The organism is Clostridium sp. DFI.1.208, assembly GCF_024463855.1.
In the GTDB taxonomy this organism is placed as follows: Bacteria; Bacillota_I; Bacilli_A; order Erysipelotrichales; family Erysipelotrichaceae; genus Clostridium_AQ.
In genome coordinates, this window is sequence record NZ_JANGCA010000022.1 from 1 (window position 1) to 57,671 (window position 57,671).

Consider the following 57,671-nt stretch of genomic DNA (forward strand, 5'->3'; position numbering starts at 1 on the left):
ATGAAAAGAAAATCAGTTTCTTAGGAGAAAACATACAGACCATAAGAAAACACAGAGGAATGAAACAACAGGAACTTGCGGACAAAATCGGTATCAATATGCAGAGCCTTTCCAAGATTGAACGTGGCGTGAATTATCCTACCTTTGATACGTTAGAGAAGATAATGGACGTGCTGGGTGTAACGCCCAATGAATTATTGTCGGGAGAATGGAAGTATATTGACCACACCGAGCCCTATATCATGGATATTATCAAACGGGAACAAGACTTCAATGTTTCCTTAGATTACCTGTCTGAAAATGAATTTTTCGATGATGAAAAAGAATGCACATTTTACAAGGCATATAAACTCATACAGTATATCCATAACTACATTACCAATGAGGTTACGGAGTTGGAAGAACTTATGGAAATCAAGCAGTTGATACAGCGTCAAAAACTGGAACGCATGATAAAAGTGCATAAGGAAATGCGAGGGTTAGACCGATACAGAGAACAGCCCAAAGAGTATAAATACCATGACCCTTATGATGATTGGATATTTCGTCAGCTTGCGGATATAGACAACAGAAACAACATTCCCGACACTTCTCCACAAGTAGACTTCAATGAAGCAGACTATGAAGATTATCTAAAGGCGAAATGGAACAGAGGTCTTTAATTTCCTCTTGCATGGAAGATACAGCAAACAAAAAGCCCAGTAAAGAGTGCAAAGCACCACCAATGGTGGCAAGGCTCTTGACAGGGCTTTTTCTTTTCTGTTGTGGGGTAATCAAGAGGAAGAAAGAAAAAGTGTGCATTTTTGTTCCATAAATGCTAAGGGTATGCTGATTTTTATTGTGGCGGATATATGGAACTGTTATAATATGGATATGAAGAAAGCGACAAATTTGAAAGTGTTAATAATTTTCAAACAGCCTCATTGCATGGAAATAAGAAACAGACTATCCTTAAAGTAGGAGGTGGCACAAATGGCAAATGAAGATAAAAAAGATTTTAATGCTATGTTGCATGATAGTAAGGATATGCCAAAATTTCAAATTATCATAGACCAGAAAAGTATTGAGAAATATGGTGGAAACAAAATGTATTTTGCTCCCCCGATTGACTATGACAAAGTAATGAAAAAAGTTCCGTATGGTAAAGTGATTACGGTTGGAAAAATACGAGAACACTTTGCAAAATTGAGTGGTGCAGATTTTACAGAGCCGATTACAGCGGGTATATTTGTTTCTATTGTAGCGTGGGCGAGTTATCAGCGTTCCGAAGATGAAACACCCTATTGGAGAACATTAAAAGCAAACGGAGAATTAAATGCTAAATATCCAAATGGTATTGAAGCACAGAAAGAAAAATTAGAAGCAGAGGGACATACCATTATTCAAAAGGGGCGTAAAAATATACGATACTATGTAAAGGACTATGAAAATTCTCTTTTTGATTTGAAATAGGCAAATTCTATTTCACAATTTCATATCTCTATACACAAAGCAGTTAGTCTTAGGATTGACTGCTTTTTTCATACCTAAATTTCAGATTGGAGTGATGAAATGGTGTTTGTTAGAGCTGTTCAATAAGATTATCGGTGCATAAAATTTTATTGTGGTGCAGATATGAAAATGATATAATGTGGATATGAAGAAACGGACAAATTAGAATTTGGAGTGAAACAGAATGATTATAATAATCGAAACCGTAATTTTATGTATCGCGTTTTTTCTAATATGTTTTTGGGGAACAGGTACAGATAACAAAAATTTAAAAAGCTATTCATCTTATCCAGATGAAGTGCAAAATCGAATAAAGAGTATTGCAGAATATCAAGGAAAATTTAAGGAAAGCAATAAAGTGGTTACATTTATATCCAATTTTCTGTTATTTCTGTTCGTACTATTTATATTAGGGTTGTTTATCAAAGAAAATGGCTTCACACATAATTTTCTTTGTTTAAGTATTATAGGACAGGGATTGAATATCTTTGACTTATTTATTGTAGACCTTTTATGGTGGCGGAATACAAAGCGTGTTCGTTTAAGAAAAATGCCAGAAAAGGAATTGTATCAAAATCCGAAAAAGCATATAGAAGCGTTTATCAGAGCCTTTATTATGTATCTGCTAATTGCTCTGATAGACGGATATATATTGACACTTTTATAGGAATAGATATAAGTAAATCCCAGTTTGACAATTTCATATCCATACACACAAAGCAGTTAGTCTTAGGATTGACTGCTTTTTAAAAAGACACCATTTAGGTGTAATGATGTCTTTTGGGTGTTATTTTATAGGTCATATCAAGGCTCATTCAATCGTGGTAAATTCGTGGTAAAATGAGTTTTTTCTATACTTCAAAATACTTGAAAGTATAGTGTTTATGCGGATAATCGAAAATTAGATATAAAATTTAGATAAATTTCTACATATATTTATCAATTTATGTATATATGGGAGCTGGTATCATCTATTAAATGACCATCTGCTTGCTTCTTATCCCAGAATACTATCCGACATCTCTCTTTTATAAACTAAATTAGAGATCTTTCATATACATCAAGGAACGATAATATTTATAGTTCATATGCTTTCAGACTTTTCTATATCGTGGGATATCTGCATTTGTAGGGGATATGGAAGCAATGTGGGGAGGAAAGGAGATGGATGCACAAAGACTTGTCAACAGCAAGCTTTCTGTAGCTGGCATTGCATGGAAAAGCCTTGTTGGTGTTCAGGTATGGAGGCAAGGCAGGCTAAACAGCAGGCAGTGCTGTGAACAGCGGATACATCGTATAGAAGAAACGGTCACACAGGCAAACTGGATTTCATGAAAACCATACCGTGTGGTACACTATATGCAGGAGGTGTTTTTATGATTCAAATCTTAAATGCACGCATACTCACAATGAAGGGCAGACAAACAGCATCCTGTATGTGCATCGAACAGGGAAAAATCCTGTTTATCGGCGAACAGATACCAAAGGCCTATTCCCATGCGCAGCGTGTGGACATGGGAGGACGTGTTATCATACCGGGTATTCTGGATGCTCACAGCCACCTAATATCCTGTGCAAATACATTCCGTCAGGCGGATTTAAGCAGCGCAAGAAGCTTTGCGGATATACAGCATATACTTACAGCTTTCATACAGCAGCATCATTTGAAGGAGCAGGACTGGGTGAGCGGTGTCGGCTATGATCATACGCTGCTGAAGGAACACCGGCATCCGGATGCTGCTGTTCTTCAGGCAGTCAGTAAGCAGCCGATTGTGATAACGCATGCATCCTCTCACATGGGCGTTGCATCGAATACAGCTATGCAGCTGGCTGGTATTTCCCGTCATACACCCGATCCGGATGGAGGCAGATACGGACGAAGCCCGGATGGAACGCTGAACGGCTATATGGAGGAGAACGCCTTCACTTCATTTCTGAATCATGTGCCGATGCCATCCATGGAGGAACTAATGCGCCTGCTGGAGGATGCCCAGCAGCTGTATGCCAGCTATGGTATTACCACGATACAGGACGGCATGATGAATGCGGCAGTCTATGCTATCTTGCAAGAGGCCGCAGCCCGAAACATATTAAAACAGGATGTTGTCGGCTATGTGGGAATCAAAGACAGCGCAGCGCTGTTGGAGGAAAGCAAACCAAAGGGAGTGCAGTATCATAAGCATTTCCGCATCGGCGGGTACAAGATGTTTCTTGACGGCTCTCCACAGGGACGAACAGCATGGATGCAGACACCCTATCAGGGAGACGATGCCTATTACGGCTATGCGACGATGAGCGATGAGGAAACCGCTGCCTGTATTCGCAAAAGTCTGCTGGAGCATCAGCAGCTTCTCGCACACTGCAATGGTGATGCCGCAGCTGAGCAGTACCTGACACAATTTGAAAAGGTTGTAAGGGAGCTAAAGGTTGAGGATACCTTACGCCCTGTCATGATTCATGCCCAGCTGGTGCAAAAGGAGCAGCTGGAACGCATGAAGCCGCTGCAAATGATTCCTTCCTTCTTTGCGGCGCATGTATGGCACTGGGGGGATGTGCACATCGAAAACTTCGGATTGCAGCGTGCCTCTCTGATTTCCCCACTGCAGGATGCCCAGCAGCTTGGACTACCATTCACATTGCATACGGATACTCCCGTTATAGCGCCGAATCTTATGGAAAGCATATGGTGTGCCGTTGTCCGCCGTACGAAGAACGGTGTTCTTCTGGGACCAAAGGAGCGAATTGATGTTTATGAAGCTCTGCGTGCAATCACGCTGTATGCGGCATGGCAGTATCATGAGGAGGATCAAAAGGGGACTCTGGAAACAGGAAAGCTTGCGGATTTTGCTGTACTTGACCGAAATCCGCTGGAGCTTCCAGTGGAGGAAATACGTTATATTCAGGTGCTGGAAACCTGGAAGGAGGGAACCTGCATTTATAAGCGGGAGGTGTAGATAGCCGTTTGATAGTTCTCTTACATTTTGTTACATTACATAATGATTGTATTTTTGTAAAACGTTGGCGACTTTACATTTTCTTTCAAAATGCGTTGACATTTCATTTCTCATCCCGTATACTGTAACTACATACAAGCGATGAAAAGAAATAGTACACATGCACTACATGAAAGAGAGTTCCCGTTTGCTGAGAAGGGAATCATGCACAGGGCTGTGGAACACGTCTTGGAGCTGCGGATGCGAAACAACAGTAGTGTCTGCCGTTTGATCCCGTTACCGGTCAGAGTGATGCATCATGATTGCGCTCATGAGCGTTACTTACTGAGGTCAGCATCCGCAAGGAGCTGATAAATTGAGGTGGAACCACGTAAGCGACAGCTTTCGTCCTCTGGAGATAATCTGGAGGATGGAAGCTTTTTTTCATCAGATGTTTGAAATTGAGGAGGAGAAACGTATGAAAAGGATAGGCTTAACAATACTTGCACTGCTGTGCACACTTTCCCTGACTGCCTGTGGATCAGATGCAGCCAAGGGGGATGATAAGGAGGTACTGACCATCGGTATTGATGATACCTTTGCGCCAATGGGCTTTAAAAAGGATGGAAAGCTGGTTGGCTTTGATGTGGAGCTGGCAGAAGCCGTTGCAAAGAAAATCGGCAAGAAGGTTGAATTTCAAAACATTGACTGGGATTTAAAGGAAACCGAGTTGGAGTCCGGTAATATCGATTTGATCTGGAACGGTTATTCCATTACGGAGGAGCGTAAAAAGCAGGTGCTGTTCTCTGAGCCGTATATGGAAAACCGCCAGCTGATTATTACAACAGAGAAAACAGGAATCAAGACGAAGGCGGATATCGAGGGCAAAACCTTATCGGTACAAAAAAATTCCAGCGCCTATGATGCGGTGATGAAGGATAAGGATTTTGTGGCAGGCCTAAAGGATGGCAAGCCGACACAGTTTGATACCAACAATGACTGCTTCATGGATTTGGAATCCGGAAGAAGTGATGCAATCGTGGTGGATGAAACACTGGCACGCTACTATATGAAGCAGCAGGATAACGGAGTGAAGTATGTCGTACTGGATGAAAATTTCGGTACAGAGAAGTATGCAATCGGTATGCGGCAGGATGATACGGAGCTATGCAAAAATATCAACAAGGCAATGCAGGAATTAAAGGACGACGGTACCTTTGATAAGATCAAGGATACCTGGTTTAAATAAGCTATGGATTTCTTTATACAGCTGCTTCCGGCCTTTGTAGAAGGGCTGAAAATCACCCTGTTCTTCTGGGTGGTAACGCTGGCAGGCTCCTTTGTTCTAGCACTTCCCATGGTCTATGTCCGCCTATCGAGGAATGCGGTTGTCTCCTCCGTCGTTCGCTTTTATATTTATATCATGAGAGGTACACCGCTGCTGCTGCAGCTGATGTTCGTTTATTTCGGTCTTCCTTATCTGGGCATTTGTCTGGATCGGACAACAGCCGCTATTCTTGCATTTCTTTTAAACTATACCGCATATTTCACAGAGATTTTGCGTGGCGGTATACAATCCATTGATGAGGGACAGAAGGAGGCTGCCAAGATTCTCGGCTATTCCAACGCCTATACGTTTCTGCACATTCTGCTGCCACAGGCACTGCGCAACTGTATTCCATCCTTTATCAATGAGAGTCTGACGCTGTTAAAGGATACCTGTCTGGTTTCCATTCTGGGAATCGACGAGCTGCTACGCTATGCAAAAATAGCGGCGGGAACCTATGCGACAGGCCTTCCGTTTATCTATGTCGGAGTGATTTATCTGGTACTGAATATGCCGATTTCCCGCGGTTTGAATTATCTGGAAAAACGGCTGAATTATTATAAGTAGAGGTGGCTGTATGAGTATACAAATTCGGAATCTATGCAAATCGTTTCAGGACAACCAGGTTCTTCGCAACGTAAATCTGGATGTAAGGGAGAAGGAAATCGTTGTTTTGATGGGATTGAGCGGAAGCGGCAAGACTACGCTGCTGCGCTGTCTCTGTGATCTGGAAACCGCTGACAGCGGGGAAATCCTGATCAATGACACGTATCTGCTGAAAGAAGAAAACGGGAAGCGTGTTTATGCGGATAAGGAGACAAAGAAGGCGCTGCGCAAGGAAGTCGGCATGGTCTTTCAGAACTATCAGCTGTTTCCACATCGCGATGTCCTACAGAACCTGATCGAGGCACCCGTTTATCACAAGCTGATGAGCAAAGAGGAAGCAACACAAAAGGCTGAGGAGTTATTGACGCGGCTGCAGATTCAGGATAAGCTGCATGCCTATCCCTCCACCCTGAGCGGGGGGCAGAAGCAGCGTGTGGCCATTGCCCGTGCATGTATGCTGCAGCCTTCCATATTATGCTTTGATGAGCCGACGAGCGCTCTGGATGTGGAATCCATTGCTTCCGTGACTTCGATCATCAAGGATTTAAGCAAAGAAATGGCGATTCTCATCATCACACATGATGAAGGCTTTGCTGAGCGTGTTGGAACACGCGTTGTGAGAATTACAGATATCAATCAGTGAACTACCACAAACTGCATATCAGCGCTGAGGTCGTGGAATTCTGCCCTTTTTTGATAAAAACTACAGGATATCGGTAAATATTATATGCCGGTATCTTTTTTATAAACCATTTACACTACTGGCCGCTATCAATTCGTTACAAATGTCAACGTGGTTGCTTACATTCGTGAATGGCTTTTCACCCTGCCAGATTTTAAAATAAATATGATGATAACGTTTACATAAATCCGGATGTATGTAAGAAGGAAGGCACTGCTGATCACAGTGCTGTATGTATCATCCTCACTGCTGAAAGCGGTGTTACGCAAGTGGGGTGCGGGAAAAGCGAGGAGAGCATCATGAGTCAGAAAAGAGCAAGGAAGAATAGAGCAGCGGCGAAAAAAGCAGCGGCCGCAGTATTTGCCTGTTCTATGGTTCTGTCAAATGTCAGTATGCTGCCAATAACAGCACAGGAAACAGGAGAACAGGTTCAGCAGGCGGAAACGGTGATTGACGGATTTGAGTCTGTCAGTGCCAATGTATCTGATTATACAAAAAACAGCAATACAAGCTATCGTATGCATAAAAACGGCGGAAACAATCGTCTGGTATCCGATATCAGTGCGAAATCTTTCTCCTATGAGGCAAAGGTAAAAATCGAAGAAGGAGACAGAGGCTCATTGATCTTCGGTACCGCAAAACAGAATTATGATGATTTCGGCAATTTTTTCGGTCTGGAGCTGAGCGCAAAGGATGGAAATTTCTATATTAAGCTGTTTCAGGACGGTGGTGCAGGCGGTGAGCTGGTACACAGCACGGAGGTGCTGAGCGGCGTTGATACATCAGCTGAGGTTGCATTGAAGCTGTCTGTGGATGAGGATAAAAATATTGAGGTATATATCAACGGCCAAAAGGTGGATATTGAAGTGAATAATGATTTTAAATATCATTACACTGGCGGTTATCTGGGATTGCTGACATGGCAGTCCAAGGTGGCATTCTCTGATATTAAGGTTACACGTTATACGGATTCCACGCCGGATTTTAAAAGCAATCTGCAGAATCTGAAGGGAATAAATGGCTATTGGAAAGATACCGATGAAGGGTTATATTCCAATGGCGGTGGTGATAATTTCGCCATGTCCACTACAGAGGGAACAGATTTCTCCTATAGTACGGATGTCCGTCTGCGCAAGGATGGTGCCGCAGCGCTGGTATTCCGCAGCAATGATGATGGAAGTGAAAGCTATGTGGCAAATATCTCCCGAAAGGACAAAAATGTCCGTCTCTTTAAGTTCCCGGGAGGAATTGATGTAGGAACGGGTACTGTCGCATTACCGGGAGAAGATAAAGAAACCTATAACCTGCGTGTAGAGGCTGTAGGAAATTCAATCCGCTACTATGTGGATGATCAGCTACTCGTCGCCGGAAATGATGATTCCCATACCTCTGGGAAGTTCGGTCTGCTGACGTTTAATACAACGGCTGTTTATCAGAATCTGAATCAAAAGGAACTGACAGCTGATACCTATCCGAAGCTGAGCGGTCTGGATATCATCGGTGATGGAACCATTCTGACACCTTCCTTTAAAGAAGATGCGGCAGCCTATGACCTGTTCATTCCACGTTCAGCCGACAGTGTAAAGCTGAAAGCAGGAGGAAATGCAGATTCTATGAGCATGATTATCAAGGATGCGAAGGGCGATGTACTACAGGATGCTACAGCGGTGGAAAACAATGTGGAAACAGCGTCTTTGAAGCTTCCTTCCGGTACAAGCAGAATCTATCTGACTCTGAAAAAAGGCGATATCAGCGTGGAAACAGTTATCAAAGTTAATAAAATGTTCAGTGCGGCAGAGCTGAGTCAGGAGGCGTATCGTCCGCAGTTCCATTTCTCCCCGGAAACAAACTTTATGAATGATCCCAATGGACTTGTCTACGATCCAAGCAATCAGACATGGCATATGTTCTTTCAGAAGCAGCCGGGTGTAGGCTGGGTAAACAATCAGGCATGGGGACATGCACAGTCCAAGGATCTGGTTACCTGGCAGGAGATGCCGCTGGCGATTCCGATTGATGATCTCGGTTATATTTTCTCCGGTTCTGCGGTTGTGGATGAGGATAATACGACAGGATTCTTCTCCGATAACAAGGAAGGGGAATCCAAGCTGGTTGCCATCTTTACACATCACGGTCATGGTACACAGGTACAGAGTATCGCCTATTCCAAGGATCATGGTCTGACCTGGACAAAATATGACGGAAACCCGGTCATTGAAAATCCGGGAGGAAATCCTTATTCCACGGAGTTCCGTGATCCGAAGGTATTCCGCTATGATAATAAATGGTATCTGGTCGCAGCAGGCGGCCGGGGACGTCTGTTTGCCAGCGAGGATTTGAAGACATGGACACATGTACAGGATTTCACGTATGCGAACGGCAATGAACTTCATTCGGAATGTCCGGATCTGTTCCCGCTGCCGGTTGATGGAACGGGAGAACAGAAATGGATTTACACCGGAGGCGGTGAGTTCTACGTACAGGGAAAATTTGAAAAACAGGATGATGGCTATTTCCATTTCCTTGCTGAAACCGGTGCGATAGAGGAACCAAACGGTCGTACAAACATGTATGCGACTCAAAGCTATTACAATGATTGGAAGGGAAAAGACCGAAAGATGCTGATTAGCTGGCTGCAGGATTACTCTGCACCAGACGCCATACCGGAAAAGGGATGGAACGGGATTCAATCGCTGCCTCTGGAAGTAGGCTTGAAAACAGTAAATGATAAAGTAATTCTGACTCATTATCCGGCTGAAGAAATCAACGATCTGCATGGTGCTGTGCTGTACGAAGCAAGCAATAAAACGATTGAGGAAGGCGGAGCAAATCTGTTAGGCGATGTCAGCGGACGTATTTATGATCTGCAGGCGGAATTCACACTGGGAACTGCGAAAGAATTTGGGTTCAATCTACGTACCGGTGACGGACAGAAAATCGTATTTAAATATAATAAAGACACAAAGAAAATGATCCTTGATAAAACTTCTTCAGGTGCTGCTTATAATAATGTGGTCGATTGGGAGCTGCTGCCATCTGCCGATAATAAAGTGAAGCTGCGTATTTTGGTAGATGAGGGAGTCGTGGAGGCCTTTGGGAATGATGGGGAAGCAAACATCAGTGATCTGTGCTTCCCATCTGCGGAAAGTGTTGGAATGGAGCTGTTTGCGAATGGTGGAAATGTACATCTGGATCAGTTGAAAATCTATGATATGAAATCCATGTATACCGGAGCATCCTTATCAGAAGGGATTCAGAAGGTTTTGAGTCTTACAACACCTGCACAGGTGGAGGTTGGAGATACGTTCCAGATACAGGCAAATATATATCCATCGGAAGCCGCGGATACTATTACTTGGGTTCTGGCGGACGGATTGCAGAAAGTCAGTGAAGACGGTAATGTCATCACGGTAAAGGCAGATAAGACAGGTACCTATGAAGTTAGGGCGAAAACGAAATCAGGACTGGAAAAAGCCGCAAAAATCAAAGTTATAAAAACAGTATTCGATACCAATATCTCCGGATGGAAAGCTACTTCAGGTACTTGGGCAAAATCTGAACTCGGTTTGCATGGAAATAATGCCGGTATCGGAGACAGCTTTAATATTTCCAATGCGCAGCTGAAAAAAGATATCGCATTTACATATGAGGCAGATGTACACTTTGCATCCGGAACAGCAACAGGGCTGACCTTCGGAGTTGGTGATCAGAATAATCCTGCTGGTAAATGGCTCTGTGTCAATATTGAAAAAGGGGATAAGAATGTAGCTAAGATGTTTAAAAATACCGGCAGAGAGGACTGGGCGGTTGAACATAAGCTTACAGATGAGGAGAAAAACGCAAAAGATTACCACTTTAAAGTAGTTTACGATGGAAAAGGACGTTTAGAGTATTATCTGAACGACAATCTGGTTGCTGAAAAGGATGATGCGTCATTTGAAGGCGGCTATGTGGGTGTAAATACATTCCATGCAGATGCAAGCTTCAACAATGTTGTACTGACAACAGACGCACCGGTGAAAACGATTATAACAAAATTTGAGGACCTGAGTTTTGACAAAGGCACCTCACTGAAGGATGTAAAAGCTAAGCTTCCTAAGATCGTCACAGTAGAAAAAGAGGACGGGATTCAGATAACGATGCCGGTAGCTTGGGATACCGACATGGTTGATATGAACAAAGCAGGAACATATGCTGTAACAGGCAAGCTGGAAGGCACGGAATTGAAGCCTGTCATTAAAGTGACCGTTAAAGATCGCGTATTGAAATCACTGGAGCCTGGAAGTCTGTCAATTACTGCACAGCAGGGAAGTAAGGCAGATACTGTTTTCAAGGAATTGAAAAAGGATGTTACAGGTATCTATAGTGACGGCTCACGTGAGAACCTAAAGGTTACCGGATGGGATGCTGATAAGGTTGATTTCACAAAACCTGGTACCTATAAAACAGTAGGATATCTGAATAATAGTAAGACGGATACAATCGAGATTACAGTAACAGTTCTGAAAAAGGATACGCCAATTACGGACAGAAATATTCAGAATAAGGATGAAACGATTTCGGTAAGTGGTAAACTGCCGGAGGGAATTACATTGCATACGGAATATCTGAAAGCGTCTGACGTTGCGAAAACACTTAAGGATACGTCCTTCCTGAATAAGTATGCACTTGAACAGGTCATTGATTTTACTTTCATGAAGGATGGAAAGCAATACGTTCCAACAGATATGCTAAATGTTTGTATTCAGGTTAAGCCGGAATGGAAAGACAAAAAGCTCTCTGTCATTTATATTGATGATAATGGTACGATTACCAAACTACCATGCACCATCAAGGATAATCTAATTACGTTTGAAACAACGCACTTCTCTTTATATGCAGTTGTTTCAGAAAAGAGCAATGAAGGAACAACACCTGAAATACCAGGAGCAACGGAAAAACCGAAGCCGGGAGGACAGATACCTGATGCAGGTCAGAGTGATAAAACAAACGGGACAACAACAAGTACCGATCAGCGTGAGGTTCCTACGGGTGATACAACAAATATACCGGCATTGCTGACGATGCTGGGTGCAGGCGGCCTGGGCATCTTCCTGAAAATGAAAAAGGATCGTACAGATAAAAAGAAAGGGCTGTAACATAATAAAATATCTGCCTGCAGGTGTCAGGGTGTAAATGTAGCATATGATGGTACACTGCGTGTATTAGCATAGGAAAAGCCGCTTCAAAAGAACGTGATGTCGTTCATAGAGCGGCTTTTTATTAGGCCGGTATCGATTACTCTGCAGCTATTCATGAAAGCAGAATCTGCGTCAGAATAACGATAAGAAATCTTGTATACAGAAACAAGCCTCAATCCAATATTGAAATATCCTCTTTTTGATAAACATGCGGTCCCGGGATAGCTTTGCGATACTTCCAGCAGGCGATAGCTTCCTTTAATGAACGCCCGGGATTGTCCGCAAAGAAGGCACGAATATAGGCATTATATTCAAATTGCGCCTGAATCTTCGTTTTTCTGTGCTTCTTTTGTTCCAGAAGATCATACCAGGCATCTACGGCGTCCTGATAACGCAGGCCCGCATGCGTCTTCAGCCAATCCTGAAATTCAACATGAAAGGAGAATTTACTGCCAATCACAGACTTGAAAAATGCGCGATGCAGCTGTGAACAGACAATATCCTCCTCGATAATGGAATCAAGATACAACGGCTCTATACGAGTGCATTTCTGAGCCCTTTTCCCGGCCGCAATGGCTCCTGTGCCACCCTGTAATATATGCAAAATGCGCGCATTGAGTTCTTCCTTGCTTCCGGATGCCGATACCTTGCATACCTTTAGAAACGTCTGCAGCTCCTCTTTTCGATAATAGTTTTCCTGAAACTGCTCTGGTGTTAAGGTCTTTGATAATTCCGGTCGTTTCATGATTCCTCCATTCCTTGTCATAGGAAAGCAGACGGATAGCGTATCGTCGTCCTGCCCGTATGCTCCTATTACTACAGCTTCAGCTGTCCCTGACGAACCTGCTGCTTCTTATAGCCCCGTATGATATCATTCATGCGGTAGCGGATACCGTGTTTCTGACACTCTGCCTGAAACAGCTTATACAGCTTTGCGGCATGTGGGGAATCACAGCTGTAAACATTATGATAGCGCTGTTCATACAGCCTGCGTTTTCCCGGGAAATAATGATCCAGCTGATAGTAATAATAATCCCTCTGATTATCCCGCAGGGTCATACCGAAAGCAGGGTATATAAATTTCGCATGATGCTTCGCCGCAAGCGCGACGATACCGATGATATTTTCCGGCGTATCATTGATAAAGGGAAGAATGGGCATCATCAGAATTCCTGCATAGATGCCGGCCTTATGTAATTCCTCCAAAGCCAGAAAGCGCTCACTGGAGCTTGGGGCATAGGGTTCAATAATCTTTCCAAGAGCATCATCCGCACAGGTGATTGTCAGCTTGATAATAACGGGATTGTGCGAGGCTATGCGCGACAGTAAATCCAGATCGCGCAGTACCAGAGTGCTTTTGGTATCAATTCCCACACCGAATCCATAGCGGTCAATCAGCTTCAGGGCACCTCTTGTAATTTCGTGCTGCTTTTCAAAGGGATTGTAGGTGTCCGACATGGCACCGATGCCTACAACTCCTTTTTTTCGCTTTCCCTTTAACTGGCGCTCCAGAATGAGCAGCTCATTCTTCTTTTTCCGTACCCGGTCAAATTCCTGTACCTGATAGCAGCTGCTTCTGGAATCACAATAGATGCAGCCGTGATTGCAGCCCTTATACAGATTCATATTAAAATCCATACCAAACCAGGAAAACTGCCCAATGGAATTCCCGCCACCTTGTAAAATTGTCTTCGCCTCAATTTCCTCCATGGTATCCTGTGTGTTTTTTGCAAGGGGTATATAAAGCTCGATCACCGAAGCATCCTGATGGTAATGAAACCGTTCATCATACCTTTCAAAATATACGAGTCTACCCTTTGCCGGGGTCAGCTGCCTGTTTTTCAGCTCCTGTTCAAATACCGTTCGTATGGTTTCCGGAAGCAGTGCCATTTCACCATGATGCTCGATGCACAGATACTCCCCTTTTGGAATACGGTAAATCTGAAAGTGCTCCGGATACAGCTGTGCACTGGGAACACCACAGGCGTAGGTCAAACCCTGTGGACCGCGTTGGGTAAGGGCATATTTCAAAAATTGCTTTCCCTGCTTCACATGATACATTTTCAACTGCTCATTGAACCTTTTCCAGAAGGCCATGGAAATGCCGGCATTTTTGCATAGGGAGGTCCCCAATCCGGTTTCACAGCCTACCAGAAAAATATCATCCAGCCTGCACAGTCTGGCTTCCATAGGTTTTCCAAAGCTTTTCAGCCTTCTTTTCCGACTGAATATCATTCGTCAGATAGGTATCTCCGTAAAATAGTGCATAGCTTGTTACCGGTCCTGGACAGCTCTGGGCATCTTCTCGTGTGGTTATATGATGGACAACACAGGCTTGTCCCCAGCTGCTCATCCAGTCCGCGAATCGAAGCGCATACTGACTGGCAAACGGACACTGATCGGTATAGTATAATACAAAGGTGTTTTTTGGATGCTTTGGCTGAAACACGGAATCTGCAAAGCGCGGTGTCTTTCCATCCGCATGAAATGGCAGATGCATCAATATATAGTCCCCGGCTTCATCGGCAGGGGTAAAGCCTTTATATTTCAGATAGGAGGGATCGCTCAAATATGGCAGCTTCTTTTTTCCTGATAAAATCGTAATACCATGCATTCCCTTTGCCTTGGCATCCTCAATGCAGTGCTGCAGCAGCGCATCAGAATAGCCGCAGCCCTTAAAGCTTCCGGAAACCCATAGACAGTTGATATGCATCCAGTTCTCCGCCTGAATAGGGAGCCATGCGGCTTGCGCCGGCATATACTCAATGAAAACCTTACCACGCACATCAGCTTTATAAAAGACAAGCCCCTCCTCCATGCGCTCCTTCAGCCATGCCTTCTTATCCGTAATGCTATGATCCCCTTTTTTCTCTGTCATACTGCAGCAGATATGCTCCTTCTGCAGGTTCTCCTGTGTAAGTTGTATATATTCCATGCTTTTTCTCCTTTACGGATGTTCTCCGTTATTGTTTTCTTACCGGTATGCGCAATACCGTTTTCAGATTTTCCGGCTTGCATTTTCTCGGATCTCCCAGATAGATTTCATGATGCTTTCTAAGCTGTCCGCTGGCTGCAGGAGAGCCGATATCCACACAGTAGCCGTTTTCTTCAATAAAGCTATGTAGCTTCTTTAGCGTAGCCGGTTCCTCATCATATGAGCCCTTGTGCAGAATTTGGGCGCAGAGCCCCTCCTCATACCATTCCAGCCGTACGCTGTTGATATCTGCCTCCGGGTGTTTTTTATGAAACTCCTCGCATGCCCATGCGAACACATCCTCTGTAACATATTCCGGAAGGCGGAGCATGGATGTCCACAGGAAATCTTCCTTACGGGAGTAATCCACTCCCTTGATTCCCTTCATTTCCCACAGTCCCTCCAGCGGCGGCACCACATAATCATGATAGCCCTTTAGCACTATGGCCTTCTTTCTGCTCATTTTGATGGTGAAGGTGATACCGTAAAGCAGCTGCATCGCCTTGCTGTAATCACCATCCTCCTCATTCGGATTTCCTTTGCCATCCACCATCAGAAAGGGAATTGCCGCTACATTGATCAGCATACCCGTGGTTTTCGGCTGATAGAGGTCCTTATACTTTTTCTTATAGTCAAGCTTTGCATTCGCTTCCATCGCTTTCATCTCCTTTCCTATATCCTATCACACCATATAGGACATCTGTATGTCATATTACTCATACTGCTTTACTGCATTTCGCATTCTATTCACTACCTCATCTCGTATATCTATAGGCTTTAGGATGCGTAAGGAATCTCCGAAGGACATGAGATAGCCGTATACCCATTCGCTTTTTGGAAAATCAATGGTAACAAGAAAGCTTCCATCCTCTCTTCGCTGAAAGCAGGAGGAATCATATTCATCAAAGATGCGATAGGCGACACTCTCCTTCATTTCCAGAACCAGATGGATCAAATCCTTTTTATATTCATTCTGATCATGCGGCAGATTGGATGTATCCAGCTCCCGTTGAAAGTGTTCCTTTGTATGCTGCAGGTTCTCCATGCGATTCAGCTTGAAATAACGCTGCGCCTGTTTCTGTGTACAGTAGCCGATCAGATACCATGCGGATCCCTTGAACAGCAGCTGCAATGGCTCAACCGTCCGTGTAGAGCTGGCACCGTAGGAGGAATGATAGGTAAACTGAATTACCTGCTTCTCCAGAATTGCATCCTTTAACAGAAGAAATTTGCGATTGGCACTGCGATCAGCTCCCCAGTCAACAAAGTCGACATCGATCCAGTTGGTCAGCTTTGCGGAAAATGTGGAGCTCAGCTTGGTAAGCAGGGAATCCACATCCTGTGGGTCTGCAATGTGATAGCTCTGCAAGGCAGCCATCAGCTTTTGCTGCTCCTCTTCGCTGAACATGGAGCGGTGGAGTACATAATCCTCCATCAAAAAAATACCACCCTGATGCCCCTTGTTGGTGTACAGCGGTATTCCTGCCATGGAAAGTGCGTCAAGATCACGGTAGATTGTACGCGTACTGACTTCAAAATGCTCTGCCAGCTCCTTCGCAGTTACTCTTCGCTTCTGCAAAAGGATATAAACAATTTCAAACATTCTCTGTATCTGCATGCGATCCCTCCTTTCTGACTCCATTGTAACAGACATAATATGACAATACTATGTCATATTTGAGTAATTTGCATAAACATAAGATAATCGCATATACTGAAGCGAGAATAAAGGATTTCAGGCATATATCTTGTGCTTTCCATGACGCAAGACTAGAATACAGATATAGAAAGAAGGCAGCTTATGAAAAAAATAAAAATTGCAGCCATAGTCGGATCTCTTCGCAAAGCATCCTTGAACCGTCAGCTGGCAGAAGCAGCCGCAGCTCTTTGCGGTGATGAGCTTGTATTTGAACTACTCGATTATCAGGATTTACCTTTTATGAATGAGGATATTGAATTTCCGGCGCCTGCTGCTGTACAGCGCCTGCGAGCGCAGCTTCAGGAAGCGGATGGCATATGGTTCTTTTCACCGGAATACAATCATGGCATCTCCGGAGCATTAAAAAATTTCCTGGATTGGATGTCCCGTCCGGATGAAGCACAGCTGCGGGTTTTGAATGGGAAGCCGGCAGCCGTAAGCGGCATTACACCCGGTATGTCTGGTACGCTGATTGCACAGGATCAGCTGGTCACCCTGCTGAGCTTTCTCAATATGAGGGTTATGAATGTGCCGCGGCTTACGATCCCTAACGCACTGGAGCAGGTAGTGGATGGAAGGCTTACCTTAAAGGAAAGCGAGCCCTTTCTGGAAGAGCAGTGCAAGGCCTTTGTACAGTTTATACAGAAACACTGAGCAGCACAGCATTTCGTAGAAGGAATGTGTGAGCTATTACGCGAAAAAGAAAAGATGATTTCAAGGGTGGATGTGATTTGCTTGGAAAACGTCTTTTTTTCTAGAAAGTAAAGGATATATATAAGCTCTAACCAAAGTGGAAAGGGTGGGGTGTACTGCTTTTTACAGTAGATACGTAACCCATCCTTTTTTCTATACATACATATAAGGAAAGGAAGGAAGCTTTGGTGATGCTGTATCGAATGGCAATATGCCTTTAACAATGCATAATCGAATAGGGTGTGAATATTGAAAAGGAAAGGTTTCCTGATTTTTCTAACCATAAGGAAAGCTTTGAGAAAATGCCTTCTATCCAGCTCGTGTGATACGTGTGAAATACAGCATAAAAAAGTCCGTACAGCAGTTGCTATGTAAGAAAACCGTGCGTCACATATCTGTCATATTTTACTATGTAAACAGTTATTTATTACCTTTTTTATCATTATTTATATATAATATTATATTTTGAAAGCGTTTTATGAAAAATGGGGTAAAAAGTAAAAATTATTAAAAAGTGCAAAACGATTACTAAAAAAAGCATTGTTTTCGAGAATAGTTTGAAATACGATGGAATTGTGATGTAAGGGGTTACGGATGGGAATCATGAAGAAAAAAGGAATCAGTTCTGTAAAACCCTTTTATGTTCTTAATTGGGTATGGATGAGGCATACCGACAGGAAAGCTTTGCAGAGATGATGAGCTTCAGAATTGATTTCATTGAAGGAGATGGAAAAACGGGTCAAGAAAAAAAACGGTTAGCAGATGCAAATAAGCAGGGCATGTGTTAGAAATTCTGATGATAAGAAATGAAAAAATGAAGGGAAGGTATTATGAAAACAAAAACGAAATCTTACAGGCATGTGGAAACGATCGGTAAGTCATTCCTGGCAGGTACTGTATTACTGAGCGGTGTAGGCAGTCAGATGGTGACAGCCTTTGCCAATACTTCCTCTGCAGAGCTGCGTACAGCTGTGCAGTCAAAAATAGAAGCTTCGGAAATCGCCGGTATTACTGCAAAATCATTTCATGGCTCCACGCCTGTAGCAAATGTATGGGATAATAATCTTGATACCTATGTAGATAGCGATTATAATCACCCGGTAACAGGAGATGAAATTCCACAGTATTTTATAATAGAGCTGAAAGAGGCACAAAGCATCAGTAAGCTTCGTCTGTATCCGCGAAAAAACAGTGGAAACGGCCGTCCTTCAGCCTGTACAGTTTCTGTAAGCATTGACGGCAGCAGCTATACGAAGGTGGCAGAGGGTAGCATACAGGAGCCGAATACGGTTGACTGGAAGGAGATCACCTTCCAGCCTGCAGAAGCGAAATACATAAAAATAGATATACCGCAAACAGCGGATTCCTATGCTGCTCATGTTGTGACTGTAGCGGAGCTGGAGGTATATAAGGAAACGAGTGTCAAAACAGCGAAGGAAGAGCTTGCGGACATCATCGCTGAGGCAGAATCCTACAAAGAGGAGGATTATACGACCAAAAGCTGGACAGCTGCTGATCTGAGCTTCCGCATTTCCAATGCAAAGACGATTTACAACCGCGAAGGAGCAGGGGATGATGCGTATCTGTTGCAGGTGCAATATACCAGAGCAGCCATCAACAAGCTGATCGCCTGCGATGATGTGGATTATGCGAAAATGAAAGCGCTGGTAGATGCCAAAGAACCGCTCCATAACAACACTTATACCACCGCGTCATGGCGTGCCTTCAAGGGGGCTGTTTATGAAGCGAAGCAGGTAAACGGCACCGGTGCCTTTCCAAAGAAGCTGCGCCTGACACAGGCAGAATATGATGAAATCTATCATGCTGTCCTTGATGCAGAACAGGCACTGCAGGATGCCACGGATCTGGAACAGGTGGAATATGGAGAAGCCCCGCGTCTCACCTCTCCGCGATATGGCGGTATTTTTGAGGTGCTAAAGGAAGAAAAAGCAGAAAACAGCGTAACGCTGAGCGTGCAATTTTTAAACAACGGACTGTCTCCGGAGGATGGTAAGACGCGAAAGAGCAGTGCTGTGAGAAGCTATATGGACAGCTCCTTCTATGTTCAGGTGAAGGATGCGGACAGAAATACGGTCAAAGAGGTTCAAAATGATGAAATGTCACCATTGCAGGGAAAATCCAATAAGGAAGCCGGTGTGGTATTTACAGTAACACTTCCAAACGGAGAATATTATTTCGATGCCAGCATGGGACCAGGTGCGAATACCACAGTCAATTCAGCAGGCTATTACCGCACTGCCAGCAATGAAAAGTCCGCAAAGGAAGCACTGGCGGATATCATAGCACAAGCAGAAGCGTGCAAAGAGGAAGCCTACACGACCAAAAGCTGGAATGCTGCAGGATTATCCTCCCGTATTAACAGTGCAAAAATCATCTATAACCGGGAAGGCGCAACCGATGAGGACTATCGCAAGCAGGTGAAATATACGCAGGAAGCTATGGATAAGCTGGTGGCATGCGACGATGTGGATTATGCCGCAATGAAAGCGCTGGTTGATGAAAAGGAGCCTCTGCATAACGAGATTTATACCACGGCATCCTGGCGTGCCTTCAAGGCTGCTGTCTATGAAGCGAAGCAGGTGAACGGTACCGGTGCATTCCCGAAAAAGCTGCGGCTGACGCAGGAGGAATACGATGCCATATATAATGCAGTTCTTACGACCGAAAAGGATTTGCAAGATGCTTCCGACATGGAACAGGTGGAGTATGGCAGTGCACCGAAGCTGACCAAGCCGAATTATGGCGGTATCTTTCACGTGACAAAGGAAGAAGAGACGTCAGACGGTGTTCGTTTACAGGTGGAATTTCGTAATAACGGAGTATCGCCGGAGGACGGGAAAACCGGTATGCGAAAAGCATCACGAGGCTGGATGGAAGACGATTTCCGTGTCAGCGTAAAGGATAAGAGCGGAAAGACTGTAGCCGAAGTAAATCCAGAGGATATGAGTCAGCTGGAGGATGCACGTACGAAGGAAACCGGCGTACAGTTCCATGTGGATGTCGCAAAGGGTGAATATTACTTTGAAGTCAGTATGGGGGTAGGAGCCAATACATCGGTAAGCTCTGCCGGATATTACCGTACGGCTGTGAAAAAAGAAGTACCGGTAACCTCCATCACGCTTGGTGAAATCAATAAAAAGATGGTACATCTGGCACCAGGCAGCACATTACAGCTGGAAGCAGTCGTAAATGCGGATGCAACAAATAAAGAGCTGGTTTATGAAACAAATAAGGAAGGCCTGATCACGGTTGACAAAACAGGAAACATAAAAGCGATAAAATGTGATGAGCGCACTGGAAGCTATACACAGGTCAAGGTATCCAGCGCATCCAATCCGGATGTATATACCTATGTCAATATCAAGGTACCGCTGGCACCTACCGCAGACAAGGTAACTGTAACAGGAACCTATTCCGGTATGAAACAGAATGATACGATTGAAAAAACATATAAGGTAACATTCGTACAGAGTACGGTCATGGAAGCCGATCGGGATAATCCAGGCAAGACAATCTGGTATGATAACGGCAAAGAGGTTTTCACATCCATAGGAAAAGTGGACCGCAACGGTTATGTTTACTATGAGAACTTTGAACAGTTCTTCTCTGTTGGTGAGCACCGTGTAAAGGCTGAGGTTGTGGATGCATTGGGAAGAAAAGCGCAGACAAAGGAATTTGTATTCCATGTATCTGCGTTCAAGAGTGCGCTTGTATCCGGCAAAGTCAGTGGAGACATTAAGGAATACGCCGGCAATGAGGAAGCAATCGTCATTCCGGACACATTGAACGGGAAAGACGTCACCCGTCTTGTTAAGGGCGGTAAAGGAATCCCGGCAGGAGTTAAGCGTGTCATCATTCCAGCAGGTATCCAGTACATAGATGCAGAATTCTTTGCACATGCCACGGATCTGGAACACATCGAATTCAAGGGAACCCTCCCTGAGATTGCGGGCAGTGGTATCTTTAATAATACAAAGCTCGGTAAGGATTCCATCATTGTTTCAGAAGATCAGGTAGACGTATTTGAACAGGCGAACATAGAGTGGATCAATGGGGATGCTGTTAATAAGGATTTCGATATCCGGGAAGCTGTCAAGGATTATACGAAGAGGGTCAGCGGTACAATCCTGGATAAGGTGAGCGGACAGCCGATCTCCCATGCGAAGGTTCAGTTTAAGAGCCATGAAACAGAGAAATCCGTTTATGCAACAACGGATGACAACGGGTTCTATGAGCTTGCTGTAAAGCCTGGAGAATATATCGTTTATGTCGCTCCATTTACAAAGGGCGATGTGAAGTATCTTGGCGATTATACATGGAAGCTGCAGGTAAATAATGCAGTGGAGAAGAATATAACCCTGCAGCCGGTGGTCACTCTGACAGGTATCGTCAGGGATGAGGATGGAAAGGTATTTAAGAATGCCGCAATCGCTATCCGCAATTTAACAACGGATCAGGCATATACGGTTAAAACCGATGAAAATGGTCGCTATGCACTTGCCGATATGAATGTCAACGACAGCTATCGTACCTATATCTGGCAGGATGGAAGCGTATATACACCGGCAAGCACGACCTTTAAGCTACAGCCGAAGGAAGAGCATGACATCATTGTCAGCTTTGCAAAAAAGGAAGCAGTTTTGCAGGTAGCTTATGTTGACGCATGGGGAAGAACGATCTCCACACAGGAGCTGCGTAGTGAAAAGGGGAAGGTGAATGATACATATACCTTTACCAAAAAGGAATTGAAAACGCCGAAGGGATATAAAATCACAAGAAAACAGCCGACAGAGTTTACCGTATCCTATGGTACACAAAAGGATGTGAAAATAACAGTACAGAAAACAGCGGGGACGATCATCACGGAGATTGTGGAAACAGCTCACAAGATTATTTCTGATATCTTCCACTGGTTCTTCTAACGTATGGTTGTGTTGGTTTTCAATTATTGAAATGTAGTATGGAGGAGGTCATGGTTTTTTAGTAGCCATACCTCCTTTTTTTTACTTTATAGGAATTTCCATGCGTCATGGAGAGAAACAGCCGTGATAGACAAAGAAAGCTGCTTTGAATAGCGTATGACGGAAATACGTGAATCACTCTGGGGTGGCACTGTCTGAGCGGTTTTATGAAAGGGCAGTGGTGTTTTTTAGCTTATGATTTGCGGAGTCGAGCTTTGTGCGATTGTTCCGGGTTGCTTCTGTTTTTACAGCGTCACAAACTGTTATCTTTTATTTTTATGAAACTGTTCATTTTTTAATATACAGTTTAATGGTAGAATGTAACCAATTTCATAGAGAGGAGAGCTTGTATGCAGCATGAAAAGACAAAAGAGCTGGCAATGACGGCACTTATGACAGCTTTGATATTTACCGCAACCTATATTATAAAGATGCCGAATCCGGCAACCGGAGGGTATACGCATATGGGGGATTGTATGATTTTTCTGGGGGTAATGGTTCTGGGAAGAAAGCAGGGAGCGATGGCTGGTGGTCTAGGTGGTGCTTTATCCGATTTACTGAGCGGTGCCGCTGTCTGGGTGCTTCCCACCTTCGTTATAAAATATGCCATGGGCTGGATTATGGGACTTTTGCTGGAGAATTCACGATACAAAAACAGCCTGATGGCAGCGGGAGCGGGAGGAGTTTTTCAAATCGCTGCATATACACTTGTTAAAATACCTCTGACCGGGGTTGTACCAGCGATTGCCTCTGTTCCGAGAATCTGTATGCAGACAATCATCGGACTCATCCTGTTTACTGTGTTATCTGCGATGCTGTCCCGCACGAAGCTGCTTTCGTGCCTTGCGGAGAATCGCGTATGAAGAAAATAGATGCACATGCCCATATTGGAGAAATCGGAGGCTGGGCGAATGTGGCGGCGACTCCAAAACAGCTTCTCGAGCTGATGGATACCTATGAAATCGAGAAAACGGTCATCTGTTCCCAGAATAATGAGGCCGTATACCAGGCATTATGTGAATGGCCGGATCGTTTTCTTGGTGCTGTGTATGTTAATCCGCTGGAGGAAACTTGCACACAGCTGCTGAAGCAGTATCTGGAGAAAGGCTTTCAGGCAGTAAAGCTGAATCCGCTGCGGCATGCCTTTGTGGCGGATGATGTATGCGTGGATCCGGTGATGGAGATGGCCGAGCACTATCATGTACCTGTCTGTATTCACTGCGGACATCCACCCTATTCCCTTCCCTGGAGTATTGCACTGCTCGCAGAGCGCTTTCCCAACGTCAAGGTGATGATGATTCATATGGGGCACGGACACGGTGTGTATATCGATGCAAGCCTGAAAATGGCGCGTCGCTATGCGAATCTGTATCTGGAAATGAGCGGTATGCCGATGCATACGAAAATCAAAGAGGCATACGAGAGTGTCGGTGCAAATCGTATCCTGTTTGGCACAGATGGTCCGTTTCATCATCCGTCCGTGGAAATGCAGAAGGTACTTGTCAGCGGTCTGGATGAAGAAGCACTTCAAAAGATATTCTATGACAATGCCAAAGCCTTTTTCCAAATTTCCTAAATGTTCAAGAAAGCTTCAAGCTTCCGCCTTTACATGTTTTGTCATTCAATTTTCTGATACAATATACAATAAGAATGACATGGAGGATGGATCATGCATAAGATTCTTATCATTGATGATGATAAAGATGTACTGTTTGCTGCAGAGCAATATCTGCGAAAGAACGATGAGGATGTATTTACTGCCACCGGTGGATCACAAGGTCTTCAGATATTGAAGAAGGAATCAATTGACTGTATCGTTCTGGATGTGCTTCTTAAAGGGGAAAGCGGGTTTGATCTGTGTCGGAAAATTCGTAGCTTCAGCTCGGTACCCATCGTGTTTTTGACGAATCTTTCCTCACAGGAGGATTTGAAGAATGGATTTCTGATGGGAGCGGATGATTATATTACCAAACCGTTTTCTCTGGAAGAGCTGTATCTTCGCATACAGGCAAGGATACGACAGTATTACCAGATCCCCTCCAGACAGAAGATTTTGAATTTTTTTCCATTGCAGATCAATCTGGATGCCAGAACCATACAGATCCAGGATCACAGGGTTCCCTTAACTATGTCGGAATTTGATATACTGGTGCTGCTGGCTCAGACGCCGGAGCATGTGTATACGATATCGGAAATCTATCAGCGGGTATGGAAGATGCCGGATATGAATTCCACACATACAGTGCAGGTACATATAGCCAATCTGCGCAAAAAGCTGGAGGAGGCCTGGAGTGATCATATGTTTATTCAGACGGTCTGGGGAAAGGGCTATAAGTTTGTGGAACCACCCGTTTCAGCATAAGAATAAAACCTCGTATTGACGGTCTGCAGATGCAACCGCACGAGGTTTTTTATTTGCTTAATGATAGCGTCATTTATCATGTGAAGCTAGTATAGGTATCTTCTTGTGCTTACATGAAATTCGCTGCTCTTTTCAGCTTCAACAACATTTATATAAGGGGGGCTGTAGTTTGTCATTGCTGAAGAGTCACACATGTCCAGCTTCTGTCCTATGGTTTGACAGATTCTTGAAGGTTGCTGTAGGCAAGAGGAAGCAGGATATGAAAGGCAGAGCCGTGCGCACCGTCAGACTCCACCCAGATGGAGCCGTTATGCTCCGCAAGGATGCTTTTGGTGATGTAAAGACCAAGACCGCGCTCTGTAGAATCATCCCGCAGGGATACGCCCTTGTGAAAAATCTGTTCCTGTCGTTCCGGTGCGATTCCACAGCCGGTATCCTCCATGATGATATGCGCATTGCTGCCCTCTGTGGAAAGGGACAGTGTGATGGTACCGTTCATCTCGGTGAAGGACAGGGCATTGTACAGCAGATTCTCAAGCGAACGTGTCAGCTGCTTCTCATCCGCAAATACAGGACAGGGCTCTTTGTCGAAGAGATACAGGAAATAGATTCCTGCCGCATCACAATCTGCCTTGTTGAAATTATGGAACTGCTTCAGGAGCTGTGTCAGATCAAAAACATGCTTATCCTGACTTTCCTTATCCATGGAGGAGAATTTCTGCAAAACCGTCATTCGATTTTGCAATTCAGTGCTCTTGCGTTCCAGTATTTTTAAATAATCCTCTACCTCATCATCAATCAGGGTATCCTGCATACGAATCAGCTCGATCAGGGACTGCATACTGCTGAGCGGTGCTTTCAGATCATGGGCAAATTCTGCCAGCATGGCCTTTCGCTCACATAACAGTGTGTGCAGCTGCTCTGTTCGCTGCTCCACGGTTTCCTGCAAATGGATGCTCAGGCGTTCGTTTTCCTTTGCCATCTGTTCACTGCGCTGAATCATGAGGGCTGCCAGAGAGAGGACGATGAAAAAAGAGAAATAGTCATTCGGCCATCCGAAGCGCAGCGGCTCAAAGAGATTTGCGCCAAGCAGTGTGTAGAGAATACCGAAAATATAAAAGGTATTCGCTCCCAGAAGCCAAAGCTCCATGCGTCGGTATCGGCTCCCATATAGCGTTGTATACAAAATATAGAGCACACTGATGTATTTAAAGCCGTCTACGATCCAACCATATGCAAGCAGAGCATCCGCATGTTTGCCGAGCATAAACAGGTTGGCAAAGGGCAGAATACACATACTGATGGAAAGCAGACGCATTCCTCTGGTAAGCAGATGTTTTTTCGATAATGGAGAGAGCAGGGTATTGATTTCCAGAATCTTATACATCATAAGAAAATAAGCTGCGTCCATGAAAACATAAAATACAGTCACATGAGAGATTCCCCACATACGGAGAAGCTCTCTGGATGCATACAGAGAAAAGGCAAGGGTAGCTGCCGCAAAGCAGCGGGATACGCTGTCTCTGCGGTTTCTGATCCATAAATTCAGAGAATACAATCCAGTGCTCAGAGAGGAAAATACAAGAAATCCGTAAAATAAGACTTTGCGCAGAATCATGCTCTGTATCCCCTGCGGGGTGGATACTATGCAGGGATAATACATACCGCTGTAATAATGTGTATCGTTTGCCGCAATGACATAAAGGGTATGAGCCTGTTCGGTGGAAAAGGTAATGACGGTATTTTGTATGCGGGCCTTAATGGGCGTTGTTTTCACATTGCCATTGGATGCAACCAGTGTATCATCCAGCCATATTTCCGAAGCGATATCGATTTCAGGGAAGTAGATTGCAAGCGTCTGTCCGCTTTCTGTTGCCGGAATGCTCAGCTGATAGCTGGATACACCATAAGGCGAGCGTGCTGCATCACGCATGGAAAAATCCGGATACTGGCCGAGATAGGTATAGACCCCTTTGGCATCCTGATTGGTCGTGGCATTGCGATAGATATGTGGATAAAACAGCCAGTTATCCACCAGAGAATACAGTGCATTATTCTCCAGCCTCAGCTGACTGCTTAAAAGCTGTCCATTTTTTACCGGAGCCTGTACATTGTGATATTTGTTATCATAGCGATTGATGAAGGAAAGGAAGAATGAGGAGCTTAGGATGATGAGGATAATCATAAAAAAGGGACGTATCCTGCTCATAATCGTAGTTTTCACCGGGAATGCTGTTTCCGGCGGTCCCGTTTGTAAAAGAGAAGCGCCTCATGCGGTGCATATGGTGAATACAGGGTATAGATGTATGGTTTAGGATACGTGCGTAGCTGTTTTTTCATGATAATCATCCTTTTCTTTATTTTAACATTCCTGCGTAATTATACAAATATAAATCGGTTTTTTATGCGTTCGCTGCTTTGGCTTTACGTGTGGAAAGCCATGTTGCACACGGCATGTTTAGCTGGCATTGTGGTATAAAAGCTCCTGCGGAAGCCTTTGCAACGCGAGCGTATAGGGAAAGATACAGTATTGTTTGATGCGCTTGTGCAGAATCACGACTTGCCATTTTTCCATCATACGTTTATAATTCAGAAGGAAAAGAACTCCGATAAGCTTTATCACGCAAGACGGCTTCTTCGCTGTACAGAACAGCCGGAAGCACGTTCGACAGTCGATTAAATGACAGAAAGCAAAAGATTACAGGAGGCAGGTATGCAGATAGATACGTGGATAAAAAAAGAGCAGGAGTCTTTGATTGCACTTCGCCGCTGGTTTCACATGCATCCGGAACCCAGCATGAAGGAATATCAGACAGCCGCAAAAATAGAGGAGGAGCTGACGCGCATTGGCGTTGCGCATCGTCGAATCAGAGAAACCGGTGTTTTTGCCAGCATATGCGGAGAAAAAGGAAGTGGAAGGGTTCTCGTTCTGCGTGCGGATATGGATGCCCTGTCTATGGAGGATCAGCTGGATCAGCCCTATCGCAGTGTGAATCCCGGTTGTGCACATGCCTGCGGTCATGATGCCCATACAGCGGTATTGCTGCATGCGGTGAAGCTGCTGCAGGAGCGAAGACATGAATTCGCCGGTGAAATCCGTTTCTTTTTTCAGCCGGGAGAGGAAATCGGACAGGGGGCGCGTACCTTTATTGAGGAAGGGTGTCTGGATGGGGCAGATCGTATCTATGGAGCCCATATGTGCAGCAGTCTGGATGTGGGAACAATCTCTCTGACACCGGGACCAATCAATGCCAGCTGTGATTATTTCCGTATCATTGTGCAGGGAAAGGGGGCACATGTGTCCACACCGCAGAAGGGCGTTGATGCGCTGTATATCGCATCACAGATTGTGATAAATCTGCAGTCCATCGTATCGCGCTCGCTGTCTCCGCTGGATACCGCGGTTGTTGGAATCGGTACGCTGCATGCCGGTACACAATATAATATTGTGGCGAAGGAGGCGCTGTTGGAGGGGACAACGCGCAGCTTCTCATCCCAGACAAGAGCCTATATCAATCAGCGCGTAGGTGAGATAGCACAGCAGACTGCTGCCTTATACGGTGGGAGTGCTCAGGTGGAATTCCGGGATTATGCGGCACCGCTGATCAATGACGGACAGGTAATTGATGAGATTACACCGCTTGCACAGAAAGTGGTCGGTAAGGATAGGGTGATTCATAATCAGGAGAAAATGATGCAGGCGGATGATTTTGCCGATTATTTAGCACATGTGCCGGGCTGCTATGTGTTTATCGGCTCCAGAAATTCCCAATCGTGTAATACCGGAAGGCCGCATCATCATGCGCAATTTGATATTGATGAGGATGCAATGCTGCTGTCCCTGGCTGTCTTTGTGCAGTATGCATTGCAGTATCTGGCATAAGCTAAGATCATAAGACAACAGAAAATAAGGAAAGAGGGAAGCGTTTATGAATGAAAAAGTGAAGAAGGAACAGCTGCGCAGCTATGCAGAAGGAATTTTGAAGCCGGAGGTTGTGGAGCGAATTGTGTATGTGGAGAGCTTTGCGGATGAAGAGGGCGATAGTGAGGTATGGCTTTTGGAGAGTGATACCGGGAATGAGTACTGGCTGATCGAGGGGACATATCCGGCGAATATCATCCGAAAAAGCGGTATCTACCAGTCTGCCGAACGGGCCTTTGCGGCTTATGTGGAAATGCTGCAGGAAGCACAGGCGGCACAAGAGCTGCCGGATCGGTTTCATCAGAATATGAGGTAGAGATAATACAATAATAGAATGCGACGGGAATTTCCCGTTTTTTTTGTAGTCTTTTACAATTTGAAAAGAAAAATAGTGTAGATTGTTCCCTGTTAAGGCACACACATGAATAAGATACGTGTTCCATCTGTTTTCCTTATGTGTCCTTTCCCGGTTTTATGGTTACACAGTAATTACAGATGATAAAAAGCATACAGAAATAATAGCCCTTTCACGACCACACATTCCTTTTTTGTGTAAAACATGTGCAGTTTGACAGCGGAAAAGGAGATGATTAAACTATGAGTGTAGCAGATGTAATCGCTTTCCTGATCGAACGCTTGCTATCTTGCATCGTGCTATAGAACACATAGGAATATACAAAGTAATTGATTACTTTAGTCAGGAGGAAGCATGGTTGGATTTTTAATTGCAACCCATGGAGGCTTTGCCAGAGGGATTCTTGACAGCATTGAGCTGATTGCGGGAAAACAGGAACGCATTGATACGATTTCCATTCTGCATGAAACCAGCATCGATGTCTTCGGAAAAGAACTTACAGATAAAATCGTACAGCTGGATGATGGTGACGGCGTGGTCGTATTCTGTGATTTGCTGCTGGCAAGTCCCTATAATCAGGCGACAATGAGCTATCGCGCTCTGCAGGGAAAACATGAATACCGGATTATGTCAGGTGCTAATCTGCCGATGATTCTGGAAGCCTTAAGCGGACGTATGCAAGACCTTGATCTTGATGCGATCAGTCATTTGGCACAGAATGCCGGAAAGGAAGGGATTCAGGAGTTTTTTGAAGAATTCGCCAAGGTTTCTAATACCGATATGATTCAGTAAAAGGAGAAGCGTTATGAGCAATATTCTATTGGCACGAATTGATGACAGACTGATCCACGGCCAGGTGATGACATCCTGGGTACGCTTTGTAAAATCAAAAAATATTTTGATTATCGATGATGAAACCTATCACGACACCTTCATCCGCTCCTTTATCACCATGGTGGTACCAAGAGGAATTCAGATACAGGTGCTGGATACAAAAGCAGGTATTGCATATTTACGAGATTATGACGGTGCCGGGCTTGTCCTACTGGCAAAGTATCCGCAAACCTTTTATCTGTTGCTGGAGGGAGGCATCGAGCTTCATGAAATCATCATCGGCGGTATGGGGGCACGGGAAAACCGAAAGGTACTATACAAGAATATATGTGCATCGGATGAAGAACTGGATGTATTAAAAAAACTGTATCACAGCGGTATATCGGTGAAAATACAAATCGTTCCGGAAGAAAAAGGGATTCCTCTGGAAACGCTGCTGTAGGTCAATCGTGGGAATGGAAGAATTCGCACAACGTAAAGGAGAAGAATTATGAAACAGATTGTATTTGCAAGAATTGATGACCGTCTGATTCACGGACAGGTCATGACTGCCTGGCTGAAGCAGTGCGATGCCAATGAGGTTGTTATTATCGACAACGAGCTTTGCAAGGATACCTTTGTGGTCATGATGATGAAATCACTGATACCATCAACCATTTCCCTGAAGGTATTCAATGATACAGATGCTGCAGCCTATCTAAAGGCAGATGAAAAAGGGGAGAAAATTCTGATTCTGGTCAAAACACCGCAGGCAATTCTGACATTGCTGAACAATGGCGTAAAGCTGCAATATCTCAATGTCGGCGGCATGGGGATGAAGGCCGGAAGAAGCAAGCTTTATAAAAATATTGCCGCTTCTGATGAGGAACGTGAGGTTTTTCGAGAGCTGCGGAAGATGGAGCTGCTGATGAAGGTACAGGTCGTACCTACGGAAAAGGCTGAGGATTTAGGGAAATATCTTTAATACAATAGATTATTTGAAACGAAAGGAGAAACGGCTGTATAGCTAACAGCCGTAAGGAATACGTATGCATATAAATGTAATTCAGGCGATTCTGATTGGGTTTTTATACTTCCTGTGTCAGAGTGGTACGCCATGGCTGACAGCATTCATGGGGAATTATGTCCGTCAGCCGCTGGTAAACGGGGCGATTGTGGGTTTGATCATGGGGGATCCTGTGCAGGGCTTGATCATCGGTTCTGCTATCAATCTTCCATTTATCGGTGTGATTATGGTCGGCAGTACGATGCCGACTGACTCTGCGCTTGCAGGAATCGTGGGGACAGCGCTGGCTCTTGCCAGTGGTGCATCTCCGGAGGTCGCGGTATCCATGGCGGTACCGATCGGTCTTTTGGGTAATCTGCTTTGGACGGTACACATGACGAAAAACTGTATCTTTGTTCATATGATGGATAAGGCAGCGGAAACCGGCGATGTGAAACGGATGAATTTCCTGCATGTATGGCCGCCACAGATTACGACTGCGTTTTTGATGACCATTCCGGTGGCGCTGGTCGTATACTTTGGTGCAGATGTTGCAAAAACAGCAATTGATTCATTATCCGGTATGCCGCTTCATATGCTGGAGGTCATCGGCGGTGTGCTGCCTGCTGTTGGTATTGGTATGACACTGCGTATGCTGATGTCAAAAAAATCGGTTATTCTATTCTTTCTGCTGGGTTTCCTGATGGTGACCTATCAGGGATTCTCAATGATCGTTGTAGCATTATTTGCAATCATCATTGCCTATTTCTATACGGATCTATCTTCAAAAAGGACAGGTGAATAATCATGGAAGAAACAAGGAATGAAGTAAAACAGGAAAAGAGAATTACCAATAAAGACCTCATGAAGGTCTGGTGGAGATGGGTGTTTTTTCAGGAAGCGAGTGTCAGCTATGAGCGGCTGCAGGCTCCCGGATTCTTCTATGCCATATCTCCGGTGCTGGTGAAGCTGTATGGGGATAATCCGGAGGAGCTGACAGCAGCCTGTAAGCGGCATATGCAATTTTATAACTCTGAGCCTTATTGCGGTCTTGCAATTCATGGTATCACACTGGCGCTGGAGGAGGAGCGTGCCAATGGAGCACCTATCAGCGATGAAGCAATCAACTCTTTAAAAACAGGTCTGATGGGACCGCTGGCAGGTTTGGGAGATTCCGTTCGTGCCGGTACCATTGCGCCAATCGTTACTGCCTTTTGTATCAGTATCGGTCAGACAGGTAATTTGATTGCGCCTTTCCTTTTGGAGGGTATTCTGGTAGCGATTGTTTGGCCGTTTGCCATCTGGCTCCTGAAGAAATCCTATCATACAGGAAAAGAAGGTATTCAGGAAATTTTCTCCAGTGGCAAGTTGAACTGGATAACAACAATGACCTCCACACTGGGTGGAATTACACTTGGGGCACTGGCTGCCAGCTATGTTACGCTGACCTCACCGCTTGAATTTGTTCTGGGGAAGGGAAGCAAGATTGCCTTGCAGGCGGATGTGCTGGATGTAATATTGAAAAACATACTGCCATTGAGTATGGTTCTGCTCTCTGTTTATCTCCTTAACAAAAAGGTATCCGCAGTAAAAATCATACTGATTCTGGCTGCTATATGTGCGCTCGGTGTACTGATCGGAATATTCTAATGTAATTTGGGTCTATGCACAGCATCGATCCATTTTTTCAAAAAGGCGAAGGAAAGGAGAGGTATGAGGCATTTCTAACATGCTTCATACGTGAACGATATATGAAGGTATTACCTTATCGCACCTATGCAGAGGTGAATCTGCAACAGCTGAAAGAAAATACAAGAAAAGTAAGAGCTTTGCTTTCAAAGGATACCAAACTGTTAGCTGTGCTGAAGGCAGATGGCTATGGACATGGAGCAGTCCGTATCGCAAAAGCCATTGAGGATATGAGTGACTGGTTTGCAGTGGCATCCTTTTACGAGGCAAGAGAGCTGCGTGATCAGGGTATTACGATTCCCATTCTGGTATTCGGCTTTCTTGATGACAGCAATATAGAGGAGGCAGTACAGAAGAATATTACCTGCAGTGCGCTGTCCTATTCATACGCCCTGCATATCGCAGAGTTGTGTGAACAGAAAAGGCTTCGCCTATCCATGCATATCAAGCTGGATACCGGCTTTCACCGTCTGGGGATTGCATGCGAGGAGGAGCGTATCGCAGAGGCCTACAAAGAAGTGCGGACGTTATATGAGCTTCCGCAGCTTCAGATTACCGGCATTTACACACACTTTTCCACAGCAGGCAGCAAAGCATTACAGGATGAAGCCTTTCTTGCTCGGCAGTATCGGCTGTTCTGTGATATGCTGCACCGTCTTGAAGAAGATCAGATAGATCCCGGTATTCGTCACTGCTGCAATTCCAAGGCAACACTCACCAATCCGGAAATGCATCTGGATATGGTACGGGTGGGGCTGTATCTGTATGGACTGGGATCGGATGCGGATATCGAATATCTGAAGCTGGAACCGATTGTTAACTGGAAAGCACGCATCTATGCAATACGTGATGTCAAGCAGGGAGAGGGGATTGGCTACAGCAGAACCTTCATCACGCCAAAGCCAATGCGCATCGCTGTTGTATCTCTGGGCTTTGCGGACGGATATTCCCGGTGTCTGTATGCATCGGATCAGGTGTATGTACTGGTACACGGCAGACGCACACGTATTCTTGGTAAAATTTGCATGGATGTTATGATGATTGATATCACTGATATCCCGGATGTTAGGGTAAATGATACCGTTACCGTGCTGGGCAGTGAGGGAACCCAGCGCATCAGCGCCAATTTGCTTGGCCGGGAAACCGGTGGAACGGCAGTGGAGGTCACCTGTGGAATGGGAAAACGCGTTCAGCGGGTTTATGTACATGACGAAGGAAACTGTTAAGGATATCCTGCAGGTTTTGCTTGGCTCTGTATTGTTTGCAATATCGCTGAATATGTTTCTGATACCGGTACAGGTATATAGTGCCGGTTTCATGGGGATAGCTCAGCTGCTCAGAGATTTCGTAACGGTATGCAGCGGTATGCAGTTTCCCTTCGATATCGCAGGAATCATCAATTTTCTTTTAAATATTCTCATTTTTTTGTTTGCCTTTCATTATGTATCCAGGCGCTTTGCCGTAATGACGCTGCTGACGATTGCTGTGCAGAGCCTGATGCTATCTTTGATACCCGTACAGCGTGAGCTGCTCCTGCAGGATCCGCTGGTTGCTGTCATTGTTGGCTCACTCTTATGTGCGATTGGTACAGTGATGACCTTTAATGGAAAGGGAAGTGGAGGAGGCATAGATGTGATTGGTATTTATCTTTCCCAGAGCAATAAGGGAAGCGTTGGCAGTATTTATATGCTGGTGAATACATCCGTCTATCTGCTATGTTTACTATTTTATGATTTTCAAACAGCTGTGTATTCTATGATCAGCTCTACACTGCTGTCGTTTGCCGTGGATCGTATCCATAAAAGAAATATCGAGGTTGAGCTGATGATTTTTACAGAGAACAGTGCTCTTTTGCGTCAGCGTCTGCTTGCTTACAGTGAGCGCGGAATCACTTGCTGGAACGGCTTTGGTGCATATACAAAGGCCGAGAAGGAAATCCTTCTCAGTGTCGTGACAAGGGATCAGATGCAGAATATGGTGAAACTGATTCAGACAACCGACCCGGAAGCGTTTGTCATCGTCAGCTCACAAATTCAGGTGTATGGAAACTTTCGGAAACAGATTGTATAAAAAGGAGGAAGTATGGAGCATACAAAAGAAATACAAAGCTTTATGCGGCTTGCGGAGGCGCAGCTGCACGAGGCGGTGAAAGCATATGATATGAAGCAGCTGGAAATGGCTGGCGATCTCATTCAGGAAGCGGAACAGAAAGGCTGTCGTATTCATGTGACGGGAATCGGAAAGCCTGCGCATCTTGCAGGCTATGCTGCATCTCTGCTCTCGTCAACCGGTACACCGGCTTATTTTCTGGATGGGACAGAGGCGGTTCATGGAAGTGCCGGTCAGGTGGCCGAGCAGGATGTGGTCATCGTTATCAGCAATTCCGGGAATACTGCGGAACTGAAGCAGACGGTAACGACGCTGAAGCAAAATCGTGCCGTTATCATTGCAGTCTGTGGAAATGCAGATTCCTGGCTGTATGCAAACAGTGATGCGCAGTTGTATGCTCATGTGGAGCAGGAGGGCGATTGTCTTAATAAACCGCCGAGAGCCAGTATTTTGGTGGAGCTGCTTGTGCTGCAGAGCCTCAGCGTTCTGCTGCAATATCGCAAAAATATCACAGGAAAAGATTATTTAAAATGGCATCCGGGAGGAAGTCTTGGTGAACGCACACGAAGGGAGGAACAGCAATGACAGTCAAAGGAATGATAACTGCAATGATTACACCGATGAAAAATGGCTGTATTGATGAGGAAGCGGTACGCAGACTGGTGGAACGTCTCATTCAAAAGGGGGTTGATGGAATATTTATATTGGGGACAAACGGTGAATTTCATGTTTTAAGCAGAGAAGAGAAAGTAAAGCTAGCCGCAATGGTGGTAGAATATGCTGATCACAGAATTCCTGTGTATGCAGGAAGCGGCGGTAATTCCACACAGGAGGTTATCGAGCTGTCACAGGCTTTGCAACGAACGGGTATTACTGCACTCAGTGTAATTACACCGTTTCTTGTACCGCTGAAACAGCAGGAGCTTTTACAGCATTATGAAGCGGTCGCAGATGCTGTTGACATACCGATTATACTTTATAATATTCCTAAAAATACAGGAAACAATATCGAACCGCAAACGGTGGCAGCACTTGCTGGTCATGATAACATTGTCGGCATTAAGGACAGCAGTGGAAATATTGAACAGATAAGACAGTATATAGAGCGAACAAGGGGGATGGAGTTTGCCGTCCTGAGTGGGAGTGATTCCCTGATACTTAAGGCGTTGAAGCTGGGGGCAAAGGGGGCAGTGGCAGCTACCAGTAATCTGCTAACCGATATTGATGTGGCTATCGTTAGATATTTTGAACAGGGAAAGCTGGCAGAGGCGCAGATGATGCAGGAAAAAATTGAGCCTTTGCGTAAGGCGTTGAAGCTGGGGAGTATACCGTCAGTATTAAAGGCTGCTATGAATATGGCTGGAATAGCGGCTGGAGAATGCAGAAAGCCAATCATCATGCCGGATGAGGCTGTATTGGCTGAAATTCGGGCAATGCTGCAGCACTATGCGCAGGAAGGAGAATTGTAACATGTTTAAAGCAGATATCGTGAACCGTATGGAGGCATGCGGTGCTATGGCAATCGTTCGTACGGAGTCCATTGAACGTGGAAAGGAAATTGCAAGAGGCTGTTTGCAGGGTGGTGTTGATGTGATGGAGATCAGCTATACACTCCCCAATGCAGGAGATGTCATTGCGGCACTGAATCATGAATTTGGAAAGACTATGCTGGTCGGAGCCGGAACGGTGCTGGATGCGGAAACCTGCCGTATGGCGATTCTGGCAGGAGCGAAATTCGTCATTGCTCCGAATTTCAGCAGGGAGGTTGCGCGTATGTGCAATCGCTATCAGATCCCATATGCACCAGGCTGTACGACCATTACAGAGATGCTGGAGGCGTTGGAGGTTGGAGCCTCCTATATCAAGGCCTTTCCAATTTCCAATTTCTATGGGCCGCAGCTTGCAAAAATTATTCAAACACCGATTCCGGAAATGCCGTTAATGGCAAGTGGAGGTGCCAGTCTTGATAATTTAGAGGAATGGCTGGAAAACGGGATTTCCTGTGTAGGCTTCGGCGGCTTGCTTACGAAAGGGACGCAGGCGGAAATCGCAAGGAATGCAGCGGAAATACGCCGCATCATCGATACTTATAGAAAATGATAACAGGGTGCACAGATGCATCCTGTTTTTCACGCAGTATCTGTGTTTGACAATGCTGCAGTGATTACGAAGGTATGCTGCCTATACGGTGTTAAGGTAAAGAATTAAGCAAGAGCAGTCTGCATGATCTGCAATAAGGGAGAACTTATCATAATATTGGAAGTTATAGAAAACATATTTAAAACATGATGATAGGAAAAGGGATGGGAGATAAAAGGCTGATCTTTTTAGGATCAGCCTTTTTACAAGGGGCTTATTAGGAATTGCCTTAATAATATGATTTATCTGTAAATGATAACAGCGCTATCAGAACAATAAGCGCAATCGGTATCAGAGGGTTATGATAACTTTAGCTGGAATCAGTCCATGTCTGTCCTACATTCCTCCTGTTCACAGCCATCGATAAGATCAACAAAAATTTCAGAAAGTCGTGCAATTTCGCTGGATGGAATGCTGATGCCGAATACATCATTCACCAGCTCCATGTTACGGTCAATGGAAGAATAAACCTCACGGTTTGTGGAAATGATACTGTTTGTATTTTTATAGATCAATGGTTCTCTACGAATTACACGCTCAATCATAAATGCACTGTGAAAAATAAAACGAATTGAGATTTCATCGGTATAATTTAGTCCAAGATCCTCATAAATCTGCATCAATACCCGAAACAATGCCATTGTGGCTTTCTTTGGATTCAGGAATACAAGAGATTCCGATAGGATTTTATCCGCTACATCATCCAGCGTTTTCTGTATCTCAATACCAAAGCCTGCCGAATCGCTCTGTGGTATCTGCAGCGCAGTTCCATAGTCATAATTCCGTATATCTTCCAGCTGTGTTGCTGGATTGTTCACCATATTCATCACCTGAATCAAAAGCGGAAGCGAGGTTGGCGAAAGCGTCACCGTTTCAATGTCTGTACTGCTGCGAATTTCGGAATCAAAATCAAGCAGTGGATTGAAATCGGTAATAATAACAACACCGCTTCCCTCATCAATTTCCCTTACCTTATCCACAACAATACTGAGAAAGGCTGTCAGATTTCTTGTGGATGCGGTTCCTGTTTCATCGATGTATTGGCATTTCACCTGGTACTTCATAGTATTTACATGAGTGGCATATTTTTCAGCGATTCCCTCACCCTGGCAGGCAACCAAAACAGCGATGCTGCCCTTTTTGTGATATTCTCTGGAATACAGCAGATAACAATACATGAACAGCTGCTCCATATCCGGAAGCTTTCTGTCAAAGGTTTGCTTCAGTGCTTCACATATATCCTCACAAAGCAAGCGTATCGCAGTATCCTGCATATCCACATCAGGGAGGAATGCGGCGGAATAGGCGTGATGCTTCAATATGGAAAATAGATTGTTCATACGTATGCACAGCTTATCCAGCTGCTTTTCCTGTATTATGAAGGCATGTTTATCCAAAACCTGCTGGATGCAGTCCCGTATCTTCTGCAAGGATAGCGAATACAGCTGATTGATTTCCAGCTTTGCGGCATTGCGCAGCTCCTGCTTACAGTATTCGGACAGTCTTGGTTCCCGGTGTGTGAATACCTGCAGGATACCATCCTCCTGAATACAGCTGTGCAGCAGCTTTTGTAGGGGAATGCATTCTGTCTCCGGGATCAGAAAGTGATTTTTTTCCTGTAGTGTGGAGGTGATGCTTTCTATGATGGGAAGTATATCGGATACATTGCGGATACTGGCAAGCAGTTCATCTGAAAGATGCTGATAATCAATGGTGATAAAGGTTTCCTTATGATGTGAGGACTGTATGTATGCATAGGAAAGGGCATGTCGCAGCTCCTGCATCAGATTCTGTAGATTCCCGGGATAGCACGCTGTCGCAAAGCAATTTAGAATGGAGGAGGATAGAGAAATCGTTTTACCGATTGCATCCGCTTCATTTTGCATGAAATATAACACAAACTCATATTTTTCCTTCAATGTTCTGCTATTCAAATCAGGGAGCTTATATACCTTCTGAAACAGCTTTTGCAGCTGCAGAAAGCGTTCATTCATTGCAGTCACGGCAAGAAATAGCAGATTCAGCTCATTGTTCTCTGCCATTCGCTGATAAAAGCGGAGCAAGGTTTCCATCGTCGTAATGCTTGCAGGAAATTCCGTGAGAGCATCCAGGTTTTCAAACAGGATGATGTTGTTTTTTTCCTGATCAAGGCTTGTATCGATTCGCTGCATAATATCAGAAATTGTCAGCTTGCCCAACGCGATTGCTGCGCAGTCAATATGAAGTAGCTGTTCTGTTTCGATTTTCAGATATTGCAGGATACAGCGTAATAGATGATGCTTTCCAGTTTTATGCGGACCACAGATCATGATGGAGCGCATGGTCTGCGGATAGGTGAGAAATACCTTGATATCCTCTATGATGGGGTACATGCTCTCTCGGATGGAATGCCCGATGCAGCTGGTGAACGCTTCCTGCGCTGTTTCCTGAGAAAGTGCAAGCGAATGCTCCAAATAAGCGGCAAGCTCTTCATTTTTAGGAATGAGCGCAGGTATATAGGAATTGGGATAGCGCTTCAGTAGTGTTTTACGGTGCAGATAAAAGGTGGGGCGTCCCTGTATTTTAATCAGAACATTCTCGCGCCACAGATCATTCAGCATACGACTGACATTGGCACGGTCAAGATTCAGATCGAGACTGATGGTAAAGGCGTCGGTATTGATACCAGTATATTCTTTATTCGCAATAGCGATGGATGTGATTTCTGCGATATGCTGCAGCAGCTGACTTCTTCTTGATTTTTTCATAAACCCTCCTGATGGAAAAAAGGAAGAAACATTGTTTCGTTTCTTCCCCGTAGTGATTACATTCTCTTACAGTTTACCACATTTCTCTTCAATTAGGGATTTGTAGAGCATTTGGATGTTTTTGGTTATTTCACCACGGACACCATTCCCGATCATGATATCATTGACTTTGATAACAGGAACAATTTCACTGTTGGTGTCTGTTACCATGACCTCATCCGCATGCAGCAGTTCTTCCTCACTAAATTCCTTTTCCCATATCGGAATATTGTGTTGATGAAGAAGCTCGATGATCAGCTTTTTCGTGATACCCGGAAGAATTTTCCCACCATTGGGATGCGTAAGGACTACGCCATCCTTTACGATGAAAATATTGCCGGACTTTTCCTCTGTAACGATATTGTCACGCACCATGATTGCCTTGCTGACACCTTTTTTCTGTGCCGCATGCTTGGCCAGACAGTTTGGTAGCAGATTCAGTGACTTCACATTACACATGAGAGAACGGCGATCCTCCACTGTTATTGCATCGGCCCCCTTGACCATCTTTTCTTCACTGCGCGTACTGCTTTGCGCAAAGCCGCAGAATACCGGCTGCTGTTCCTCGTACATGAGGAATCCATGATTGCGCAGCGTTCCATCTCCACGGGTTACCTGCAGGTAAATATACCCGTTTTCAATGTGATTCTGTTCTACAAGTCCTCTACAGAATGTAGCGATTTCATCCTTTGTATGCCGTAAATTCAATTCGATAAAGGCAGCACTGTTTATCAATCTGTCGATATGCTCGTCCAGTGCAAATAACACACCATTGTAAACATGCGTAACCTCGTAGATGCCATCACCAAACTGATACCCGCGATCATGCAGATCGATGTGGATATCCTCCTTGTCTACAAAGGAACCCTTCCATAAATATTTCATGTTGCTTCACTATCAGATATATAAGGAATATCTGTACTCCTTTCTACCACAGATAATAAAACGCTTGATCGAACGTGATTGCTATCTCACGTGCATATCATAAAACAAGCGAGAGCGATTGTCAAAATGACGGAGGAATACACAGTGGATATGAGTGTGCAGCAGAATAGGAGAAAGGAAAAGGTGAAAACAGGGGGATTCGCTAAAGTGTGTATGTGGAAAGGCAGTAATGTACACAGAAGAATCCTGCCGAGATAAACGTACAGGGTTCGGTGTGATGTTTTCTTATAGAAACTACACGATTTTTTGAAGTATTTAGTTAAGAAGCTCATATGCTTTCTCTTTTACAGACTAAGCAAAGTTTAATTTTCATTTCCGAGTAATTTGGTGTAAAATAGGAGTGTCTTATGAATACGTAAGCATACGAAAGAGGTGTCAGGATATGAAAACAGCAATTTTGACGGATAGTGGAAGTGCCATGACAATGCAGCAGGCACAGGAGCTGGGAATCTTCCTTCTCCCGCTGCAGGTGATTGATGAAGAACGCTCCTATCAGGATGGAGTGGATATCAGCACGGAGGAAGTATATGAAGCTCTGCGTAAACAGCATACTCCGAAAACGAGTATGCCACTTGGCAGTGTTATCGAGGCTACACTTCGTACAATCAAGGAGCAGGGATATGATGAGATTGTATCGGTACCCTTATCCTCCGGGCTGTCATCGACCTTCAACACCATTCAGGTGATGGCAAGAGAAATCGGCATACCCGTAATTCATATAGAGGATTTTACGACCTGCGATTTGCAGGGGCATGAAGCACTGCTGGCAAAACGATATGCAGATGAGGGAAAAAACGGTGCTGAGATCAAAGAGCTGCTGAGCAATCTGATCAGGACGAGTGGAACACTGATTCTGCCCAATGATATTCAGCATCTGAAACGGGGCGGACGGTTGACTCCGCTGGCAGCCGCAGCCGCAAGTCTTTTGAAAATTAAGCCGGTACTTATCATTGATCCCTCCACGCAAGGAAAAATCGATGTGCTTGAAAAGGTTCGCACAGAGAAAAAGGCAGCTGCTCATGCAGTGGATACAATCAGTGAAAAGCTGGCAGGAAGGGAAGGCTACGTATATGTGATTCATTCCGACTGCCTGCAAAAGGCAGAGGATATTCGCGAAGAGCTGCAAAAACGAAACAGCCGGCTTACTATCCGAATCAATACCATCAGCGCCGTGATTGCAGCACATACCGGACTGGACTGTATCGCGATACAGTATATTGAAAAATAATATGAAGCTGAAGCAGGATATTCAGGCTTGTCTGTGGAAAACCGATACCCATACGTACCTGCTGCCACATCCTTTGCTGCGTCCCTATATTGCACATTATACAATTTGTCACAGCCACTACATGAAAACTGAGCAGCTGCATCTGGTTCCGGATATCAGCGGCTGTATCGTCATGAATATGCAGGCGGATGAAGGTCTGGATCTGAAATACTGGGGACCGACAACCAGAATGGTGACCGTTCAAAGAGAGAAGGGGGAGGATCAGGTACAGTATTTTGTGGAATTTCGCCCCTCCGGTTCTCATGCATTATTCTCCACAGCGCAATATCCATATCGTGATATACGCATCGAGCTGAAGCAGGTGAATCCCCGCTGTCATGCGTTGATTACAGAGGCCTATGGCAAAGCGGAAGGGGAAGCGGCATTTTTTCAGCAGCTCGATACCATCTTTTTATCCATGATGAGCAAGGAGGATGATGCTATGAAATCCCTCATGCAGGGACTTTCCAGCAATGAGCGTATTGCGGATGTGATGGACAGCTTCGGCTACAGCCGCCGGCATTTGCAGCGACTGGTACAGCAGCGTCTGGGCTGCAGTATGAAAACCATACAGAAAATACAGCGGATCAATCAGGCGGTTAATCTTTTGAAGCAGCAAAGTCTTTCTTTGACTGCTATTGCCCAGCAGTGCGGCTTTTATGATCAGGCGCATTTCATTCATGACTTCCGTGAAATCTGTAACGTAACGCCGCAGCAATATCAAAAGCAGCTGCAGGATTACTATAATGAGGGCTTTAAGTTTTAAACTGTCGCTTAACAGATAGGGCACCATCACGACAGCGAAAGCCATTTCCTGATGTTTTGATGCCATCAGCTTACGCAGCCAGATAGATGAGGAGCAGTCTCAGTGAGGGGTGTTTCATCACTCCATACGTTGGCGTTTTATGCACTTTGAACCATTTGCAGCAACGCAATGAGAATGGCGGAAATGGATAGGCTTGCTTTGTTCTGATGGGAAGCAGCAAAGGGCAATCGCTTCTGTGCATTGTGTATGATCGAAGAAGACATATAGCATAAAAGCAAAAAGGGGCAAATTCATCGCTGATAAAGCGATAGAATTGCTCCTTTTTATATGTTTTGATTGTTGAAAGCGTATCCGGGACTGTCTGAATGAAGGCTTGTTTTTATACTATCTGTCAGCTCGCAGAAAGAAATGCTATGCGTTCCTCTCGAAAAGTATCAGATATCTGTATGCCGTGATACAGAGCAATCCCGAATTCCTTTCTTATTGTTTTGTTCTCTATGAAATACTTCGTAAGAATTGCAGTGAGGATGTCTGCGTACAGGCCACTCAGGCATCAAAGTGCTTTTTTGCCTTACGTATCGGAAGCGGACTGTCATGCTCACTGTCCAATCCGTATTTATCCATATACTGTTCAATCATCTGGCTAAAGCCCTCCAGCTGCTGCTCATCGAGCTGATCGAGAAACTGATAAAACTCCTCCTCACTCATCCCTGCCAGCGTATTCAGCATTTCAAAGTCATGATGCAGATCCTCCTCCATAATGAGCTTCTGTGCTTCACTCATAAAGTCTTCAATCCGCAGCTTTATTGATAAATCCTCGCAAAGTCCGCTGAGCATCTGTGCCATATTATCATTATTCACGATGATTGTATTGATCCTACCAAACTCTTCCATAAATCCGCATATTAAGGATACGACGCTTTCATTCATTTCCTCAAATCCGCGATAGCTCTCATCATCCAGCGGTATTTTCAGCTGATAATCCTCATTTTCAAGAGCCAGGTACAGGGGCAGGCGAATAGCTGTTACATTATCTAATAAATCTGCGATCAGATCAACACGCAGCTCCTTGATCGTTTTTTTCTTCTTTTTCAGTTTAGCAGCCTGATCCTGTCGCAGATGCAGCGTGATACTGTCATTGATCATGCGGATTTCCGGATAACTGATATCCAGTGTGCCATCCTTTTTCCATGTTCCTGCCAGCATGTGCCCCTCATCATAATCCGGTAAATTGCGATGACCGCAGGTCTGCAGGATATCCAGAAAATCGTGAAGGTCATTCGCAATAGCATAGGCAGCCTCATCATCCGGATCCATAGGTAGATAGCCGGTCTGCATGATTTTGACAATACAGGTACCATCCTCACTTACCCAGCCATCTCCCTTTTGAAAGCCCTGATCCAGACAGATGATGCTCACACCGTTGGCATACAGATTATAGCCGGGCAGCTCTGGGGTACTCTCCACACCGCGCATATAGTCTGTCTCATTCTCGTACAGCTGCATATTATAGCCTTCCTCATACTGTGCGACTACAAGTACCTTTTTTGTATCCTGATCATCTGCTGTTATCAGACTCATACCGGGAAGCTCCATCTTATCCAGCTGGTCGATAAAGCTGGCAAGAGCTTCATTGAGAACCATTCCGGCCTCCTGACTCAATGTGAAATACATATCCTCCTGAGAAATAGAAGAAAGACTCTCCTTTACCATCTCCTCATCAAAGGGGATATGCTGCATTTCCAGCCAGTCCTTCATTTTTTCATGATCTTCATTTGTTTCATCCGCTGCAATCGCAACGATTTCCTGATAGCCGTACACATTCCCGGCATCCTCCGCAAGATTATCCTGCTTCCATTTCAGAAGCTTGATCTGGGACTGTGCTTCCTCGCTTTCCTTTTCCACCAGAATGATATGCTCCCAGTTATCCCCATAATCATAGGTATATAGAAGCTTCATCTTTTCCTTCAGATAGGTATGCAGCGGTGTATCCATATCCTTAAAAACCGTATCCCTTTCAAACCGAAAGGGTTCTCCGTCATCGCACAGAATCTTGACATGCTCTTTGGCAATTTCAAAATCATATAAATGATAATCCATCCATCCAAATACATATTGGATAGCCTCATGCAGGTTTCTGAATGTCATATCTGCCGGAATCCAGATACGGCGCCACACGGGAGGCGACGTACCCTTCAGGGTGATTTTCAGCTGATAGCCTTTCATACTATACCACCTTCCTTTGAATTCATTGTATCATGTTTTTTATGGGTTTTATGCAATTTGCGCACTTTTTTACATATGGTGATGAAAAAATATACAGGATATACATAGGAAGTCCAAAGGGAACATATTTCCTGTAAAATCAGGTCCTGCGCTCAATGAAGCTGCCGGATTTTCCACACATGTAAAAGGGAGGACCACGGCGTCAGTGCGGAAAATCCAGGCAGTAGGTCATGACCTGTATATAGTATAAAGAAAGCAGAAGAGACAAGCAACTGCGCATATTTGTCCCCCTCTATTATGAACAGGGAGCCTACTTGCCATACCGTGTTTAAAAGCGGTACAACGAACAGGGCGTAGGCAGATAGTGTAAAGCTGCAAGTGATTTTATACGCAGCTATCGTGCAGAAAGCACGCAGAAAACAGGATGGGGATTATCGTTTACGAAAAGCTGTATCTTATAGTATAATGCACTTTGGAAAGAGAAGGAGTGATACGTATGTGGAAGGTTTATGTAGCAGGATCGCTGTTTAATGAGGCAGAGGTTGCCCAGCGAAAAATGGAGGGTGTTATTTTACGAAGGGAATTTCCACAGCTGGATATTTTTAATCCGATTGACCAGCCGTTTAATGAGGATAAACAATCCCTGCCGACACCGGAAATGATTTATGAGGGAGACACACAGGCTGTTGAGGCGTGTGATATATTCATAGCGGATTTGACCAATGAGGATGCCGGTGTCATGGTGGAGCTTGGTATCGCAATCAAATCGGATACGAACATCATTATCGGTATCAACAGTGATATCCGTTTGCAGTCTGCCAATCGCTATGATGTGCCGACGATGGGGATGAATCATTATGTTCTGGGGGCAATCCTGAAGCACGGGTATTTTGTACACAGCTTTGCAGAGGCTGTGGAAAAGCTGAAAGAGCTTTTAAAGGAAGCGTAAATAAGAACAGAGGCTATATGTAAAAAAAGGGAATCTCCTTCCATTGCCGGATAAGGGCAGGATTGCGATTTCCTTTTCTTTTCGCTGTACAGCTGTTGATATTTTCTACATGCATTGCTTTATGCAGAATAACGCTTTGCAGGCTTTCTCAGATACCTGTTTCCTGCATGCACTATCTTGAGGGGGCATCGTTCTGCATGTTAGGGGATGCAGCTGGTTACAATTCCTCTCGTATAAACAGGCGATCCTGTGGAAAGGACTGTTCCTGAAGCTGCTTTACCATCATGCAGGTTTCCAGCTTACTGCGTCCCTCCACCTGTGCTTCTGTATCCAGATCGACATAAACTGTTCTTTCTTCCTGGGCAAAATGCTGTAGCATATGCTGCAGACTCTCCGCATCCGCATAGATACACTCACGGATATGAAGCTCCTCTGCCGTTTCCTCCTGTACGATATAACCCTTTGGCTGCTCATTTTCCATATAGATCCTGACCTTCTGCTTCCAGATTGCGGCATTGGGAAGAAACTGATTCTTATAGTATGCCAGATCGCGACGGCGCCACCCGTTTTTATGTTCACAGAACTGTAGATACAGGGACACAAGAGCCTGTGCATCCTCTGCCTGTTTCCATGTGCCGCAAACTGTAACGTCATTCTGCTTTTTCAGCTTCCAGCGAACACGGTGGTACTGCTCGATAAATCCAAAGCTCTTATACAAATCCCAGTTATAAGCTTGTAACAGCACAAACGGAGCGCTCCTTTGTACTGCCTTTAAAGCATGCCGCAGCAGCATGCCCATATAGCCGCAGCCCTCATACTCCGGATTGGTGGCGACTCCTACAACAAATGGTACAAGCACATCCTTTCCCTCCAGTACGATTGTCATGGGACGAAGCTGCAGCATACAGATCAGCTCCTCCTCACTTACCAGAAGAAGGCAGTCCTCTTCCCGATACAGGCGTTCAAAATAAAACTGCGTACTTTCTGTTGTTTCCTCCTGAAACTGCTGTTCCCATAAGGAGCGGATTTTCTTTGTCCAGGAAGCATCAGCCTGCTGGATACGCAATGTCTGGCGTGCACTTCCGAATTTCTGGATTTTACACACCGGCTGCATATCTGTCTTCGCCTTGCGCAGCTTAGGCAGTCCCATGTCATCCTCGCGGTTGACATATACGATGTCCTCCTCCAGTGTTTCCAGATACAGCTTTAGAATTGCGATGTACAAGCCGCGAATTTCACGATTCGCTTTTTCCACATGAATCTGAATCATATCCTTCGACAGACGGGATGCGATGTTAAATGCTTCCAGCCTGCCGTCAATATAGATACAACCACCCTCGATAGGCAGCTCATGCAAATGCTCCAGCAACAGATGAATTCCGGTATCCTCTGCGGATATGCTGTCATCTGCGTCCTTGAAGGATTGCCAGTAACGCAGGAAGGCATAGACATCCTCCCGGGTGCTTTCATCAAGCTCACAGTATACAAAGCGTCCTTCATACTGCTTTAAAAAGGCATGAAAATGATTTCTGCGCTTTTGCATCTTCTTGCCGGATAAGGTTTCCTGCTGCTTGCGGTCATATACATAGTCTCTTGCGTCATAGCAGTCCCATACTAGAAATTCCATCGGATAGGTATCCATCAGCCAGTTTTTAAATTCCTTGGTCATAGAGTGAATTTCAAAGGCAATCCCGTGCTTTTGAGAATACATACGGATTGCATCGACAGCCTCTAATCGATGGTCCCTTGTGCAGTACGGCATCAGCCATACCGGTTCACGCTGAGGCATACAGGTGTAAGCGATGGCATAATTGGGATGGGTTTCAAAATGGACTTCATACATGCTGGTCCACATCAGCATGGTCATCGTATTGGAATTGTATTCATGATAATCGGCAAGTGCGATATACGGCTGCAGCTCCTGCCAGTTTTCCAGTGTTAGTTTTTTCATAGAACCTCGCTTTTCCTGTACATTATAGGACCAGAACACCAAATTTTCAAGATGTTTGCACAAGGAATGTTTACCTGTCTGTTCTTCGTCGGTAACGCTGCATGGCATGGATTCGGAAGAATCCATCTTCTCTTATGTTGAAGCGAATTTCTCAGGATATGCATGCAGATGTGTTTTATATCTGATAAATGTGACTTCTGCGTGATAAACTGTTCAAGATTTGTTCAAGAAAGGGCGTGCTGTATCGCTATTATCCCTCTGAGATATTATGATATATATAGAATAATTCCAGGTGGAATTTCTACCTGTAAGCATTCATGGATACTGTGGTGATGCAGCCTTCATGGTTGAACAGAGAGGAGGAAGCCTTATGAGAATCTGTTTGAAAAGAATGGTAAGCGGCGTTTTGGCCATCGATAAGGAAGCGCGTTAAGCAGATGCAGTGTCATACAACGCTTTACGCTTATTACAAAAGGAATACGAGGAGACAGTGAAAAGCTGTCGGAAGGGACAAGTATATGAAAAGAAAAATGTTAGAAAAAACAGGGGCATCCTGTATGGCGCTGGCTATGGTGTTTATGCTGTACGGTGGTGTGCGCATCCATGCAGTGGAAGAACCAGTGGAAACACCGCAAACAGCGCAGGACACAGCACAGGATAAAGCGGCTCCTGCGGCATCTTTGGACACAGCAGAGTTGAAAAATGCGGAAGCCTCCTTAGAAACCGCAGCGGATGGCTCGCTTACCCTTGTTGTCAAGGCGAAGGACGGTTATTACTTTGCGGACAGTCCGCTTGCCAGTGCTGATAATTCTTATGTGTCTGTATTAAGGAAAAGTGATAGTACCGCTATGGTTTGCTATTACAAGGTCTCTGTATTCGGCAGCACACCGCCTGCTTCTTACACAATCAAAATAAGGGGAGCAGCAGCCGTCCTGACTTCTTCTAAATTGATTCTGAACAGGGATAACTTGGTAAATGCAAGCATTACGGCAGAAAAGGAAGAGGGAATAACACCACTGGATCATGTAATTCTCACGGTGGAGGCTGAGGATAAGAAAGCATTTAAAACAGAGCCGTATGCGATTGTTAATGGTGAAAAACGCAACATGCGGATGTTTGGTGATGAAAATACGATGTATACACTGAGTCTTATGAATATCCATAAAGATACGACAATCGAGCTGTATGGTACAGCGGTTTCTACTGAGGAAAAGGCAACGCTGGACAATATGAATGTTACCGGCTATGTGAATGAAAAAATCGCAAGCTACGGCACGATTACATTGGAAAATGCAGCCTTTCATAAGCTTGCCAAAGGCACGGATATCTCTTCCTGGTTCTTTCCTTTACCAAAAGGAATGCAGGTTACAACGGTTTATGATGTTGCGGAAGGCAGCAGTAGCATGCAAATAGAATTTAGTGGAACACCGTTAGAAACGTCCAATGAAGCTATGGGTATTATCATTGAGGGACAATATACGACAGGTCGTGAAATACTGAAGGTTGATACTTCAGGCAGTAAGTGGGCAATCCATAGGAGAACAGCAGCAAACCCTGTTATCGAAAAAGGAAACCAAACCTATGAAAAAGGAAGCAACAAGCCTCTTGAACTGATTTGCTCCGGAGAGCTGAGAGAGCTTTATGGTATTTTCATCAACGGGAGCGCAATCAGCGCTGACTCCTATACGCTGACATCCGGAAGTACGGTATTGACTCTGAAGCCGGAGTATCTGGAAACATTGAAAAAGGGAAGCTACACGGTTCGTTTTACCTATGATGATGGAAATTATGCAGAAACAAAGGTTACCATAGCTGATAAAGCTGATAAGAAGCTGGAAGCATCCACGCTGACTAATCAGGAAGGAGCGCCGAATACCGCGGATGCGACTTCTACAGGTCTGCTACTGATTGCGTTATTGACATCCGGTGCAGGCATGGCGGCAGTAACCGCAAAAAGAAAAAGAGCACGTCAGTAAGTCAGAGACGTATTCAAAATGAACTATGTAAAAATATGCTTTAGAGTATAGACATCATATTTAAAAAAGCTGAATTCCAAAATACGGACTCAGCTTTTTCTTATGAACATTTATTCTGGCTTTGTATTCTTCAGCCTGTCTTTTAACGCATCATACGTATCGCATTCCAGCAGATCGACAACCGCATCTTCAATCTGCTCATCCGACAACGTCTCCGCCCAAGTATCGTCAATTTCGTATTTATGGATGATCAGTGTTTGTAATACTGCCCTTTTTCCTTTTTCGAGACCTTTTTCGATCCCTTCTTCGATGCCTTCTTTAATGCCCTTCTCAAGTCCCAGCCGTTCAGCTTCTGCTGTCTGCTCTCTCAAATTGGCCTGTACTGCACGTTGTGCAAACTCCACCGATTCCGCCCAACTGAATAACGCTCCGTCCTCTTGCATTTCATTGTATTTTTCCACTGCCACATTCACCATCCTTCTCTTCATGTTTAGTATAGCATCATCCGGATTATATGCAAGTACATAGCAGAAGGTTTCAAACTCCGTCAGATTTTCCACACCTCCGACCTCCTTTACACGCTGTTTGATCATCGGTAAAAACACGATGGCACGATGCAGTGTACCGTTGGGCTCTTCCCGATTGTCCTCATCCTTTACCGTGTAGTGACGGATCATGCGTCCTGTATCCTTTGGCATTGCAAACATGAAAATAATCTGATAAAACGGCTTCAGCTTTGTGTAATCATCCCCCTGCTTCAGCTGTCTGCCGACCAGACGGTAGCCATACTGCTGAAAACGCAGCTGTTCCTCCTTCGTATACCCGGATACCTGCATTTCCAAATCATAGAGGTGACCTGCTTCATCCTCCAATACAACATCCAGAACTGCCCGTTTTCCGAAAAAGACTTCCGGCAGCAGCTCCGGATTCAGCACCTGTGTTCTTTGAACCTTCAATCCGTAAATTTCTTCGATAATCCTGCTTCTCAGCATTTTTGAGCCTGCATCCTCTCCAATCAACATGTACTTGAAAAAAACATCATTGTGAAAGGGAATCGGGAAATCCCTTTTCTTCTCTTTTTCCATATGTAGTAGCCTCCTTTTTTTCTTATACACTCTTATATACGTATGGAAAGGGCAAAACTCCTAAATTATGCATACTTTTCTTATTCTCTTTTCCTTTATTGTAAAGATTATCCATAGGATAAAAGGAAGAAATACTACCTGTCAGTGTCAACGTTCAGCAAGATTAGCTTTGGAAAAGCAATGCCTTCACCGCGTCGCTTCATCCACGGGATGCACAGAAAAACAAGTGGGAATGTATCCATAAACACATAAAAAAACATCTGCAGAAATCCGCAGATGCTTGCTGAAATTCAAACAGCTTTTTATGCCGGAACAACCTCGAGCCAGTAGTCATCCGGATCATGGATAAAATAAATGCCCATCTCTTTATTCTCAAAGCAGATACAGCCCATATCCTCATGAAGCCGGTGTGCTGCTTCAAAATCGTCTGTTGCAAATGCAATATGACTTTCATTCTCCCCCAGCTCATAGGGCTGCGGATGATCCTTCAGCCAAGTCAGCTCAATCTGAAAGCTGCCGGTGTCATCCTGCAAATAACAGAGCGTGAAGCTTCCATCCTCTGCCTCCAGCTTTCTGGCAACCTGCAGACCCAGCGCCTGCTTGTAAAAAGCGATGCTTCTGTTTAAATCCGTTACATTGATATTACAGTGTACAATGCGAAATGCCATATTTCCACCTCCGTTTACTCCTGTATTATACCGTGTCCCACCAAGGATGAACAGGAAACTGCAAAAAAATGTACCTGTAGCCTATGATTTTTTTCGGTAATATACAAAAAGGTATCCGATTTGCACCGGATACCTCGTATGCTCTCTACTTGACCTCGTTCAAGATACTTTGTACCTTTGGTATTACATAATGGCTTTCGCCGATCTCCTTGGTATCATCAATCATAATGGTTACCGCAATGTTATCATTGACCGCACTCAGCCAGCCGATTTCCTGTTCTCCGTGATTCACCTGTGCAGTGCCTGTTTTCCCGGCTGCGTTTGTAGGGTTATCCCCATATCCGGACATGGAAGCCTGCAGGTCTTCAAACACAGTTTTTGCAGTAGCTGCGCTGTATGCGTTCTTCACCATTGTTTTTGTTTTTCCATCCTCATATACCAGATATGGCTGCAGAATGCTGCCGTCATTGACATAGGCGGTATACAGGGCAGTCAGATGAAGCGGAGATATCAGCAGATCACCCTGTCCGTATCCGCTTGCTGACAGCTTCTGTGCATTTTCCAGCTCATCCCCATAGGTGGATTTCGCAACTGTGAATGGGAAATCCAGCTGCTTGCGGAATCCGATTTTATCAAGATAGCTTGTGAAGGTCTCTGTACCGATTTTATCCGCTACCTGTGCAAAGAAGATATTATCGGAATAGATATAGGCGTTTTTCAGATTGCTTGGCTCGGTATAGGATTGCGTCGTTGTTACATAATTCTTTCCCCAGCTGGAATCCTTCTGCCATTTATCTGTTTTTTCAAAGGCTGTATCCGGCGTGATCGTCTTGGAATCCAGCGCAATAGCTCCGGTAATCGCTTTAAAGGTGGAGCCTGGACAATAGGTGGAAACAAAACGGTTCAACAGCGGCTTTTGCTTATTGTTGTTCAGGGAATCCCATGTCTTGGTATCCATACCCATTGCGAAATCATTCGGATCATAGGCCGGGGTACTGACCAGGGCAAGCACCTCTCCGGTGCGAGAATTCATGATCACACCACTTCCTGCATCCTTTTTCAGCTGATTATAGGCAGAGCGCTGTGCTTCGATATCGATGGTCGTACGAATATCCTGACCGTCCTTTGCCTTCTGCTCAGCGACTGTGTCCTTCAGATTTCCGTTTTCATCCAGAATGATGATCTTACATCCGCTGACCGCCTTCAGCTTGCTTTCATAAATACTTTCCAGACCGCTCTTACCGATGATGCTGGTTGCGGTATAGCCCTCATTCTTATGCTTTTCCAAATCCTCGGCAGTGACATTTTGAACATAGCCTGTAACATGTGCTGTCATTTCACCATACGGATACACGCGTCCAATAGCTTCCTGTACAGAGGCACCGTCTATTTTTCTAAGCTCCTCAATGATATCCGCACGCTTCGCTGCCGTGACCGTTTTGATCGGTACAAACATATCAGCCTGTACCCAGGATGCAGACAGTGCTTTTTTGATACTGTCCTCACTGACATCCAGTACCCTTGCCATGGCTGAAACAGTATCTGCCTCATTTCCCAGCTTACCTGCAATCAAGCCAACCTGATATACACTTCCCTGCTGTGCCAGTGCTTTTCCTTTCCGGTCCAGAATCGACCCCCTTGTCCCCTCGGTGATGGATACATTCACCTTATCCGCATCCTGTAGCTGCGGGAATATCTGTGAGCTGTCCCATACGATGCGATATTCACCGTCTTCCTTGATGACAGTAGCCTTGTTATCAAATGCAATCGTTCCGGCTGCGCTCTTCATACGGAAATGATAGCTGATTTCGCTTCCATTATCCCCCTCGTCCGTACTGTCCTTGATTTCCATCGTGAAATCAGATGCATCAATTCCTTCATAAATATTTTTGTTTCGCGCAATAAAATCTTCTTCCTTCCATTTCTTTTTTGCATCGCTGCTGATCAGGGAATACATTTCCTTGTAGTCCTTCTTTTTCAGTAGATCGGTGTAGGAAAGCAATACAGATTCCGGTTTTGAACCGCCGCTGAACAATAGATATGCGCCAATCCCGAGAACAGCAACCGCTGCTACGATACCGGCAATCCACCAGATTTTCTTTTTATCTGTCATAAAGCACCTCCTCGTTTCTGTTTATATTTTACCATGGTAAGGTAAGCATTTCCATGCCGGGTTCACCTTTATAAAGAGCTTCCTGAAATCTTAAGAAATCGTAAGTGTCCTGCACGCTGACAGCATTCCTTCTAGTATATGGTGAATTTCTCAGTTTTTGATTTGTTTCACAACCTTTTTGTTGTACAATGAAAGAAGAGACAAAAAGGTGGTGACGTCTATGCATAGCGATTGGAATACGCACAGCAAGGCTGACATACAGCATGATCATCTCAGTGCACTGTGGAATAAGGAAACCGGGGAACAGCTTTTAACGGATTGTATCCGTACAGCAAAAGCGCAAAGTACCTCCTTTCTTGTCGTGCTTCTGGATATCAATGACCTGCATACGATCAATAAAATCTGCGGACATCAGGAGGGAGACCGCGTCCTGCAAAGGGTGGCGGAAAAAATACGCGGCAGTTTGCAGACCGGGGATTTTGCGATCCGTCTTGGCGGTGATGAATTCCTTCTTGTTTTCAAACAGCTATCCAAAAAGGAAGCACGCAATCAGCTATATCAGCTGCAGAGTGAATTGCATACGGAGAGCAAAGAGCTGCCCTATGTCATGGGCTTCTGCTTTGGAATGACCCGGGTCGATCCGGATATGGAGCTGTCTTTGAAGAAAATTATCATGCGCGCAGATGATGAGATGTATGTGTCAAAGCGCCGCTATCATATGGAGAAATCAAGACAGGCCTTTGCTCTGCACCCATATCACGAAAGTGAGGAGGTACGTCAGTTTTCCTATAATAAGGATTTGCTGCTGAGTGCGCTGATGCAGAGCAGTGATGATTATATCTATGTATGCAATATGAAGGAGGATCCTTCCTGTTTCCGGTATTCCCGTGCCATGGTTGAGGAATTTGACCTGCCCTCGGAAATCGTGCATGATGCTGCCAATGTATGGGGATCAAGAATTCATGAGGCAGATCAGAAGCTGTTTCTGGAGGGAAATCAGGAAATTGCCGATGGCCGTGTGGATTCTCACAATGTGGAATATCGGGCAAGAAATTGCAGAGGAGAATGGGTGTGGCTCAGATGCCGCGGTCATGTGGAACGGGATGAGGATGGGCAGCCGGTTTTATTCGCAGGTATAATCACCAATCTGGGTAGAAAAAATAAGATTGATTATCTAAGCGGTCAGTTTAACAAGTATGAGCTGGAGGATGCCCTGCAGATGATGGTTTCCAAGGAAGAGCATTTCTACATGATGATTCTGGATCTGGATGAGTTTTCCAGCGTCAATAAGCTGTATAATCATCAGTTTGGCGATGCGGTGCTTGCAAAAACAGCACAGCTCATTCAGTCGATTCTTCCCGAGCAGGCAAGGCTGTATCGCAATGATGGGGATGAGTTTATCATATTGTTTCGGGACTGTGTGGATTCCAGGGATATTTCCGAATGCTATCAGCGGTTGCAAAAGGAGCTGGATCATCAGCGCGTTTTGAATGGAAAGAAATACCACTGTACAGTGTCAGCAGGCTGTGCTGACTTTCCCAAAGATGCCACCGATATGATGGCACTGACGAAAAACGCAGGCTATGCCCTGGATGCCAGCAAGCGCAATGGCAAAAACAGACTGACGTTTTATGAGAAAAAAATGTCGGAGACAAAGCTGCAGGAGCTGGATATGCTGGAACAGCTGCGCTATTGCATGGAGCATGAATTTGAAGGCTTTCAGCTGCAGTATCAGCCTCAGGTCGAGGCAGAGAGCGGACGTATCATCGGAGCAGAGGCACTCGCCAGATGGCACAGCAGTCTGTATGGTGATGTATCTCCTGTGGTATTCATACCATTGCTGGAAAAAAGCGGTATGATTCTTACCATCGGTCGGTGGATTTTTGAAACAGCGGTGAAGCAATGTGCATTCTGGCTGAAGAGCTGTCCGGATTTCTGTGTCAGTGTGAATTTATCCTATCTGCAGCTGTATGAAGAGGGCTTTACGAGCTTTATGAAGGAGACCATGGAGCGCTGTCAGGTTCCCAGCCGCAATATCATTGTGGAAATGACGGAGAGCTATATGGTGAAAAGCAGTGAGGAGCTGCAGGCAATCTTTCAGGAGATACGGGGAATTGGTGTCCGCATCGCCATGGATGACTTTGGAACCGGGTATTCCTCTCTCGGTGTTTTGAAAAATTCTCCTGCGGATATTGTGAAAATCGATCGAATTTTCATTAAGGATATTTTAAACAGCGAATTTGATGCGACCTTTATCCAGTTTGTTGTCAGACTGTGTCATGATGTGAATATTCAGGTTCTGCTGGAGGGTGTGGAAACAAAAGAGGAATATGAAAAGGTTAAGGCAATGGGACTGGATTATATTCAGGGCTATTATTTCGGAAAACCGATGCAAGCCGAGGCATTAAAGGCGCTCCTGTAAAAGCTGCATCTGCGAAAGCGTATTGAGGCAGCTATGTGAGAATGAGGATTTGGTACAGTAAGTAAATACGATATTATATCGTATAAGAAGATATATCAAATAAACAGTATATTCAACAAGAAGGTATATGAAATAAGAAGAGATACGAAATAAGAAGATATATTGAATAATAAGATATACGAAATTAGATGATATATTGAATAAGAAAATATATGAGATAAGATAATATAGTTGAATAAGAAGATGTATGTAATAAGATGATATATTGAGATATAGCAAGCAGATAAAAGGAAGCCATGTGCAGCATCCGGGTACAGCGTACAGGATGAGACAGACTTCCTTTTGTTTACGGCTACATTATCCCATGCTTGCCATATCGAACGAGACGGGAACGCAGCTTCTTTACGATTTTCTTTTTTTTGATACCTTGTCCCAGTGAGACGGTCTGTGCAAATGAGCGGGAAGCTTCGTTTTACTGTCACCCTGTGCAGTGTTAAGCTGCATCTGGGTCAGAAAGAAGCAGCCACGCAAATCACTGCCGGCAATGCTGCAATCCCGCAGATCACTCCCCAAAAAGCAGGAGCCCTGCAGGTCACAGCATGATAAATCCGTGGCAAGCAGTGGCTTCATGCTGAAATCTGTGTTACGCAGTCGTTTGTTGGCAAGCCGCTTTCCGATGAGCTGTGCACCAAACGAGGGGAACTGTAATTGTTTTCGCTGTATCGTCTTTTTCAACAAGCGGTTTGTCTCATTGTGCAAAGCATCAATATCCGTTGAAAGAACCTTGTCCCATGGCTGTCTTCGCACAGCATCCAGTGTCTGAAGCAGTGTCTGCAGCTCTCCGTGAAAGATCGTGGTTTCCTTCATCTGCAATGCTTCCCCCAGATACCAGAGCATCTGATGCAGAGAAAACAGCGTTACATAAACGGCGAATAAATCAGAATCGCTGGGTGCTTTCTTTTGTACCGCAAGCTGTCCTGCACCAAGGCAGTCATAGCCAAGACAGCCCTTCATGCCCTTCTGTTTCAGCTCATGATGAATCCTGCATGTATAATCGCTGCATAAATTGCGGCAGGATACACCGGCAGGCTTATCCTGCGGAAAACCATCCAGTCGGGAAAAATAAAGCGCTCTGCAGCAAAGTCCTTTGCATTTGGCACAGTCAGCATACAATGCCAGATCTTCCAGAATCATGCCTGTACCTCTTTCCAGATACAATGCTCAAGCAAAAGATACAGCAGATAACAGCTGAAACAGATTATCGCCAGCAGCCAGAGTGGCATGCGCAGGAGTATGATATTTTGAAACAGCAGCATACAGCCGACACTGATACCCAAAGTAAACAGCCATAAAAGAAGCAGGCGACGCTTTACAAGCCGATCATCATGTTCAAAGCTGCTGCGGCAAATCCACTGTACCATGCAAACGGCTCCTGTACCCAGCAAAATATCCAGCAGCAGTGTCGATAAGGTAAAAGAATACGTACTCTGTATGTCCAATCGCAGCAGTGCATATAGTCCATCCTTTGAAAGAAACAGATTGATGCTTCCCAGAA

General features: G+C 44.8%; 46 protein-coding genes and 1 other annotated feature (1 of these 47 running past the window's edge). Of the genes, 31 read left to right on the forward strand and 15 right to left on the reverse strand.

All coding sequences use genetic code 11. The features are described from left to right. From NE665_RS12395 to NE665_RS12435, 9 genes are all read left to right on the forward strand, one after another. A partial coding sequence (locus tag NE665_RS12395; RefSeq protein WP_227066984.1) for a helix-turn-helix transcriptional regulator occupies positions 1-662 on the forward strand: 662 nt, incomplete at its 5' end. A 310-nt stretch (positions 663-972) separates the two neighbouring features. After that, complete coding sequence (locus NE665_RS12400; RefSeq protein ID WP_002322212.1) at positions 973-1,452, forward strand: MGMT family protein; 480 nt, start codon at positions 973-975, stop codon at positions 1,450-1,452. Between the two features lie 223 nt (positions 1,453-1,675). Then, the gene (locus NE665_RS12405; RefSeq protein WP_044915059.1) at positions 1,676-2,158 is read left to right on the forward strand and encodes a hypothetical protein; all 483 of its coding nucleotides are present in this window, start codon (positions 1,676-1,678) and stop codon (positions 2,156-2,158) included. Between the two features lie 497 nt (positions 2,159-2,655). Continuing rightward, positions 2,656-2,826, forward strand: a complete 171-nt coding sequence (locus NE665_RS12410) for a hypothetical protein (protein WP_178760174.1) — start codon at positions 2,656-2,658, stop codon at positions 2,824-2,826. Between the two features lie 41 nt (positions 2,827-2,867). Beyond that, complete coding sequence (locus NE665_RS12415; RefSeq protein WP_117443450.1) at positions 2,868-4,445, forward strand: amidohydrolase; 1,578 nt, start codon at positions 2,868-2,870, stop codon at positions 4,443-4,445. A 132-nt stretch (positions 4,446-4,577) separates the two neighbouring features. Then, positions 4,578-4,840 (forward strand) — a binding site (T-box leader). A 62-nt stretch (positions 4,841-4,902) separates the two neighbouring features. After that, positions 4,903-5,673 (forward strand): amino acid ABC transporter substrate-binding protein, encoded by a 771-nt coding sequence (locus NE665_RS12420; protein WP_117443456.1) that lies wholly within the window; start codon positions 4,903-4,905, stop codon positions 5,671-5,673. Positions 5,674-5,676: 3 nt separating this feature from the next. Continuing rightward, positions 5,677-6,318 carry an amino acid ABC transporter permease gene (locus NE665_RS12425; protein ID WP_117443449.1) on the forward strand — a complete coding sequence of 214 codons (642 nt, stop codon included), beginning with the start codon at positions 5,677-5,679 and terminating at the stop codon, positions 6,316-6,318. A gap of 10 nt (positions 6,319-6,328) precedes the next feature. After that, the gene (locus NE665_RS12430; protein WP_117443448.1) at positions 6,329-7,000 is read left to right on the forward strand and encodes an amino acid ABC transporter ATP-binding protein; all 672 of its coding nucleotides are present in this window, start codon (positions 6,329-6,331) and stop codon (positions 6,998-7,000) included. 338 nt (positions 7,001-7,338) lie between these two features. After that, on the forward strand, positions 7,339-12,177 hold the full coding sequence (locus NE665_RS12435; RefSeq protein WP_118654638.1) for a GH32 C-terminal domain-containing protein: 4,839 nt from the start codon (positions 7,339-7,341) through the stop codon (positions 12,175-12,177). A gap of 214 nt (positions 12,178-12,391) precedes the next feature. Here the strand turns inward: NE665_RS12435 and NE665_RS12440 are convergent, their stop codons facing one another. From NE665_RS12440 to NE665_RS12465, 5 genes are all read right to left on the reverse strand, one after another. Further along, positions 12,392-12,964: a DUF6434 domain-containing protein gene (locus NE665_RS12440; protein ID WP_117443446.1), complete on the reverse strand. Its 573-nt coding sequence runs from the start codon at positions 12,962-12,964 to the stop codon at positions 12,392-12,394. A 71-nt stretch (positions 12,965-13,035) separates the two neighbouring features. Next, positions 13,036-14,409 carry a radical SAM protein gene (locus tag NE665_RS12445; RefSeq protein WP_117443445.1) on the reverse strand — a complete coding sequence of 458 codons (1,374 nt, stop codon included), beginning with the start codon at positions 14,407-14,409 and terminating at the stop codon, positions 13,036-13,038. Beyond that, positions 14,381-15,154: a GNAT family N-acetyltransferase gene (locus NE665_RS12455; protein WP_117443444.1), complete on the reverse strand. Its 774-nt coding sequence runs from the start codon at positions 15,152-15,154 to the stop codon at positions 14,381-14,383. The genes NE665_RS12445 and NE665_RS12455 overlap by 29 nt, the downstream gene beginning before the upstream one ends. A 28-nt stretch (positions 15,155-15,182) precedes the next feature. Further along, positions 15,183-15,848, reverse strand: coding sequence for a GyrI-like domain-containing protein (locus NE665_RS12460; protein WP_117443443.1), 666 nt, complete (start codon positions 15,846-15,848; stop codon positions 15,183-15,185). Positions 15,849-15,905: 57 nt separating this feature from the next. Beyond that, entirely contained in the window at positions 15,906-16,811 is a 906-nt protein-coding gene (locus tag NE665_RS12465) for a YafY family protein (RefSeq protein ID WP_117443442.1), read from the reverse strand. 183 nt (positions 16,812-16,994) lie between these two features. On the opposite strand from NE665_RS12465, the gene NE665_RS12470 reads away from it, so the two are divergent. The 5 genes from NE665_RS12470 (at position 16,995) to NE665_RS12490 (ending at position 24,929) form a co-directional block, all read left to right on the forward strand. Further along, entirely contained in the window at positions 16,995-17,546 is a 552-nt protein-coding gene (locus NE665_RS12470) for an NAD(P)H-dependent oxidoreductase (protein ID WP_117443441.1), read from the forward strand. Positions 17,547-18,415: 869 nt separating this feature from the next. Further along, positions 18,416-22,528, forward strand: a complete 4,113-nt coding sequence (locus NE665_RS12475; RefSeq protein WP_117443440.1) for a carboxypeptidase regulatory-like domain-containing protein — start codon at positions 18,416-18,418, stop codon at positions 22,526-22,528. Between the two features lie 389 nt (positions 22,529-22,917). Then, positions 22,918-23,430 carry an ECF transporter S component gene (locus NE665_RS12480; RefSeq protein ID WP_117443439.1) on the forward strand — a complete coding sequence of 171 codons (513 nt, stop codon included), beginning with the start codon at positions 22,918-22,920 and terminating at the stop codon, positions 23,428-23,430. Further along, the gene (locus NE665_RS12485; RefSeq protein ID WP_117443438.1) at positions 23,427-24,143 is read left to right on the forward strand and encodes an amidohydrolase family protein; all 717 of its coding nucleotides are present in this window, start codon (positions 23,427-23,429) and stop codon (positions 24,141-24,143) included. Before NE665_RS12480 ends, NE665_RS12485 begins: the two co-directional genes overlap by 4 nt. A gap of 93 nt (positions 24,144-24,236) precedes the next feature. Beyond that, on the forward strand, positions 24,237-24,929 hold the full coding sequence (locus NE665_RS12490) for a response regulator transcription factor (RefSeq protein ID WP_117443437.1): 693 nt from the start codon (positions 24,237-24,239) through the stop codon (positions 24,927-24,929). Positions 24,930-25,137: 208 nt separating this feature from the next. Here NE665_RS12490 and NE665_RS12495 read toward each other — a convergent pair whose 3' ends face one another. After that, entirely contained in the window at positions 25,138-27,153 is a 2,016-nt protein-coding gene (locus NE665_RS12495; protein WP_256302548.1) for a HAMP domain-containing sensor histidine kinase, read from the reverse strand. Between the two features lie 489 nt (positions 27,154-27,642). On the opposite strand from NE665_RS12495, the gene NE665_RS12500 reads away from it, so the two are divergent. From NE665_RS12500 to NE665_RS12555, 12 genes are all read left to right on the forward strand, one after another. Continuing rightward, positions 27,643-28,812 (forward strand): amidohydrolase, encoded by a 1,170-nt coding sequence (locus tag NE665_RS12500; RefSeq protein WP_117443435.1) that lies wholly within the window; start codon positions 27,643-27,645, stop codon positions 28,810-28,812. 46 nt (positions 28,813-28,858) lie between these two features. Then, positions 28,859-29,167 carry a hypothetical protein gene (locus NE665_RS12505; protein WP_117443434.1) on the forward strand — a complete coding sequence of 103 codons (309 nt, stop codon included), beginning with the start codon at positions 28,859-28,861 and terminating at the stop codon, positions 29,165-29,167. A 393-nt stretch (positions 29,168-29,560) separates the two neighbouring features. Further along, on the forward strand, positions 29,561-29,998 hold the full coding sequence (locus tag NE665_RS12510) for a PTS sugar transporter subunit IIA (protein ID WP_117443433.1): 438 nt from the start codon (positions 29,561-29,563) through the stop codon (positions 29,996-29,998). A 13-nt stretch (positions 29,999-30,011) separates the two neighbouring features. Beyond that, entirely contained in the window at positions 30,012-30,482 is a 471-nt protein-coding gene (locus NE665_RS12515; RefSeq protein ID WP_117443432.1) for a PTS sugar transporter subunit IIB, read from the forward strand. 48 nt (positions 30,483-30,530) lie between these two features. Next, entirely contained in the window at positions 30,531-31,004 is a 474-nt protein-coding gene (locus NE665_RS12520) for a PTS sugar transporter subunit IIB (RefSeq protein WP_117443431.1), read from the forward strand. A 64-nt stretch (positions 31,005-31,068) separates the two neighbouring features. Then, a complete protein-coding gene (locus NE665_RS12525; protein ID WP_002605817.1) occupies positions 31,069-31,830 on the forward strand; it encodes a PTS sugar transporter subunit IIC in 762 nt (253 codons plus the stop codon). Positions 31,831-31,832: 2 nt separating this feature from the next. Next, a complete protein-coding gene (locus NE665_RS12530) occupies positions 31,833-32,675 on the forward strand; it encodes a PTS system mannose/fructose/sorbose family transporter subunit IID (protein ID WP_117443430.1) in 843 nt (280 codons plus the stop codon). 101 nt (positions 32,676-32,776) lie between these two features. Then, a complete protein-coding gene (alr, locus tag NE665_RS12535) occupies positions 32,777-33,940 on the forward strand; it encodes an alanine racemase (RefSeq protein ID WP_233104661.1) in 1,164 nt (387 codons plus the stop codon). Further along, positions 33,885-34,784: a YitT family protein gene (locus NE665_RS12540; protein ID WP_117443428.1), complete on the forward strand. Its 900-nt coding sequence runs from the start codon at positions 33,885-33,887 to the stop codon at positions 34,782-34,784. Before alr ends, NE665_RS12540 begins: the two co-directional genes overlap by 56 nt. Before the next feature lie 12 nt (positions 34,785-34,796). Further along, positions 34,797-35,408 (forward strand): SIS domain-containing protein, encoded by a 612-nt coding sequence (locus NE665_RS12545; protein WP_117443427.1) that lies wholly within the window; start codon positions 34,797-34,799, stop codon positions 35,406-35,408. Next, positions 35,405-36,292 (forward strand): 4-hydroxy-tetrahydrodipicolinate synthase, encoded by an 888-nt coding sequence (dapA, locus tag NE665_RS12550; protein ID WP_117443426.1) that lies wholly within the window; start codon positions 35,405-35,407, stop codon positions 36,290-36,292. Before NE665_RS12545 ends, dapA begins: the two co-directional genes overlap by 4 nt. 1 nt (position 36,293) lies before the next feature. Next, a complete protein-coding gene (locus NE665_RS12555) occupies positions 36,294-36,923 on the forward strand; it encodes a ketohydroxyglutarate aldolase (RefSeq protein WP_117443425.1) in 630 nt (209 codons plus the stop codon). A gap of 359 nt (positions 36,924-37,282) precedes the next feature. Here the strand turns inward: NE665_RS12555 and NE665_RS12560 are convergent, their stop codons facing one another. After that, positions 37,283-39,709, reverse strand: coding sequence for a PRD domain-containing protein (locus NE665_RS12560; protein ID WP_118654639.1), 2,427 nt, complete (start codon positions 39,707-39,709; stop codon positions 37,283-37,285). Positions 39,710-39,775: 66 nt separating this feature from the next. After that, positions 39,776-40,633: a D-amino-acid transaminase gene (gene dat, locus NE665_RS12565; RefSeq protein ID WP_117443423.1), complete on the reverse strand. Its 858-nt coding sequence runs from the start codon at positions 40,631-40,633 to the stop codon at positions 39,776-39,778. A gap of 442 nt (positions 40,634-41,075) precedes the next feature. On the opposite strand from dat, the gene NE665_RS12570 reads away from it, so the two are divergent. Next, positions 41,076-41,921, forward strand: a complete 846-nt coding sequence (locus tag NE665_RS12570; protein ID WP_117443422.1) for a DegV family protein — start codon at positions 41,076-41,078, stop codon at positions 41,919-41,921. Between the two features lies 1 nt (position 41,922). After that, entirely contained in the window at positions 41,923-42,726 is an 804-nt protein-coding gene (locus NE665_RS12575; protein WP_117443421.1) for a helix-turn-helix transcriptional regulator, read from the forward strand. A gap of 546 nt (positions 42,727-43,272) precedes the next feature. Here the strand turns inward: NE665_RS12575 and NE665_RS12580 are convergent. Continuing rightward, a complete protein-coding gene (locus NE665_RS12580; RefSeq protein ID WP_117443420.1) occupies positions 43,273-44,952 on the reverse strand; it encodes a plasmid pRiA4b ORF-3 family protein in 1,680 nt (559 codons plus the stop codon). 496 nt (positions 44,953-45,448) lie between these two features. On the opposite strand from NE665_RS12580, the gene NE665_RS12585 reads away from it, so the two are divergent. Continuing rightward, a complete protein-coding gene (locus NE665_RS12585) occupies positions 45,449-45,901 on the forward strand; it encodes a nucleoside 2-deoxyribosyltransferase (RefSeq protein WP_117443419.1) in 453 nt (150 codons plus the stop codon). 217 nt (positions 45,902-46,118) lie between these two features. Here NE665_RS12585 and NE665_RS12590 read toward each other — a convergent pair whose 3' ends face one another. Beyond that, entirely contained in the window at positions 46,119-47,852 is a 1,734-nt protein-coding gene (locus NE665_RS12590) for a GNAT family N-acetyltransferase (RefSeq protein ID WP_117443454.1), read from the reverse strand. Between the two features lie 518 nt (positions 47,853-48,370). On the opposite strand from NE665_RS12590, the gene NE665_RS12595 reads away from it, so the two are divergent. Next, positions 48,371-49,828, forward strand: a complete 1,458-nt coding sequence (locus tag NE665_RS12595) for a hypothetical protein (RefSeq protein WP_233104660.1) — start codon at positions 48,371-48,373, stop codon at positions 49,826-49,828. Positions 49,829-49,938: 110 nt separating this feature from the next. Here NE665_RS12595 and NE665_RS12600 read toward each other — a convergent pair whose 3' ends face one another. The 3 genes from NE665_RS12600 to NE665_RS12610 all read right to left on the reverse strand — a co-directional run bounded on the left by NE665_RS12600 (position 49,939) and on the right by NE665_RS12610 (position 53,694). After that, positions 49,939-50,913 (reverse strand): Rpn family recombination-promoting nuclease/putative transposase, encoded by a 975-nt coding sequence (locus tag NE665_RS12600; RefSeq protein ID WP_117443418.1) that lies wholly within the window; start codon positions 50,911-50,913, stop codon positions 49,939-49,941. A gap of 302 nt (positions 50,914-51,215) precedes the next feature. After that, entirely contained in the window at positions 51,216-51,581 is a 366-nt protein-coding gene (locus NE665_RS12605; RefSeq protein ID WP_117443417.1) for a VOC family protein, read from the reverse strand. Positions 51,582-51,726: 145 nt separating this feature from the next. Next, positions 51,727-53,694: a penicillin-binding transpeptidase domain-containing protein gene (locus NE665_RS12610; protein ID WP_117443416.1), complete on the reverse strand. Its 1,968-nt coding sequence runs from the start codon at positions 53,692-53,694 to the stop codon at positions 51,727-51,729. A gap of 220 nt (positions 53,695-53,914) precedes the next feature. On the opposite strand from NE665_RS12610, the gene NE665_RS12615 reads away from it, so the two are divergent. Then, the gene (locus NE665_RS12615) at positions 53,915-56,116 is read left to right on the forward strand and encodes an EAL domain-containing protein (RefSeq protein WP_117443415.1); all 2,202 of its coding nucleotides are present in this window, start codon (positions 53,915-53,917) and stop codon (positions 56,114-56,116) included. Positions 56,117-56,518: 402 nt separating this feature from the next. Here NE665_RS12615 and NE665_RS12620 read toward each other — a convergent pair whose 3' ends face one another. After that, the gene (locus NE665_RS12620) at positions 56,519-57,310 is read right to left on the reverse strand and encodes a pentapeptide repeat-containing protein (protein ID WP_117443414.1); all 792 of its coding nucleotides are present in this window, start codon (positions 57,308-57,310) and stop codon (positions 56,519-56,521) included. Then, on the reverse strand, positions 57,307-57,671 hold the 3' portion of the coding sequence (locus NE665_RS12625; protein ID WP_117443413.1) for a hypothetical protein. 316 nt of this gene lie beyond the right edge of the window; only the last 365 of its 681 coding nucleotides appear in the window; its start codon lies beyond the right edge, outside the window — the gene reads right to left on this strand; the stop codon is at positions 57,307-57,309. Before NE665_RS12625 ends, NE665_RS12620 begins: the two co-directional genes overlap by 4 nt.

Bases quoted from the DNA above. Each gene is read 5' to 3' on its own strand.
- NE665_RS12400 (WP_002322212.1), top strand. From the start codon at position 973: ATGGCAAATGAAGATAAAAAAGATTTTAATGCTATGTTGCATGATAGT.
- NE665_RS12405 (WP_044915059.1), top strand. From the start codon at position 1,676: ATGATTATAATAATCGAAACCGTAATTTTATGTATCGCGTTTTTTCTA.
- NE665_RS12410 (WP_178760174.1), top strand. From the start codon at position 2,656: ATGGATGCACAAAGACTTGTCAACAGCAAGCTTTCTGTAGCTGGCATT.
- NE665_RS12415 (WP_117443450.1), top strand. From the start codon at position 2,868: ATGATTCAAATCTTAAATGCACGCATACTCACAATGAAGGGCAGACAA.
- NE665_RS12420 (WP_117443456.1), top strand. From the start codon at position 4,903: ATGAAAAGGATAGGCTTAACAATACTTGCACTGCTGTGCACACTTTCC.
- NE665_RS12425 (WP_117443449.1), top strand. From the start codon at position 5,677: ATGGATTTCTTTATACAGCTGCTTCCGGCCTTTGTAGAAGGGCTGAAA.
- NE665_RS12430 (WP_117443448.1), top strand. From the start codon at position 6,329: ATGAGTATACAAATTCGGAATCTATGCAAATCGTTTCAGGACAACCAG.
- NE665_RS12435 (WP_118654638.1), top strand. From the start codon at position 7,339: ATGAGTCAGAAAAGAGCAAGGAAGAATAGAGCAGCGGCGAAAAAAGCA.
- NE665_RS12440 (WP_117443446.1), bottom strand. From the start codon at position 12,964: ATGAAACGACCGGAATTATCAAAGACCTTAACACCAGAGCAGTTTCAG.
- NE665_RS12445 (WP_117443445.1), bottom strand. From the start codon at position 14,409: ATGGAAGCCAGACTGTGCAGGCTGGATGATATTTTTCTGGTAGGCTGT.
- NE665_RS12455 (WP_117443444.1), bottom strand. From the start codon at position 15,154: ATGGAATATATACAACTTACACAGGAGAACCTGCAGAAGGAGCATATC.
- NE665_RS12460 (WP_117443443.1), bottom strand. From the start codon at position 15,848: ATGGAAGCGAATGCAAAGCTTGACTATAAGAAAAAGTATAAGGACCTC.
- NE665_RS12465 (WP_117443442.1), bottom strand. From the start codon at position 16,811: ATGCAGATACAGAGAATGTTTGAAATTGTTTATATCCTTTTGCAGAAG.
- NE665_RS12470 (WP_117443441.1), top strand. From the start codon at position 16,995: ATGAAAAAAATAAAAATTGCAGCCATAGTCGGATCTCTTCGCAAAGCA.
- NE665_RS12475 (WP_117443440.1), top strand. From the start codon at position 18,416: ATGAAAACAAAAACGAAATCTTACAGGCATGTGGAAACGATCGGTAAG.
- NE665_RS12480 (WP_117443439.1), top strand. From the start codon at position 22,918: ATGCAGCATGAAAAGACAAAAGAGCTGGCAATGACGGCACTTATGACA.
- NE665_RS12485 (WP_117443438.1), top strand. From the start codon at position 23,427: ATGAAGAAAATAGATGCACATGCCCATATTGGAGAAATCGGAGGCTGG.
- NE665_RS12490 (WP_117443437.1), top strand. From the start codon at position 24,237: ATGCATAAGATTCTTATCATTGATGATGATAAAGATGTACTGTTTGCT.
- NE665_RS12500 (WP_117443435.1), top strand. From the start codon at position 27,643: ATGCAGATAGATACGTGGATAAAAAAAGAGCAGGAGTCTTTGATTGCA.
- NE665_RS12505 (WP_117443434.1), top strand. From the start codon at position 28,859: ATGAATGAAAAAGTGAAGAAGGAACAGCTGCGCAGCTATGCAGAAGGA.
- NE665_RS12510 (WP_117443433.1), top strand. From the start codon at position 29,561: ATGGTTGGATTTTTAATTGCAACCCATGGAGGCTTTGCCAGAGGGATT.
- NE665_RS12515 (WP_117443432.1), top strand. From the start codon at position 30,012: ATGAGCAATATTCTATTGGCACGAATTGATGACAGACTGATCCACGGC.
- NE665_RS12520 (WP_117443431.1), top strand. From the start codon at position 30,531: ATGAAACAGATTGTATTTGCAAGAATTGATGACCGTCTGATTCACGGA.
- NE665_RS12525 (WP_002605817.1), top strand. From the start codon at position 31,069: ATGCATATAAATGTAATTCAGGCGATTCTGATTGGGTTTTTATACTTC.
- NE665_RS12530 (WP_117443430.1), top strand. From the start codon at position 31,833: ATGGAAGAAACAAGGAATGAAGTAAAACAGGAAAAGAGAATTACCAAT.
- alr (WP_233104661.1), top strand. From the start codon at position 32,777: ATGAAGGTATTACCTTATCGCACCTATGCAGAGGTGAATCTGCAACAG.
- NE665_RS12545 (WP_117443427.1), top strand. From the start codon at position 34,797: ATGGAGCATACAAAAGAAATACAAAGCTTTATGCGGCTTGCGGAGGCG.
- dapA (WP_117443426.1), top strand. From the start codon at position 35,405: ATGACAGTCAAAGGAATGATAACTGCAATGATTACACCGATGAAAAAT.
- NE665_RS12555 (WP_117443425.1), top strand. From the start codon at position 36,294: ATGTTTAAAGCAGATATCGTGAACCGTATGGAGGCATGCGGTGCTATG.
- NE665_RS12560 (WP_118654639.1), bottom strand. From the start codon at position 39,709: ATGAAAAAATCAAGAAGAAGTCAGCTGCTGCAGCATATCGCAGAAATC.
- dat (WP_117443423.1), bottom strand. From the start codon at position 40,633: ATGAAATATTTATGGAAGGGTTCCTTTGTAGACAAGGAGGATATCCAC.
- NE665_RS12570 (WP_117443422.1), top strand. From the start codon at position 41,076: ATGAAAACAGCAATTTTGACGGATAGTGGAAGTGCCATGACAATGCAG.
- NE665_RS12575 (WP_117443421.1), top strand. From the start codon at position 41,923: ATGAAGCTGAAGCAGGATATTCAGGCTTGTCTGTGGAAAACCGATACC.
- NE665_RS12580 (WP_117443420.1), bottom strand. From the start codon at position 44,952: ATGAAAGGCTATCAGCTGAAAATCACCCTGAAGGGTACGTCGCCTCCC.
- NE665_RS12585 (WP_117443419.1), top strand. From the start codon at position 45,449: ATGTGGAAGGTTTATGTAGCAGGATCGCTGTTTAATGAGGCAGAGGTT.
- NE665_RS12590 (WP_117443454.1), bottom strand. From the start codon at position 47,852: ATGAAAAAACTAACACTGGAAAACTGGCAGGAGCTGCAGCCGTATATC.
- NE665_RS12595 (WP_233104660.1), top strand. From the start codon at position 48,371: ATGAAAAGAAAAATGTTAGAAAAAACAGGGGCATCCTGTATGGCGCTG.
- NE665_RS12600 (WP_117443418.1), bottom strand. From the start codon at position 50,913: ATGGAAAAAGAGAAGAAAAGGGATTTCCCGATTCCCTTTCACAATGAT.
- NE665_RS12605 (WP_117443417.1), bottom strand. From the start codon at position 51,581: ATGGCATTTCGCATTGTACACTGTAATATCAATGTAACGGATTTAAAC.
- NE665_RS12610 (WP_117443416.1), bottom strand. From the start codon at position 53,694: ATGACAGATAAAAAGAAAATCTGGTGGATTGCCGGTATCGTAGCAGCG.
- NE665_RS12615 (WP_117443415.1), top strand. From the start codon at position 53,915: ATGCATAGCGATTGGAATACGCACAGCAAGGCTGACATACAGCATGAT.
- NE665_RS12620 (WP_117443414.1), bottom strand. From the start codon at position 57,310: ATGATTCTGGAAGATCTGGCATTGTATGCTGACTGTGCCAAATGCAAA.